Annotated in this window: 56 protein-coding genes and 2 pseudogenes (2 of these 58 cut by a window edge); 26 read left to right on the top strand and 32 right to left on the bottom strand. The window is 53.8% G+C overall.

From position 1 onward, the window contains the following. Window positions 1-412, top strand: the 3' portion of a protein-coding gene (locus EZJ17_RS00875; RefSeq protein WP_067444130.1) for a TIGR02117 family protein. The gene continues 317 nt to the left of window position 1, outside the view; only the last 412 of its 729 coding nucleotides appear in the window; its start codon lies off the left edge, out of view; it ends in the stop codon at window positions 410-412. A gap of 249 nt (window positions 413-661) precedes the next feature. Here EZJ17_RS00875 and EZJ17_RS00870 read toward each other — a convergent pair whose 3' ends face one another. From EZJ17_RS00870 to EZJ17_RS00850, 5 genes are all read right to left on the bottom strand, one after another. Continuing rightward, window positions 662-1,213 (bottom strand): DNA-3-methyladenine glycosylase I, encoded by a 552-nt coding sequence (locus tag EZJ17_RS00870; RefSeq protein ID WP_067442789.1) that lies wholly within the window; start codon window positions 1,211-1,213, stop codon window positions 662-664. 4 nt (window positions 1,214-1,217) lie between these two features. Further along, window positions 1,218-2,360 (bottom strand): DUF1294 domain-containing protein, encoded by a 1,143-nt coding sequence (locus EZJ17_RS00865; protein ID WP_067442787.1) that lies wholly within the window; start codon window positions 2,358-2,360, stop codon window positions 1,218-1,220. Between the two features lie 228 nt (window positions 2,361-2,588). Further along, entirely contained in the window at window positions 2,589-3,356 is a 768-nt protein-coding gene (locus EZJ17_RS00860) for an HNH endonuclease (RefSeq protein WP_067442785.1), read from the bottom strand. A gap of 65 nt (window positions 3,357-3,421) precedes the next feature. Then, a complete protein-coding gene (mfd, locus tag EZJ17_RS00855) occupies window positions 3,422-6,883 on the bottom strand; it encodes a transcription-repair coupling factor (protein WP_067442784.1) in 3,462 nt (1,153 codons plus the stop codon). 212 nt (window positions 6,884-7,095) lie between these two features. Then, window positions 7,096-7,581 (bottom strand): YbaK/EbsC family protein, encoded by a 486-nt coding sequence (locus EZJ17_RS00850; RefSeq protein ID WP_067442825.1) that lies wholly within the window; start codon window positions 7,579-7,581, stop codon window positions 7,096-7,098. A gap of 656 nt (window positions 7,582-8,237) precedes the next feature. Between EZJ17_RS00850 and ilvC the strand changes: the two genes are divergently transcribed. From ilvC to EZJ17_RS00825, 5 genes and pseudogenes are all read left to right on the top strand, one after another. Then, on the top strand, window positions 8,238-9,251 hold the full coding sequence (gene ilvC, locus EZJ17_RS00845; RefSeq protein WP_067442782.1) for a ketol-acid reductoisomerase: 1,014 nt from the start codon (window positions 8,238-8,240) through the stop codon (window positions 9,249-9,251). Window positions 9,252-9,739: 488 nt separating this feature from the next. After that, window positions 9,740-10,100: pseudogene (locus EZJ17_RS00840) on the top strand (methylenetetrahydrofolate reductase); the annotation flags it as partial. Between the two features lie 123 nt (window positions 10,101-10,223). Beyond that, the gene (locus EZJ17_RS00835) at window positions 10,224-10,562 is read left to right on the top strand and encodes a CidA/LrgA family protein (RefSeq protein ID WP_067442780.1); all 339 of its coding nucleotides are present in this window, start codon (window positions 10,224-10,226) and stop codon (window positions 10,560-10,562) included. Then, complete coding sequence (locus EZJ17_RS00830) at window positions 10,559-11,254, top strand: LrgB family protein (protein WP_067442778.1); 696 nt, start codon at window positions 10,559-10,561, stop codon at window positions 11,252-11,254. The genes EZJ17_RS00835 and EZJ17_RS00830 overlap by 4 nt, the downstream gene beginning before the upstream one ends. A gap of 327 nt (window positions 11,255-11,581) precedes the next feature. After that, a complete protein-coding gene (locus tag EZJ17_RS00825; protein WP_151085917.1) occupies window positions 11,582-12,097 on the top strand; it encodes a hypothetical protein in 516 nt (171 codons plus the stop codon). Window positions 12,098-12,153: 56 nt separating this feature from the next. On the opposite strand, the gene EZJ17_RS00820 is transcribed toward EZJ17_RS00825, so the two are convergent. Next, window positions 12,154-12,795, bottom strand: coding sequence for a DUF4189 domain-containing protein (locus tag EZJ17_RS00820; protein WP_151085915.1), 642 nt, complete (start codon window positions 12,793-12,795; stop codon window positions 12,154-12,156). A gap of 320 nt (window positions 12,796-13,115) precedes the next feature. On the opposite strand from EZJ17_RS00820, the gene EZJ17_RS00815 reads away from it, so the two are divergent. The 11 genes and pseudogenes from EZJ17_RS00815 (at window position 13,116) to dcd (ending at window position 26,979) form a co-directional block, all read left to right on the top strand. Continuing rightward, window positions 13,116-14,879 carry an acyl-CoA dehydrogenase family protein gene (locus tag EZJ17_RS00815; RefSeq protein WP_151085913.1) on the top strand — a complete coding sequence of 588 codons (1,764 nt, stop codon included), beginning with the start codon at window positions 13,116-13,118 and terminating at the stop codon, window positions 14,877-14,879. Between the two features lie 86 nt (window positions 14,880-14,965). Then, the gene (locus EZJ17_RS00810; protein WP_064087756.1) at window positions 14,966-15,373 is read left to right on the top strand and encodes a VOC family protein; all 408 of its coding nucleotides are present in this window, start codon (window positions 14,966-14,968) and stop codon (window positions 15,371-15,373) included. Window positions 15,374-15,449: 76 nt separating this feature from the next. Then, window positions 15,450-16,061, top strand: a complete 612-nt coding sequence (locus EZJ17_RS00805) for a hypothetical protein (protein ID WP_067442770.1) — start codon at window positions 15,450-15,452, stop codon at window positions 16,059-16,061. A gap of 150 nt (window positions 16,062-16,211) precedes the next feature. Then, window positions 16,212-17,019 (top strand): annotated as a pseudogene (locus tag EZJ17_RS00800) (DNA ligase). 178 nt (window positions 17,020-17,197) lie between these two features. Beyond that, window positions 17,198-18,793, top strand: coding sequence for an ArnT family glycosyltransferase (locus EZJ17_RS00795; RefSeq protein WP_067442824.1), 1,596 nt, complete (start codon window positions 17,198-17,200; stop codon window positions 18,791-18,793). Between the two features lie 213 nt (window positions 18,794-19,006). Continuing rightward, entirely contained in the window at window positions 19,007-19,846 is an 840-nt protein-coding gene (locus EZJ17_RS00790; protein ID WP_067442766.1) for a hypothetical protein, read from the top strand. Between the two features lie 78 nt (window positions 19,847-19,924). After that, window positions 19,925-20,281, top strand: a complete 357-nt coding sequence (locus tag EZJ17_RS00785) for a hypothetical protein (protein WP_151085910.1) — start codon at window positions 19,925-19,927, stop codon at window positions 20,279-20,281. An 813-nt stretch (window positions 20,282-21,094) separates the two neighbouring features. Further along, complete coding sequence (locus EZJ17_RS00780; RefSeq protein WP_151085908.1) at window positions 21,095-24,448, top strand: PilC/PilY family type IV pilus protein; 3,354 nt, start codon at window positions 21,095-21,097, stop codon at window positions 24,446-24,448. A 535-nt stretch (window positions 24,449-24,983) separates the two neighbouring features. After that, window positions 24,984-25,883, top strand: coding sequence for a recombination-associated protein RdgC (locus EZJ17_RS00775; protein WP_067442758.1), 900 nt, complete (start codon window positions 24,984-24,986; stop codon window positions 25,881-25,883). A gap of 64 nt (window positions 25,884-25,947) precedes the next feature. Then, a complete protein-coding gene (locus EZJ17_RS00770; protein ID WP_067444119.1) occupies window positions 25,948-26,376 on the top strand; it encodes a hypothetical protein in 429 nt (142 codons plus the stop codon). A 36-nt stretch (window positions 26,377-26,412) separates the two neighbouring features. Beyond that, window positions 26,413-26,979, top strand: a complete 567-nt coding sequence (dcd, locus tag EZJ17_RS00765) for a dCTP deaminase (RefSeq protein ID WP_067442755.1) — start codon at window positions 26,413-26,415, stop codon at window positions 26,977-26,979. A 71-nt stretch (window positions 26,980-27,050) separates the two neighbouring features. Here dcd and pncC read toward each other — a convergent pair whose 3' ends face one another. From pncC to EZJ17_RS00750, 3 genes are read right to left on the bottom strand one after another with little or no spacing between them, the layout of a single operon-like run. Then, window positions 27,051-27,524, bottom strand: coding sequence for a nicotinamide-nucleotide amidase (gene pncC, locus EZJ17_RS00760; RefSeq protein WP_067442754.1), 474 nt, complete (start codon window positions 27,522-27,524; stop codon window positions 27,051-27,053). 37 nt (window positions 27,525-27,561) lie between these two features. Beyond that, complete coding sequence (gene nudB / locus EZJ17_RS00755) at window positions 27,562-28,047, bottom strand: dihydroneopterin triphosphate diphosphatase (RefSeq protein ID WP_067442753.1); 486 nt, start codon at window positions 28,045-28,047, stop codon at window positions 27,562-27,564. Beyond that, complete coding sequence (locus EZJ17_RS00750) at window positions 28,044-29,522, bottom strand: mechanosensitive ion channel family protein (protein ID WP_151085906.1); 1,479 nt, start codon at window positions 29,520-29,522, stop codon at window positions 28,044-28,046. Before EZJ17_RS00750 ends, nudB begins: the two co-directional genes overlap by 4 nt. 439 nt (window positions 29,523-29,961) lie before the next feature. Here EZJ17_RS00750 and EZJ17_RS00745 point away from each other — a divergent pair, with 439 nt between their 5' ends. From EZJ17_RS00745 to EZJ17_RS00730, 4 genes are all read left to right on the top strand, one after another. Continuing rightward, window positions 29,962-31,530 (top strand): serine/threonine protein kinase, encoded by a 1,569-nt coding sequence (locus tag EZJ17_RS00745; RefSeq protein WP_067442748.1) that lies wholly within the window; start codon window positions 29,962-29,964, stop codon window positions 31,528-31,530. Between the two features lie 78 nt (window positions 31,531-31,608). Next, on the top strand, window positions 31,609-32,754 hold the full coding sequence (locus EZJ17_RS00740; RefSeq protein WP_067442746.1) for a protein phosphatase 2C domain-containing protein: 1,146 nt from the start codon (window positions 31,609-31,611) through the stop codon (window positions 32,752-32,754). A 31-nt stretch (window positions 32,755-32,785) separates the two neighbouring features. Beyond that, window positions 32,786-34,483 carry an FHA domain-containing protein gene (locus tag EZJ17_RS00735; protein WP_067442744.1) on the top strand — a complete coding sequence of 566 codons (1,698 nt, stop codon included), beginning with the start codon at window positions 32,786-32,788 and terminating at the stop codon, window positions 34,481-34,483. A 12-nt stretch (window positions 34,484-34,495) separates the two neighbouring features. Beyond that, complete coding sequence (locus EZJ17_RS00730; protein WP_067442742.1) at window positions 34,496-35,152, top strand: FHA domain-containing protein; 657 nt, start codon at window positions 34,496-34,498, stop codon at window positions 35,150-35,152. 221 nt (window positions 35,153-35,373) lie between these two features. On the opposite strand, the gene EZJ17_RS00725 is transcribed toward EZJ17_RS00730, so the two are convergent. Together EZJ17_RS00725 and ppsR are read right to left on the bottom strand one after the other, a co-directional pair. Continuing rightward, a complete protein-coding gene (locus EZJ17_RS00725; protein ID WP_067442738.1) occupies window positions 35,374-36,063 on the bottom strand; it encodes a pseudouridine synthase in 690 nt (229 codons plus the stop codon). Between the two features lie 201 nt (window positions 36,064-36,264). After that, on the bottom strand, window positions 36,265-37,089 hold the full coding sequence (gene ppsR / locus EZJ17_RS00720; protein ID WP_067442736.1) for a posphoenolpyruvate synthetase regulatory kinase/phosphorylase PpsR: 825 nt from the start codon (window positions 37,087-37,089) through the stop codon (window positions 36,265-36,267). Window positions 37,090-37,360: 271 nt separating this feature from the next. On the opposite strand from ppsR, the gene ppsA reads away from it, so the two are divergent. The 5 genes from ppsA (at window position 37,361) to EZJ17_RS00695 (ending at window position 44,394) form a co-directional block, all read left to right on the top strand. Continuing rightward, window positions 37,361-39,754, top strand: a complete 2,394-nt coding sequence (gene ppsA / locus EZJ17_RS00715; protein WP_067442734.1) for a phosphoenolpyruvate synthase — start codon at window positions 37,361-37,363, stop codon at window positions 39,752-39,754. Window positions 39,755-39,914: 160 nt separating this feature from the next. After that, entirely contained in the window at window positions 39,915-40,355 is a 441-nt protein-coding gene (locus tag EZJ17_RS00710; protein ID WP_151085904.1) for a hypothetical protein, read from the top strand. A 100-nt stretch (window positions 40,356-40,455) separates the two neighbouring features. Then, entirely contained in the window at window positions 40,456-41,538 is a 1,083-nt protein-coding gene (locus EZJ17_RS00705; protein ID WP_067442731.1) for a TerC/Alx family metal homeostasis membrane protein, read from the top strand. A gap of 88 nt (window positions 41,539-41,626) precedes the next feature. Beyond that, entirely contained in the window at window positions 41,627-43,747 is a 2,121-nt protein-coding gene (gene metG, locus EZJ17_RS00700) for a methionine--tRNA ligase (protein ID WP_255362670.1), read from the top strand. A 140-nt stretch (window positions 43,748-43,887) separates the two neighbouring features. Beyond that, window positions 43,888-44,394 carry a hypothetical protein gene (locus tag EZJ17_RS00695; protein WP_067442729.1) on the top strand — a complete coding sequence of 169 codons (507 nt, stop codon included), beginning with the start codon at window positions 43,888-43,890 and terminating at the stop codon, window positions 44,392-44,394. A gap of 78 nt (window positions 44,395-44,472) precedes the next feature. Here the strand turns inward: EZJ17_RS00695 and EZJ17_RS00690 are convergent, their stop codons facing one another. The 21 genes from EZJ17_RS00690 to rplX form a co-directional block, all read right to left on the bottom strand. Continuing rightward, window positions 44,473-45,048: a hypothetical protein gene (locus EZJ17_RS00690; RefSeq protein ID WP_151085900.1), complete on the bottom strand. Its 576-nt coding sequence runs from the start codon at window positions 45,046-45,048 to the stop codon at window positions 44,473-44,475. Window positions 45,049-45,180: 132 nt separating this feature from the next. Continuing rightward, window positions 45,181-46,500, bottom strand: coding sequence for an FAD-binding domain-containing protein (locus tag EZJ17_RS00685; protein ID WP_067444109.1), 1,320 nt, complete (start codon window positions 46,498-46,500; stop codon window positions 45,181-45,183). After that, the gene (waaF, locus tag EZJ17_RS00680) at window positions 46,497-47,552 is read right to left on the bottom strand and encodes a lipopolysaccharide heptosyltransferase II (protein ID WP_067442723.1); all 1,056 of its coding nucleotides are present in this window, start codon (window positions 47,550-47,552) and stop codon (window positions 46,497-46,499) included. Before waaF ends, EZJ17_RS00685 begins: the two co-directional genes overlap by 4 nt. 181 nt (window positions 47,553-47,733) lie before the next feature. Next, window positions 47,734-47,925: a zinc-finger domain-containing protein gene (locus EZJ17_RS00675; protein ID WP_067444107.1), complete on the bottom strand. Its 192-nt coding sequence runs from the start codon at window positions 47,923-47,925 to the stop codon at window positions 47,734-47,736. Between the two features lie 633 nt (window positions 47,926-48,558). Continuing rightward, window positions 48,559-48,945 carry a 50S ribosomal protein L17 gene (rplQ, locus tag EZJ17_RS00670; protein ID WP_067444105.1) on the bottom strand — a complete coding sequence of 129 codons (387 nt, stop codon included), beginning with the start codon at window positions 48,943-48,945 and terminating at the stop codon, window positions 48,559-48,561. Window positions 48,946-48,972: 27 nt separating this feature from the next. Further along, the gene (locus EZJ17_RS00665) at window positions 48,973-49,950 is read right to left on the bottom strand and encodes a DNA-directed RNA polymerase subunit alpha (protein WP_067442718.1); all 978 of its coding nucleotides are present in this window, start codon (window positions 49,948-49,950) and stop codon (window positions 48,973-48,975) included. A gap of 30 nt (window positions 49,951-49,980) precedes the next feature. Continuing rightward, a complete protein-coding gene (gene rpsD / locus EZJ17_RS00660) occupies window positions 49,981-50,601 on the bottom strand; it encodes a 30S ribosomal protein S4 (RefSeq protein WP_067442716.1) in 621 nt (206 codons plus the stop codon). Between the two features lie 17 nt (window positions 50,602-50,618). Beyond that, window positions 50,619-51,014, bottom strand: coding sequence for a 30S ribosomal protein S11 (rpsK, locus tag EZJ17_RS00655; protein ID WP_067442714.1), 396 nt, complete (start codon window positions 51,012-51,014; stop codon window positions 50,619-50,621). Between the two features lie 13 nt (window positions 51,015-51,027). Next, on the bottom strand, window positions 51,028-51,393 hold the full coding sequence (rpsM, locus tag EZJ17_RS00650; protein WP_067442713.1) for a 30S ribosomal protein S13: 366 nt from the start codon (window positions 51,391-51,393) through the stop codon (window positions 51,028-51,030). A gap of 59 nt (window positions 51,394-51,452) precedes the next feature. Further along, window positions 51,453-51,566: a 50S ribosomal protein L36 gene (gene rpmJ, locus EZJ17_RS00645; RefSeq protein ID WP_049259016.1), complete on the bottom strand. Its 114-nt coding sequence runs from the start codon at window positions 51,564-51,566 to the stop codon at window positions 51,453-51,455. Window positions 51,567-51,585: 19 nt separating this feature from the next. Beyond that, a complete protein-coding gene (infA, locus tag EZJ17_RS00640; protein ID WP_049259017.1) occupies window positions 51,586-51,804 on the bottom strand; it encodes a translation initiation factor IF-1 in 219 nt (72 codons plus the stop codon). Between the two features lie 24 nt (window positions 51,805-51,828). Then, window positions 51,829-53,100 carry a preprotein translocase subunit SecY gene (gene secY, locus EZJ17_RS00635; protein WP_067442711.1) on the bottom strand — a complete coding sequence of 424 codons (1,272 nt, stop codon included), beginning with the start codon at window positions 53,098-53,100 and terminating at the stop codon, window positions 51,829-51,831. A 49-nt stretch (window positions 53,101-53,149) separates the two neighbouring features. Beyond that, on the bottom strand, window positions 53,150-53,590 hold the full coding sequence (gene rplO, locus EZJ17_RS00630; RefSeq protein WP_067442709.1) for a 50S ribosomal protein L15: 441 nt from the start codon (window positions 53,588-53,590) through the stop codon (window positions 53,150-53,152). A 6-nt stretch (window positions 53,591-53,596) separates the two neighbouring features. Beyond that, window positions 53,597-53,782, bottom strand: coding sequence for a 50S ribosomal protein L30 (gene rpmD / locus EZJ17_RS00625; protein ID WP_082886608.1), 186 nt, complete (start codon window positions 53,780-53,782; stop codon window positions 53,597-53,599). Between the two features lies 1 nt (window position 53,783). Next, window positions 53,784-54,290: a 30S ribosomal protein S5 gene (rpsE, locus tag EZJ17_RS00620; protein ID WP_067442707.1), complete on the bottom strand. Its 507-nt coding sequence runs from the start codon at window positions 54,288-54,290 to the stop codon at window positions 53,784-53,786. Between the two features lie 30 nt (window positions 54,291-54,320). Next, complete coding sequence (gene rplR, locus EZJ17_RS00615) at window positions 54,321-54,674, bottom strand: 50S ribosomal protein L18 (RefSeq protein ID WP_067442706.1); 354 nt, start codon at window positions 54,672-54,674, stop codon at window positions 54,321-54,323. A 16-nt stretch (window positions 54,675-54,690) separates the two neighbouring features. Continuing rightward, on the bottom strand, window positions 54,691-55,224 hold the full coding sequence (gene rplF / locus EZJ17_RS00610) for a 50S ribosomal protein L6 (protein ID WP_067442704.1): 534 nt from the start codon (window positions 55,222-55,224) through the stop codon (window positions 54,691-54,693). A 33-nt stretch (window positions 55,225-55,257) separates the two neighbouring features. Next, complete coding sequence (gene rpsH / locus EZJ17_RS00605; RefSeq protein ID WP_003823814.1) at window positions 55,258-55,650, bottom strand: 30S ribosomal protein S8; 393 nt, start codon at window positions 55,648-55,650, stop codon at window positions 55,258-55,260. Between the two features lie 18 nt (window positions 55,651-55,668). Continuing rightward, complete coding sequence (gene rpsN, locus EZJ17_RS00600; RefSeq protein ID WP_049259020.1) at window positions 55,669-55,974, bottom strand: 30S ribosomal protein S14; 306 nt, start codon at window positions 55,972-55,974, stop codon at window positions 55,669-55,671. Between the two features lie 2 nt (window positions 55,975-55,976). Beyond that, on the bottom strand, window positions 55,977-56,516 hold the full coding sequence (rplE, locus tag EZJ17_RS00595; protein WP_067442703.1) for a 50S ribosomal protein L5: 540 nt from the start codon (window positions 56,514-56,516) through the stop codon (window positions 55,977-55,979). 22 nt (window positions 56,517-56,538) lie between these two features. Next, window positions 56,539-56,544, bottom strand: partial view of a 50S ribosomal protein L24 gene (rplX, locus tag EZJ17_RS00590; protein ID WP_067442701.1) — the 3' end only. 315 nt of this gene lie beyond the right edge of the window; the window shows 6 of its 321 coding nt (coding positions 316-321); the start codon falls outside the window, past its right edge; it ends in the stop codon at window positions 56,539-56,541.

Below are 56,544 nucleotides of genomic sequence, written 5' to 3'. Positions count from 1 at the left end.
CCCCAGCGCCGCCCTCAAAGCCGCCACCGGCCTATCCAGCAACGCCGTCCACGCCACCTACTACCACAGCCTCGAAGGCTGCACCCGCTGCGCCCCCATCCGCATCAGCCGCGCCCAATACCGCCGCCTCATCGCCTATATCCGCCAAAGCCTGCAATGGCAACACGGCCGCACCATCCCCATTCCCACCCACATGGTCTATGGAGAAAATGACGCCTTCTACGAAGCCGTCGGCAGCTACAATCTCTTCTACACCTGCAACACCTGGACCAACAACGCCCTCAAAACCATGCACACCGACGCCGCCCTCTGGACCATTACCGAACAAGGCCTCTTCCAGCATCACCCTCCCCAACCGCCCGCCAGCGAAAACGAAGGGCTGCCGGAAACAACACCGCAAAATAGCCATTGAGGCTACCTGAAAACACAACTTCAACGAAGTTCAAACAGTCCGGATACAGCATCACCCAATCCCGCCGTTAAAGGCTACCTGAAAATTCAAAGAGACCGGCAAAACCAAACGGCGGAGCCACTTGCCGCCCTGCCCCGCCACATAAGCTATCGCCCACAGCCAAACAAAAAGGCTACCTGAAAACTCAGCTTCGCAGAAACTCGCAAAGCTAACGCTTTCAGGTAGCCTTTTTCTAACTTGCCAGTCGCATCAGCCCCGCAACCACGGCGGATTAGCGGCGGCAGCGCGCTCGGCGGCTGGGCAGCCTTCACTGTGCGCGCCTTTCAGGTAGCCTGTGCTCACCAAAAATTCGCGCACGATTTCGGGGCCGGTGAATTTGAAGGTGCGGCGAAACAGCTTCACCCAATCGGCCAGCGGCTGCGGGTGGTGGCCGTCGAGCCAGTTTTTGAACGAACCGAATTCCTGTTGCAACTGCAAGATTTGCTGCGCATTGTGGATGGCTGCATTGATTTTCAGGCGGTTGCGGATCACTTTCGCGTCGGCCAGCAGGCGTTGGCGGTCGGCTTCGCCGAAGGCGGCCACGGCGGCGATGTTGAAGCCGGCGTAGGCGGCTCGCAGGCCGGCGGCGCGTTGCAAAATCAGCGTCCAGCTTAAGCCGGCTTGGTTGATTTCGAGCAGCAGGCGGCCGAAGAGTTCGTTGTCGTCTTCGATGGGGAAGCCGTAGAGATGGTCGTGATAATGCTTGTTGGGGTCGGGGCTGTCGGCGGGCAGGCCGTTGGCAAGGGCGCAGTAGCTGTTCATGCGGCTAGTTTTTCAAGAAGGCAAACGCGGGCGAGCCGATAAAGTACACCAGCAAAACATAAGTGCCCACGGCATTCAGCGCCACGCTAAACCAAAAAGCGCGCACAAAGCGGATATTGGCGGTGTGCTGCTGATAACGCATCTGCGCCAACAGGCCGCCGGGCCAGCCGCCGAGCATGGCCAACAGGTGCAGCACGCCATCGGGCACGCGGGTGCGGCCGCTTTGGGCGCTGCGCTTGTCCGTGCGGTAGAGAATAAGCAGCAGGCAGCTGGCCAGCAAATAGGCCGCGGCCAGCGGCAGGGAAATAAAGGACACGGCGGCAAGGAACAGCAGGATAAACGTGCCGCCGAGCAGGCTTTCGCTGAAACCGCCACCTAAAATCGTGCCGGAAGAAGGGCTTTCGCGGTCGGCCCAGCCCAATTCGTAGCCTTGCGGAATCACACGGGTGGCCACCCATTCGCCGCGCCGCCGCCCCAGCACAAAGCTCACCTGCTGGTGGTTGGCCGGGCTTTTATCGCGGAACACGAAAGCCGATTGCGGGAAAAACACCCGCGCTTTGATGGATTTAACCTTTATATAGCCCGACTTTTCCTCTTCGTTCCAGCGCACCACCTTGCCCACATAAGTTTCGCCGTTCACCAATTTATCTTGCCGCTTGGCCTGTTTGCGCTCTTTATGCAGTGCCTCTTCTTCTTCCGGGCTGCGCCGCTGCAGGCTGGACGTAGCGGCATTTTCCGCGCTGTCGAGCAGCCAATAGCCGCTAACAGGGTGGCTCTGCAACACGCCGCGCAATACATCGCCCGGCTCGGGGGAAAGGTCGGTGGCGGCAAACAGGTCGCCCACCAAAAACACGCTCAACGGCGGCTCGTCGCCATTGTTCACCACATCGGCCACTCCTGTGCGTTCTGCAGCATCCCACACACGCACGGCAGCATCCACAATCCTCCCCTCGCGCCACTTACGCCCCGGCTCGGCAACCTCCTCACCGCCATCAGCCGCCGGTTGCGCAGGAATTTCCGCCAACACAGCAGCCTGCGACTCAGCCACCACTGCGGCAAGCGTTTCAATCGCAGCAGGCTCAATCTCAGACGCCCCATCGGGCAAAGCTTGCGGCGCAATTTCGGGCAATTCGTTTTCGGTGTTCATGGTGGGCAGGAGATAGGTTTGGGAAAAAGAGGAAGGCTACCTGAAAAGCACCCGCCTGCCAAGCAGCAGGCGGGTGTTGGGGGAATTTGCAGGCAATCTGTTGCAGGTATCGGCACGGGAGCGAAGATGCCTCATCAAAAAGGCTACCTGAAACGGAGATTTGTGGTTTCAGGTAGCCTGTTTAGACAGTCCTGAAGACGATTATGCTGGCCACGTTTACCACCTATTCTATGGTTTAAATACCTTGTTTCGATGCCATTCAAAATATTTTTCGCTGTCAGGGTGGATTTCTAATACCGCATCAAGATAGATGCCAAGCCGGAACAAGTTTTTTTCAGAAAGCCTTTTACTAATACGAATTTTGCCATCAGATTCAAACGTAATCAGCCCACTATCAAACAAGGCATCAATATTCGGAGCAAGCATCAAGCCATTGTGCTGGTCAAGTCGTTCATAATCATCATTGCAGTCACACCAAGGTTTGATATGGCTGGCAATCAATAATTCGGGCATATCTACGCCGCTAATGGGACACTGCGGATATAGTTTCAATACACTGGTTCTAAATTCGCCTTGACCTCTGCGGGTGGTAATCAGGCGTTGGATTTCAGTTTTAGTTTCTTCAGTTGATGCAGATTCTAAGCGTTGGTTAAGCTCATCTAGATCATCTTCTAAGGATTGTTGAGAGGCTACCTGAAAAGTAGGAGTGTATTCTCCCATACATGTTTTGCATGGAGTTAGGGCTTTGTGGTGCTCCTGCCAAGAATAGGCTTCCAGTTCGGCAATAGAATTAGAACAGACCTTGTAATAGTTTTGAGTAGTGTAATTTATCGTTTTATCACTGCTAACGTGATGGCATTTGGCAGCATGAATCATTGGGTACAAATGGTAATAGCTAAGCGCAATATTCAATACATAACCATCAGGATTTGTTGCCAGCCATTTGAAATACTCCACATCATTGGGCTCATTCTTAAAAACTTTCAACACAGTCATACCATTTCCTTTTCGGTTTTACCTGTTGGACATCAATGCTAGACATACTACCCCCCTGCACCTTTTCAGCCAGCCTCTCCCCCTTTCGTTACCACACCCGCCTTCAACCTTCGCAACACATTCTTCACGGTATTTATTCGCGTCTCCACATCCTCCATCTGAGCCGTAAACTTCAACTTATCCGCCCCGGCCAGCCGGTAGTTTCTATCGCTCTGAATCAACAGGATAATTTCTGTCGGGTCGATTTGGTGGTGTTTGCCGAAGGTAACGGTAACGGCTTCGCCGGTGGCGTCGATGGCGTCTATGCCCAATTCTTTGGCGGCGAGCCGCAGGTGGTGGCTTTCGATGAGGGTTTTGACGGGTTGTTCAGGCAGGCCGAAGCGGTCGACGAGTTCTTCGTGTATGGCGTTGATTTGCTGCACGGTTTCGCAGACGGCGAGGCGTTTGTAGAGGACGAGCCGTTCGTGGATGTCGGGGCAGTAGCTTTCGGGCAGTAGGGCGGGGCTGTGCAGTTTGATTTCGGTGGTGATGCCCAACGGTGCGTCGAGGTCGGGCTGGCGGCCTTTTTTGAGGTCGCGCACGGCTTGCTTGAGCATTTCGGTGTAGAGAGTGAAGCCGACCTGTATCATTTCGCCGGATTGTCCTTCGCCGAGGATTTCGCCGGCGCCGCGGATTTCCAAATCCTGCATGGCGAGGGTGAAACCTGCGCCGAGTTCGTCTGCCGCCGCGATGGCGTCGAGGCGTTTTTCTGCGTCTTTGGTGATGTATTCGGGTGTGAGCAGGTAGGCGTAGGCTTGGTGGTGGCTGCGGCCGACGCGCCCGCGAAGCTGGTGCAGTTGTGCCAGCCCGAATTTGTCGGCGCGGTTGATGATGATGGTGTTGGCGTTGGGGATGTCGATGCCGGTTTCGATGATGGTGGAACAGAGCAACACGTTAAATCGTTGCTGCAAAAAGTCGCGCATCACTTGTTCCAACTCACGCTCGCGCAGTTGTCCGTGCGCCACGCCGATGCGGGCTTCGGGCAACAGGGTTTCCAGCCGCTCGCGCATGTTTTCAATCGTATCCACTTCATTATGCAGGAAAAACACCTGCCCGCCGCGTTTGAGTTCGCGCAACACGGCTTCACGCACGCTGCCTTCGCTGAACGGTTTGACAAAGGTTTTGACGGCGAGACGACGGCTGGGCGCGGTGGTAATCAGCGAGAAGTCGCGCAGGCCTTCGAGCGCCATGCTGAGGGTGCGCGGAATCGGCGTGGCGGTCATGGTGAGAATATCGACATTGGCGCGCAGGCGTTTGAGCTGCTCTTTCTGGCGCACACCGAAGCGGTGTTCTTCGTCGATAATCACTAAACCTAAGTTTTTGAATTTGATGTCGTCCTGCACCAATTTGTGTGTGCCGATAACGATATCGACCGTGCCGTCCGCCATGCCTTCCAGCGCGGCTTTGGTGGCTTTGCTGTTGTTGAAACGCGAAAGGCTGGCGACTTTCACGGGGAAATCGGCGAAGCGGTCGGCGAAGTTTTGCGCGTGCTGCTCGACCAGAAGCGTAGTCGGAGCGAGTACGGCGACCTGTTTGCCGCCCATCACTGCCACAAACGCGGCGCGCAGGGCGACTTCGGTTTTGCCGAAGCCGACATCGCCGCACACGAGTCGGTCCATCGGCTTCGCCTGTATCAAATCTTTAATCACGGCGGCGATGGCGGCGGCCTGGTCTTCGGTTTCCTCGTAACCGAAGCCGTCGGCAAACGCCTGATAGTCCAACTCGTTGATTTCAAACTTGTGTCCCGATTGGGCGGCGCGTTGGGCGTAGAGGTTGAGCAACTCGGCGGCGGTGTCGCGCGCTTTTTCGGCGGCTTTGCGCTTAGCCTTGTTCCATGCGCCGCTGCCGAGCTTGTGCAGGGCGACGTTTTCATGCGCCTGACCGGAGTAGCGGCTGATTAAATGCAGTTGCGAAACAGGCACATAAAGCTGCGCTTCGCCCGCGTATTCGAGCAACATCATTTCGTTGGTTTCGCCGCCCAAATCCATCGTTACCAAGCCCATATACCGCCCGATGCCGTGTTCTTCGTGAACGACGGGGTCGCCGATGTTGATTTCGGCAAGGTCGCGCAACAGGCCGTCTGAAACGGCGGCATGTTTCTTGCGGCGGTTGTGGACACGCGAACGGGCGACGTATTGATACAGCTCGGATTCGGTGATGACGGCGAGGTGCAGGCTACCTAAAAGGGCGTTCTGACTGCTTTCAGGTAGCCCGCCCAATTGAAAACCTTCTGCCAACGGCGTAACCGTGATGCACAGCGGCGCATTGTCATCTAAAAACGCCTGCCAACCGGCCACAGGTTTGGGTTTTAAGCCGTGCTGGGCGAAGAAGCCGAGCATGGTTTCGCGCCGGCCGGCGCTTTCGGCACACAGCAAAATACGGCCACCGAAGGCTACCTGAAAATCTTGCAACGCAGCCAGCGGCTGTTCGGACTGCCGGTTTACCGCCACATCGGGCAAGGTGTGTGGCGAAGCGGCGGAAAGATCGGGCCAGATTTGCGGATAGGCTTTCAGGCTACCTGAAAAGCGGTCGGCAGCAAGATACAAATGCTGCGGGTGCAACGGCGGATAGCTTGGGTCGCCCTGCGCCAGTGCGTGACGCGATTTGATTTCGCCTTCGAAGCGCACGGCTTCGGCGTGTACATCGCCCACGCATACGGCCAGGGCGTTTTCGCCGATGTATTCGAACAGGCTGGCGCAGCCGTCTTCAAAAAACAGCGGCAGATAGTATTCCACGCCTGCACCGAATTGGCCGTTGCTCACGGCTTGATACACGGCGGCCTCGTTCGGGTTGCTTTGGATTTCCTCGCGGAAGCGGGTGCGGAAGATTTTTTGCGCATCGGTATCGGTGGGGAATTCGTGCGCGGGCAGTAGGCGGATTTCGGACACAGGGGAGAGAGTGCGCTGGGTGTCGGGATCGAAGGTTTTGATGCTGTCGATTTCGTCGTCGAATAAATCGATGCGGTAGGGTGTGCTACTGCCGATGGGGAACAAATCCACAATCCCGCCGCGCACGGCAAATTCGCCGCCGGCCACCACATTGGACACGGCAGAATAGCCGGCTTCCACCAGATTTTCGCGCAGTTTGTCCAAATCCAGCGTCTGCCCCGTTTTCAGCCAAAACGTGCGCCCCAGCAGGAATGGCGGCGGTGCGAGCTGCTGCATGGCGGTGGCAACGGGCACAAACAGCACATCTACCGTACCATTTTTAAGCTGCCACAGCACAGATAATCGCTCAGACACCAAATCCTGATGCGGCGAGAAGCGTTCGTAAGGCAGGGTTTCCCAATCGGGCAGGAACAGCGCGTTGTCTTGCGGGCGGAAAAACTGCCATGCGGTTTGCAGGCGCAGCGTGGTTTCGGCATCGGGCGTGAGCACGAGCTTGAGCGGTTTTTCCGGCAGGGCGGAGGCCAGGAAATAAGGCAGGCTGCCGGCGGAAAGCTGCGGCCAGCGGGACTTTTGTGCGGGTTTGGGCAGAGGAAGATTCATAGTGTACCGACAAAGGGGTGCGGCAGCCTGAAGGATATTCGGGCTGCCATGTGTTTATAAGCTGCCCACCATAAAAACGATACGGCATTGGTTTGCCGCTTGGCCTCGTTTTCATTTTGAACAACTGTCGTTTGGATTGATGAAAAGCGAATTTTAGCAGATTAAGGCTACCTGAAAGTTTCAGGTAGCCTTTCTTACAGCACCGAAAGCGGCTAATCCACCGCCACTTCTACCGGCTGCGCGTTCAGGGCGGCAAGTGCGGGGGCGGGGGCAACGGTTACAAATAGGCCACGGCCGCCGCCGTTGATGTACATCAGCGGCAAATCCCAAATGCTGCGTTCGGCATACACAGGCAGGGCGGTTTTGCAGCCGAAGGGGCTGGTGCCGCCCACAAAATAGCCTGTCCACTTGTGTGCCTGGTCGTGCGCGGCCAGCTCCACGTGTTTCATACCGAGCTGGCGGGCAAGGTTGCGGGTGGAGATTTGGCGGTCGCCGTGCATCAGCACAATCAAGCCTTTTTTGTGTTCGTTAATCAACACGATGGTTTTAACAATCTGGTGTTCGTCGATGCCGAGGCACTCGGCGGAATGCGCCGTGCCGCCGTGCTCTTCATAGGGATACTGCATGGCGGTGTGCTCGATTTTGTGCGCACGTAGAAAACGGATGGCTGGGGTAACAGGGTGGTGGGGTTTGCTCATAATAAAGGTTTCATCGATGGATACAGCAATCAAAAAACACAGGCCAGGCAAAACTGCCGGCCTGTGCTTTCAATATGTCTCAGACAGTTTTTCAAACTATAACTGAACTGAGACTATCCCCGCAATTAACAGCGGCCTGCTGCATGCGATACTTCGTTACATAGCCCTTGCTCGCCACGGGCGGGAGCTGCCCGACTACTGGAGCACCCACCTGAGCAAACAGTATCAGAAGTGGTTGAGGGTATAGCTTTCAGTAATCATCACATACAACTGCCGAAATCCGGCAAAGCAGATACAAAACACGCCGGCGAGCAGGAAAATCAGGCCGAGCTCTTGGCGGCTCATGGTGTGGTTTTTTGAAAAATTTGCTCAGGCAGCATTAATAAGGTTACCTGAAAACGTAGTGAAGCGGAGTTTCTACGAGGTCAAATTAGACAATATGCCTAAAAAACATTACATTTTACCTTTCCTCGAGCTTATTTTGAAAACTTGTCTAAAAACGCTGTCGACTTGTCAAAATTCGGGTAGCATACATCATCTAAATACATGCGACGGTGCCTTTACCTGCCACCGCTATGTCCACCTGCCAGCCCGCCACACTGCATAACGGCCGCGCCGGCTACCCTGTTTAACCGAATCCCAAAAAAGGAATCCACATGCAAGTTTACTTCGATAAAGATGCCGACCTCTCCCTCATCAAAGGCAAAACCGTGGCCATCATCGGCTACGGCTCGCAAGGCCATGCCCACGCTGCCAACTTGAAAGATTCAGGTGTAAACGTGATTGTCGGCCTGCGCAAAGGTGGCTCCTGGAACAAAGCCGAAGCTGCCGGTTTCGACGTGCGCACCGTGGCTGAGGCCACCAAAGCCGCCGATTTGGTGATGATTTTGCTGCCGGATGAATCCCAGCCCGCCATATACTGCGCCGAAATCGAGCCCAACCTGAAACAGGGCGCCGTATTGGCCTTTGCTCACGGCTTCAACGTGCACTACAACCAAATCGTGCCGCGTGCCGATTTAGACGTAGTAATGATTGCCCCCAAAGGCCCAGGCCATGCCGTGCGCAGCGAGTTCCTCAAAGGCGGCGGCGTGCCCTCACTGATTGCCGTGTATCAAGACAAAAGCGGGAAAGCCCGCGACATCGCCCTCTCCTACGCCGCAGCCAACGGCAACACCAAGGGCGGCGTGATTGAAACCAACTTCCGCGAAGAAACCGAAACCGACCTGTTCGGCGAACAAGCCGTATTATGCGGCGGCGCGGTCGAACTGGTGAAATGCGGCTTTGAAACCCTGGTGGAAGCCGGCTACGCGCCCGAAATGGCCTACTTCGAATGCCTGCACGAGCTGAAACTGATTGTGGACTTGATGTACGAAGGCGGCATTGCCAACATGAACTACTCCATTTCCAACAACGCGGAATACGGCGAATACGTTACCGGCCCAGAAGTCATCACATCTGCCACCAAAGAAGCGATGAAAAAAGCCCTGTACCGCATTCAAAGCGGCGAATATGCCAAAATGTTCATTCAAGAAGGCGCCACCAACTACGCCAGCATGACTGCCCGCCGCCGCCTAAACGCCGCCCACCAGATTGAAAAGGTGGGTGCACAGTTGCGCAGCATGATGCCTTGGGTTACCAAAAACAAACTGGTGGATCAGAGCAAGAACTAATTATTTGCAAGTGATTGCTTAATAAAGTAGGCTACCTGAAAACACAGTGCAGCGGAGTTTCTGCGAAGCTAAATTTCAGGTAGCCTTATTTGTCTGTCTGATTTCCATCTTATTAAACTAAACACGGTGCTTGTGGCGCGAACGATTGTGGCCACAACGGCAGAAAAATGGCTAGGCTGATCAATCGGTGGGGATTGTTTGATTTAGGTTTCCAGATTTTAAAAAATGGTATGGGCTACCTGAAACGCTTCACTCCGTTTCGGATGAACGGTTTCAGGTAGCCTATCCCTCAACATGGATTCCTTATCATCTACTCACACCGATTTTTCAGTCCGCCCCCCTTGCCTAAATCCCCGCTACCGTATCGTCTTTACTTCCGCATTCATTTTCTCCACCATCATGCAACACAATACTCTCGGCTTCGAATTTTCCCCACCCGCACGCCTGAAGGCCGCAAAAACAGAAAATCACCCGCAACCAATCTAATAGTGGCTGCCTACTCCGAATACCACCTGCAATCGTTCAACACCGAAGACAACATCCAAAGCTTCGTGCACAAAGTGTAAAGCCCGCGCCGATTCCGCCATCATTCAGTTTTTCTTCAATGCCGATGCCCACTTCTCCAAACTCACCTGCTTCGCCGATATGTTCGGCACCGAAATCTCACGCCGGCGGCGGCTGAAGCTGCAATCCTATGCCGACGACACCGCCTCCATCAAAGCCTTGGGGCTGGACGTGGTAACCGAAATGTGCGGCCGCCTCCTGCGCCACGGTGCCCCCGGCCTGCATTTCTACACCCTCAACCAGGCCGGATTGTCTTCCACCATCTGCCAGCGTTTGGGCTACTAATCCGCCCTTTTCCAAATAGAGATGAAGGCTACCTGAAAAGGTTTCAGGTAGCCTTCATCTCTTCCGAGCGCCCATCCGGTGCTATAATTCGCCATTTCCAACATTGCTCTTAGGCCAGTAACCATGTTACGCGCACTCATTATCGTTTTCGCCTGCCTAGCCGCAGGCGAAGTGCTTTTACACCTCACCCACCTCAAGCTGCCTGCCAGCATTGTGGGCCTGCTGATTTTGTTCGGCCTGCTCCAAGCCGGCTGGGTGAAGGAAGCCTGGTTCAAACCGATGACCGAATTCCTCATGCAGCACATGATGCTGCTGATGATTCCCGCCTGCGTGGCATTGATGGATTATTTCTCCATCGTGGCGCACGATTTCTGGTCGATTACCATCGCCACCGTGGCCAGCAGCGTGCTGGTGCTGCTCTCCAGCGCGAAAACGCATGAAATACTGAGGAAACACAAATGAGGGAAATCGCCACCAACCCCATTGTGCTGGTTTTGATGATGCTCGGCCTCTACCGCCTCAGCCTGTTTTTGCGCCTGCGCAGCGGCAGCCCGCTGGCCAACCCGCTGATGGTGAGCACGCTTTTGGTAATAGGCTACCTGAAACTCTTCGGCATCCGCTACGACGATTTCATGCAAACCGGCCGCATGGTCGGCTTTTGGCTGCAGCCGGCCATCGTGTGCTTGGCCATCCCCATGTATCAGCAATGGCCGCGCATCCGCAGCCAATGGCTGCCGATTGCCGCCTCGCAGCTGGTGGGCAGCGTGGTGGGGATTGTGAGCGGCGTGCTGTTTGCCCACTGGTTGGGCGCCAGCCACGACGTGAGCCAGTCGCTGGCCGCCAAATCGGTTACCATGCCGATTGCGCTGGAAATCACCCACGTGCTAGACGGCATCCCCGCCGTTTCCGTGGCCGCCGTGCTGCTGGCCGGCCTCACCGGCCAATTTATCGGCTTCTGGATTCTGCGCCACAGCCACATCCGCAACCCCATCTCGCACTCCATCGCGCAGGGCACGGCCTCGCACGCCATCGGCATTGCCGCCAGCCTGGAAATCAGCGGCCATTTCGCCGCCTACGCCACCCTCGGCCTGATCTTCAACGGCATCCTCACCTCCTTCCTCGCCCCAATTATCGTGCCGCTGCTCGGCGTTTGAGCTGGCCGCGCAAACCAAAGGCTACCTGAGAATATCGCAAAGAGTACGCACAAAACGCCGGCAAAGCTGCCATTTTTCAGGTAGCCTCCATCCATTAGGCTACCTGAAAAACAGCCCGCCTCCCCCTCCTCACGCATTCACCCGCCATGCTCCTCTTCCCGCCCGCCCTCGCCAGCTTTATCGCCACCATCCAAGCCAAGCCCGACAACAACGGCTATTTTCCCCCTGCATTTCCCTAAAAATGCCGATTTAGCCGCCTTCCAAGATCCCTACTACAAAGAAAACACCGCCCTCTCCGCCAGCCAATACGTCTTCGCCCTCAACGCCATGGGCGACCCCTTCATCATCGACTTAAACCAAGCCGCAAAAGGCTTTCCCGTTTACTTCGCCTGGCACGACCAAATGCAACCCGAAGCCATCGCCGGCAGCCTGGCCGAGCTGGCGCAACATATCCAACGCATCCGGCAACACGCTGCCCGCAGCCCCGAAGCCGCCGCCCAATACATCGCCGATTATTGCAACACCGCCGCCTCCTTCTGGCGCGAAGTGCAACAATCCTTTGCCGAACACGAGCACCTTGCCGCCGAAATCGCCCGCTGCGCCACCCCGCCCGACGATCCGGACTACGTTTTCGGCGACATCATCGTTTCCCATCCCGGCCGGCAAAGCACCCGCCTTGCCGCCAGCCTGAAAAAACACCGCAGCCTCAACACCGCCCAAGCGCTCGCGCTCAGCAAATCCCCGCCCTTCGTGTATTGCAGCGGCATCTGGAAACACATGAAAAACCACCTCGCCGAACTGCAGGCAATCGGCGTACAGGCAGAATTTGTGCCCAAGCCCTAAGCAAAGGCTACCTGAAAAGTATTTTCAGGTAGCCTTTCAGCCTCAAACGGCAGGTTTTAGCGCTGATTGTAAAGATTGTAATCGTAGCCCACGCAGAAAATGCCTTCCCCATGCGGCGTTCGCAGCAGGGAGGAGAAGCATCTGTCTTCCCGCTTGCCATGCACCGCCTCACAGGCCTGAACAGCTTTCCGTACCGCCCTGTTGCCGTCCCGATCGTAGGCCACAAAAAAATCCTGCACCGAGCGCGGCTTGGCTACCGCACTAACGAAATGGGCGCAAGTATTGTTGAAAGTGGCAAATACATGACAATTGGGGGAAGAGCAGATCTGTTTGGCTCGTTCGATGGCTCGCTGCTCAGATCTAAAACCGCCAGGCCATGCTATGGTATTTTTATCAGAATTCCATGCCAACGCCATCCAAAACGGCGTGGCGCGGAAACGGGCGATACGTGCTTGCACTTCCGCCTCGCGCTGCTCCCAGGCGCGTATTTCAGCGGCGGTGGGGCCGCGGTTGATCGGCTGTTGCCGTACGGCATTGCGCTCGCGTTGTATCCGATCTGCTTCCGACTGCATGATGCCATTAAAGTTGTGCCATTGCTGCGAACCAACCGGATAGGGGTTGGCATATGCCAAGCCCGCACTGCCCAACAGCAGCGCCACCAATACGCCCGCTGCCGTGTTCATCATGGTTTGCTTCATCTTGCCACTCCTGTTTGGAAAGGGGAATAAGGGTATTGCCGATGATCGGATTGTAACAAAATACAAGATATTGTAAACATCTATCCCGCTGCTTGAAGGCTACCTGAAACGCACGCTTCAACGGAGTTCAAACGCTGCAAACCTGCGGCTTGCCGCCTCTCCCACAGCGAGAAGAAACAGGTTTTCAGGTAGCCTCCAACTCCAACCAGCCTTTTGCCGCCCATCAGCCCCGCCGCATAAAACCCGCGCCCGCCATACCCAAGCCCGCGCGGATTTGCTATGCTAGCCCGTATCTTTTCCCTACTACAAAGGAGCCTTCCATGTCCTACCGCGCCCCCGTAAACGAACTCTTATTCGCCCTGCAAACCCACGGCAACCTGGCCGAAATCGCCCAATGGTATGCCGAAAGCGGCCTGGACGAAGACACCGCCGCCGCCATCATCGAAGAAGCCGCCAAGTTCAGCGAAGAAGTATTCCTGCCCACCAGCCGCACCGGCGATTTGCACGGCGCGCGCCTGGAAAACGGCAAAGTCGTCACCCATCCCGACCTTGCCGCCGCCTACCAAGCCTTCTGCGAAGCCGGCTGGCCCGGCCTGCGTGCCCCGGCGGAATACGGCGGCCAAGGCCTGCCTGCGGTGATTTCCGCCGCGTGCGAAGAAATGTACTACTGCGGCAACCTCGCCCTCTCGCTGCTGCCCATGCTCACCGTGGGCGCGGTGGAAACCATTGCCAAGCACGGCTCCGAAGAGCAAAAGCAAACCTTCCTGCCTAAAATGAGCCAAGGCCTCTGGAGCGGCACCATGAACCTCTCCGAGCCGCAGGCCGGCACTGACCTTTCCCAAGTGGCCACCAAAGCCGTGCCGCAGGAAGACGGCAGCTACCGCATCAGCGGCCAGAAAACCTTCATCACCTGGGGCGAACACGAACTGACCGAAAACATCATCCACCTCGTGCTCGCCCGCCTGCCCGGCACCACCTCCGGCATCAAAAGCCTTTCGCTGTTTATCGTGCCCAAATACAAAATCCAGCCCGACGGCAGCATCGGCGGGAGAAACGGCGTGTCCGCCACCGCCATCGAACACAAAATGGGTATCCACGCCAGCCCCACCTGCGTGATGCAGTTCGACGAAGCCGAAGGCTACCTCATCGGCAAAGCCGGGCGCGGCCTGCTTTATATGTTCACTATGATGAGCCACGCCCGCCTGGGCGTGGGCATCGAAGGGCACGCTGTGGCCGAAGCCGCCTACCAGCTCGCGCTGGCCTACGCCCACGAGCGCATCCAAGGCAGCGCGCCCGACGGCACCCCGCTCACCATCATCCACCACCCCGACGTCGCCCGTATGCTGCTGGTGCAAAAAGCCACCATCGCTGCCCAGCGCGCCCTGTATCTTCAAGCCGCCGCCGCGCTCGATGCCTCGCACCAACACCCCGAACCCGCCGCCAAAAAAGCCGCCAAAGGCCGGCTCGACTACCTCATCCCCATCGTTAAAGCCTGGTGCAGCGACAACGGCACCGTGCTCTCCAACCTGGCCATGCAAGTATTCGGCGGCGCAGGCTATATAGAAGAAACCGGCATCGCCCAGCTCGTGCGCGACGTGCGCATCACCGCCATCTACGAAGGCACCAACGGTGTGCAGGCCGCCGACCTCGCCCGCAAAACCGTGTCCGACAAAGGCAGCCTCGTGCGCACCCTGCTCGCCGAAGCCCAGCAGACCGCCAACGAGCTCACCGCCATCGAGCCCGCCACCGCCGAACCGCTCCAGCGCGCCCTTGAATTGGCCGAACGCAGCACCGCCCTCCTCGTGCAGCAGCACGAAACCAACCCCGCCGCCACCGCCCTAAACGCCGCCGCCTATCTGGAGCAAATCTCCCTCACCCTCGGCGCGGCTGCCCTGGCGCAAAACTTCCTCGCCGCCCGCAATGCAGAAGCACGCTTCGGCAGCGCATTCTGCCAAGCCCAGCAGCACACCGCCCGCGCCTACCTCGCCTACGTTCTGCCCCAAGCCCACGCCTGCGCCGAACGCATCCGCCAAGGTGCCGAACCCCTGCTCGCCGTGCCGTTTGAAGCCTTCGCCTCGTCGTAAAGCGCGGCATGGCAAAGGCTACCTGAAAACGCAGAACCGCTTTTCAGGTAGCCTCTCAATATCTCTTCCAGCCAAAAGGAAAACCGATGGAACAACATATCAACTACATTACGCTCGGTGTGGCCGACCTTGCCGAATCGCGCCGTTTTTATCGGGAGGTATTCGGCTGGCAGGAAACGGCCGACAGCAACGAAAATATTGCATTTTTCCAGGCCGGAAACGCGCTGCTGCTCGCCCTGTTCGGCAAAGCCGCCCTGGCGCACGACGCACAAATACCGGAGCAAAGCAGCGGCTTCCCACGCTTTACCTTGGCGCACAACGTGGGCAGCGAAGCCGAAGTGGACGCACTGTTTGCCGGGTTTGCCGCAAAAAACATCAACATCATCAAAGCCCCGCAGAAAGTGTTCTGGGGCGGCTACAGCGGCTACCTCGCCGACCCCGATGGCTTTTTGTGGGAAATCGCGTTTAATCCGTTTTTGCAGAAATTGCGCTGAAACCGCGCTTTCAGGTAGCCTGTGGGCATCAATTAAGAATCAAACAAATATAAACGAAATTCCAACAGAGGACCCCATGTCCAAACCCTTAACATACAGCTACACCGTGCCGACCACGCCCGAGGAATACCTGAAAGGCGCATATGCCCAGATGAGGTATTACAGCAAAACCGCGCCGCGCAAATATTCGCCGCTGCTGTGCTTTTATCTGCCGCTCCTCATTATTGTGTTGGCGATGTCTTTTCTGCTGTTCCACAACCAAACCCAACTGTCCGCCCTGCTGGAAGAATGCTATTTAGACGAAGGTACGCTCGGCTCCATCATACATGCCAACACAACAGCGGTTAATATTGTCGCAGTCGGCTTTCTCCTGATCTGCATTATCAGCAGCATATTCAACCGCCGAATCCTGAAATATATCTACTGCCGCAGCTACCTGCTGCACGAAAGCCGCTTCAGCGCCGACAGCGCAGGCTGCCGCCAAACTTACCCGCAGCAGCACGAATCATGGTTCGGCTGGGCAACTTTAGACAGCGTGCAAACCGTAAAGGGCGATATCCTCCTGATTTTCGGCAGCGCGTTCATCGTCCTGCCGCACAGCATTTTTGCTGATGAAGCCGAAAAACAAGGTTTTATCGAGCAAGTAACTGCATGGCAGCAGGCCGCCCAAAAGCAGCCTACCCCCTGAGAACCCCATTCCGGCCATACAAGGCATTGGTAGGCGTTTTCTGCCGTATATCCCTTTCAGGCTACCTGAAAACTGTAAAATGGCTTTCCGCCTCGCCAAAACCAACATTTTCAGGTAGCCTTAACTATCTCATCCAAGCGAAGCACCGCCATGAAATCACTCCTCCCCTTCCTCGCCGTCCTTCTGCTCGCCCCCGCCCTGCACGCCGCGCCCAACCTTATCCTGGCCAAAGAATACAGCGGCCAAAACATTGCCGGCTGGGCGATGAGCGAAAAGCTTGATGGCGTGCGCGCCTATTGGGATGGGCGCAGGCTCATCAGCCGCCAAGGCCACCCCCTTCTCCCCGCCTGCCGGTTTTACCCGCGATTTCCCGCCCTATCCGCTCGATGGCGAGCTCTATAGCCGGCGTGGCGCATTCGAGCAGATTTCCGCCGCCGTCCGCAGCGCCAACGGCGATTGGAACGGCATCAAGCTGCACGTTTTCGATGCACCCCAAGCCCCGGGCAACCTGTATCAGCGTCTTGCCCTCGTGCAGCGCCACCTCGCCACCCACCCGCAGGCCAAAATCGCCGTTATTCCGCAAACCCCCGTGCGCGATGCCGCCCATGCCCAACAATTCCTGCGCCAAATCGAAGCCCAAGGCGGCGAGGGCGTGATGCTGCGTAACCCCAATATCCCCTACCAGGGCGGCCGCAGCGACAACCTGCTCAAGCTCAAAAGCGCGCATGACGCGGAATGCACCGTTACCGCCCACCACGAAGGCAAAGGCCGCAACGCCGGCCTGCTCGGCGCCGTGTCCTGCCGCAACGAGACCGGCGAATTCCGCATCGGCTCCGGTTTCAAAGACGCCGACCGCCGCAACCCGCCGCCAATCGGCAGCCGCATCACCTACAAATACCGCGGCTTCACCGCCAAAGGCACTCCCCGCTTCGCCACCTACCTGCGCCGCGCCAACTGAACCCGGCAGGCTACCTGAAAGCTGATAAACGCAGCCAAACGGCGGCACAGCACCACCCTGCCCTGCCATATGCTCACTTCGTAGCCGCTCCATTTTCAGGTAGCCTCCCGCCTATCCACCCCCGCCCCGCACTTTGCTATACAATAGCGCCCAATTTGAATTTCCTGCCAAACATCCCATGCTAACCTACGTTCCGCCCGAGCAACGCCCCGAACCGCCCACTTACGAGCGGCCCTGGCTCTTGCTGCTGCTGGCTTTTGTCTGGCTGTGGCCGGGCGTGTTCGCGCACGATTTGTGGCAAGACGAAACCTTGGTGTATGCGGTCATCCGGCAGGCGGCGGAGGGCGGGCAGTGGTGGCTGCCGCAGGATGGCGGGGCGCTGTTTTGGGATGTGCCGCCGCTGTATATGTGGCTTTCCCTGCTGTTTTTGAAACTGTTCGGCCATCTGCCGCCGTATGAGGCGGTGCGCATGGTGAACGCCTTGCTCGCGGCGGTGTCGCTCGCGGCCATGGGCGGCGCGGGACGGATGCTTTTGGGGCGGCGCAACGGGCGTACGGCGGTGCTGGTGCTGATCGGCTGCCCCGGTCTGCTGATGATGAGCCACTTCATCGGCGGGCAAATCGTTACCCTGTGCGGCTTAAGCCTGAGTTTCTACGCGCTGGCAATGGCGCGGCAGAAAACGGTGAAGGCGATTGTGCTCACGCTCTTGGGTTGGACGGTATTGTCGCTTTCAGGTAGCCTGTTGCCGCTGTTGGGCGTGATGCTCACCACGGCGCTGTTGCTGCTGGATTCGCATTGGCACAACAAACGCTTCTGGCTCACGCTTTTGGCGGCGGCAGGGCTGACGCTGCCTCTGCTGTTTGTATGGCCGCTGGTGCTCAATGGTTTGTCGCACGAGGCCTTCCTGCAGTGGTGGCGGTATCACGCGCTCGCGCCGTTCGGCGGCTTCGCCCGCTTGGATTTCGGTTTTTCCGCCGCTTATTATCTGAAAAACCTGCTGTGGTTTGCCTTCCCGGCCTGGCCGCTGGCCTTGTGGACGCTCTACCGCCAGCGCCGCCTGCCGTGCCACGGCTGGAACAGCCTGTGCCTGATTTGGCTGGCTGTGTTCGGCCTCGTGCTGGCCGCCTCGCCGCAGCACATGGAAGACCATTTAATGTTGCTGTTGCCGCCTTTGGTGTTGGCGGCAACGGCACAGGCCGACCAGTTGCGGCGCGGCGCGGCGGCGTTTTTCAACTGGTTCGGCATCATGACGTTCGGTTCGCTGGCGCTGTTTGTGTGGCTCGGCTTTTTCGCCATGAACTTCGGCTGGCCGGCCAAGCTGGCCGAACGTGCAGCTTATTTCAGCCCGTATTATCAGCGGGATATCGATTATTTCCCGGTTATCGTGGCCGTGTTGTTCACGCCGGTGTGGCTCTTGGCGATTACGCGCAAATACGTGCGCGGCCGGCAGGCGGTTACCAACTGGGCGGCCGGGCTCACGCTGTGCTGGTCGCTCATCCTCACCCTGTTCCTGCCCTGGCTGGATGCGGCCAAAAGTTACCGCCCCGTGGTGCAGCGGCTGGAAGCCGAACTGCCGGCCGATGCCTGCGTTTCCGCGCGGCATCCCGTAGTACGTCACGCCTGGCAGGAATACGGCCGCTACCCCTTAGGCGAAAACTGCCGCTTCGTCGCCACCCTGCGCCACGAATCCGTGCCCGATGCCGCCGAACTCGCCAGCGCCAACCGCCCGCGCGAGAAGCATGAAGCATTTGTGTTGTGGCAGCGGCAAGAATAATTTAAAGGCTACCTGAAAATTCAAACGGGCACAGCCATCATAACTATCGCCTTCTCATCTGCCTTGCGCTATGATTCGACATCCTGCCCCCGGCCGTAGCCAGATATATGCCTTCCCGCGCCCCAATCCGGTAGATTAGGGGGCAGCCAAATAGCTGACAGGCTACCTGAAATCCATCAAACCCATTTCCCACAACGCCATAAAGCAAACTCCATGAAACTCAAAACCCTCGCCACCCTTGCCGCCGTCCTTCCCGCACTCGCCATCGCGGCCCCCGCCAAACCCTCATCCGGCCGTGCATCCCAATCCAAACCCGCGCAGAGCAGGCCTCAAGAGCGCGCCTCCTCCGGCAGAAACTCATCTTCCAAACCGCAAGACAACAAACCCCAGCGAGGCCGCAACAGTCAAAACAGAACCCAAGACAGCAACAAACCAGCCAACGGCCGCGCCAACTCACGCCAGCAGCAAGAAGCCAAACCCGCCCGTGGTCGCAACAGCCAAAGCAGGGAGCACGACAACAACAAGCCTGCCACCGGTCGGGCACACTCGCGCCAACAACAGGAAACCAAACCTGCCAACACCCGCACAAACGCCCGCCAGCAGCGCAATACCGGACACAACACCACCCAATCCCCAATCCGGCACAGCCGGCCAACCCGCCAGCAAGGTAACGAACAACCCGCCCACACCCAAGAGCGCCCGCAGCCTAACCCCGAGCCACAAGACAACAGCCCGCAAGACAGCACCCAAGCTGCCGAACACGCTGCCGCAAAAGCCCAATGCCTGCGCTACGTTGTCGATGGCAACAACCTCTCCGCCTTCACCCAAGCCTGCCGTCCCGATGCCGCCACCGAGGAGCGCTACCAAACCGCCTTCAAAAACACCCAGACCCAATTTGAGCACGACAGCTGCCTAGACATCGTCAACGAAGACGAAGCCCAAGCCGCCATCAATCTTGAACTCCAGCGGCTAGGTCAGACCAGCCGCCTGTTCTGCCCAGCCGTCAAAGATGAACTGCCAGGCATTGCCCACCGCTACCGCAACGTCAAATAACCCACAGGCTACCTGAAAAACTGAAAAGCAATTTTCAGGTAGCCTCTTCTTCCCAGCCACATACAAGGAACTCCTCCAATGAAACTCCGTACCCTAGCCCTCCTTACTGCCGCTCTCCTCCCCGCCCTTGCCCAAGCCGAGCCCGTCCAAGCCAGCAAACAGCAATGCCTGGGCTACCTGAAAGATGGTTTCCAAATCACCATCCACACCTTTGCCTGCGACAGCACCGCCGCCCAAGACGAACGCTATAAAAACGCTTTCTTCGCCGCTATGAAACAGTTTGGGCAAGGCAGCTGCGAAAGTCTGGTGAGCAAAGCCGAAGCCCGCGCCTTCCTCAACAGCCAAACTGCAGGCAAAGACCACGAACAATACTGCGCTTCCATCAAAACCCCCGTACAGCGCAGCCTGCAACGCTACAACAGCAGCAACCGATAAAGCGTCTTGCCGCCGCATTTTTCAGGTAGCCTCCACGCTTGAATGAGGTTACCTGAAACCCCCTTTGGGAGAAAAAATGAACCCTGGTGCCCCAAATGTCGATGCCGCCCGATTGGCACAGTTTGAACTCGGCACCATCTAGCAATCAAGAATCAAGGCTGCCTAAAACCGGTAAGAATAGTTTCAGGCAACCTGTTCACCGCCTCTCTACCCCGCCCTTTCTGACAAACAACGGCAGGCAATCTTTGCAATATCCAACATACGCCGTTTGCTAACAGCAAATTGGGCAAACCCACAGGTCAGAGTGACTCAATAAACAACCACAACACTCAGGCTCTCCGGCAATGGACAAAAAATCCTGACGCCCAAGAAAGGCAAAAACAGCAGATAACCAGAAAAGTTACCTATTAACCAAACTATTGCAACAACAACCCCGCCAAGCCTCAGCCGGTGGGTGAAGCGGGTTCGTAAACTTCCCAAGTCATCAGGCAATCTCCCAATCCTCCTGATTTTCTATACCTTACAAGTTTCCTAATTTAAGCCAACTTGCCAAAAAGACCAAGAACGCTTTATCATACTACTTATGTACCAGTTATTTTTAAAAATTTGTTAATCCTTCTATCTGCAAGCAGCATGGTATCGAAATTGCTTGCCATACAAGGTAGAGCATTCCGTTCTCGGTATGGCAGTTATTGGCTAAATTTAACAAAAATTCAATCAATCAAAATATAACGTGTTTACAGGACGCGCCGAATTCGCCCAGTAAGACTAGGGCTTACACGGTGTCTATATATATCCGCGGGAGTTTTAAAAATGAAAACCACAACGAGAAAACAGCAAGCCAACGTCGGAAAAAGAATCACCCCGACTTATCAGGCATTGGTAGCCGCCCTGATGGCGGTTTATATACCACAAGTGCATGGTGATACCCCTTTTAACGGCGTAATTGAAGAAAACTTTTCCGGCGGAACAACTACTAATAAATGGTTGATGCCGCTGCCGGGCGATGGCTTTAAAAATCCTTGGGATCCGTCCTCTCCCTCACCCACAGTAATTAATAGCGCTTGTCTGACTGCGGGAACTCAATCATCCAAACCTACAGCTACAGTTGCTGGCTCTCCTCCTAGATGTACCGGGGTTCAAGATAATCTGGGCAAAGGGGTCTTGCGCCTAACTCCTGCGCAAAACCAAGTAGTTGGCGGCATTGTTTCAGATTTCACTTTTGGCACCCAAGAAGGTGTGGAAATTACTTTTATTACCTACACATGGGGTGGTAGTGGTGCCGACGGCATGACCTTCTTCTTGGCCGATGGTAGTAAACCGGCTACGTTAGGGGCATCAGGGGGTTCAATTGGTTATTCATGTACCAATGAAAACCCGATTTTTAGTGGTGTTTATGGCGGATACATGGGTATCGGTATTGATGAGTGGGGTAACTTTGTTTACAAGCATGATAATACTACTACTGGTGCGCCAGGCTTGAGCCAACGGTTGCCAAATACGATTGGTATTCGCGGTGCGGGCTCCATTAATCATACCTATATCAGTAAACATTTGTTGCAGGAGATTTATACTAAGTTTGGGTGGGGCACTGTACCTGCATCCGTACAAAACAACTGGACTAACTTATGGACTTCTAAAGCTGGATTCGGGCAGTGGGCTATTAATGCTCCGTCTTATCGTAGATTTGTCAATGTATGCAAAACCGGTCAATTAACCATTGATTCCGCATACCTGCCTTCAGGCCAAGGGGCTCTTGTATTAAGTGATAAAGCAACAGATCCAAGATTAAAATTATATAATTATCAGTATTTTGCCCATAAACAACTACCTCGGCGATTTGCCACAGAATCTGCCCATTCGCGTGACCAAGCAGTTCCAATGTTATATAAAATCCGTATCACGCCGAACGGCAAAGCTAGTGTATGGATTAGCTATAACGGTGGTGACTTCCAACCGGTAATGACAGATTTTGATATTGTGGCCGCAAATGGTCCATTGCCAAAAAGTTTCCGCTTTGGATTTATGGGGGCAACAGGTGGCGCTCATAACAACCACGAAGTCTTGTGCTTCAAAGCCACCCCGGCCACTCAATCTGAAGGTTCTGCAGACGTAAATCTGCCTGATGCAAAATTAGCATCTGATTCACAGGTTTATCTATCTTTCTTCAACAAAGTGCACTGGTATGGCAACTTAACGGCACAAAACATTCTCCGTAAACCCAATGGAACTTATGCGGTGCAGCCTGGTGCCAACTGGGATGCTGCGTGCGTTCTAACCGGCGGCCCATGCGAGAGAAAAGGTAACCAAATTGTTAATAAACAGCCCGTGCGTAAATTCTTTACTTGGACTGGTACAGCGGGTGCCGCATTGGAGTGGTCAAACATCAGTCCTTCGCAACAGGCTGCCTTGTCATCCCCTGGCGAGCCTGCCGGCATGGGCGAAGCCAGATTAGCCTATCTGAAGGGCGATACAAGCCGGGAAGTCGGTCAGCCCAACGGCGTCTTCCGTCCCCGCAAAAAACTGTTAGGCGATATCATCAACTCCAGCCCGGTATGGTTAGGGTATCCGAATAACAAGAATTATCTATCTGCTCCCCGTTGGCGCGATTCGCGTTATCTAGGTGCAGCCATGCAGGAAAACAATGGTCAACCTTACACCACCTTTGCCAATTCGAACCGCACACGCACCAATATTGTGTATGCGGGTTCGAATGACGGTTTCCTGCATGCCTTCCGCAGCGGTAGCTATAACGCAGCCGGGCAATTCCAGACCGCAAACAATGACGGTCAAGAAATGTTTGCCTACATCCCCGGTGCTGTACTATCACGGATTCACAATAAAACCAATGCAGGCTTGGATCTCTTCAGCCCACAGTATGCCCACAACTACTATAACGATGCCCCTGTAGGCACTGGAGACGTGTTCTACGGAGGCTCATGGCACACTTGGGTTATGGGTGGCTTGGGAGCCGGTGGCGATACCATCTATGCTCTGGATGTTACCAACCCCGATTCCTTCAATGCATCCAATGTAATAGGCGAATGGTCTCGCTCTTCCGGAGGAGAATGGAGCAATTTGGGTAACACCTACGGCACACCCGTCTTCGGCCGTTTCCATGATGGCAACTGGGGCGCTGTATTCGGTAATGGCTGGTGTTCCACCACTGATGCTGCCAACGGTAACTGTACCGCCTCCAACGGTCCGGCTGGTATTTATGTAATGTCCATCAACCAAAGTACTGGTAAGCCTTCTTTCAAATTCATCAGTACGGGAGAAGCAGGCACACCTGATGCTCCCAACGGTATTGCTTATGTTACCCCTGTGGATTTGGATGGGGACAACATCTACGATTATGCTTATGCAGGTGACATAAAAGGCAATGTGTGGCGCTTTAACCTTCTATCCCAAAATAGTAATGGTTGGACTGTGCAACCGCAGAAGCTCTTTACTGCCCCCGCTGTTCAACCAATTTCCACCAAAATTATTGTAACTCGCATGGGACGAAATGGTGCTTCTGGCGACGTTATTCTGAACTTTGGTACAGGCATGCGCAAAGAGGGTTACTTGGGTACAAAAACCACTTACGCCACCGGCCAACAAAGTATCTATGGTATCCGCGACAAAACGGCTTTGGCTTTTAATCCCGCTGCTGGAACCACTGCAGCTCAGGTAAATCGTAGCCAAATGCAAGCACAAGTAATACATGAAGGTGGTAAAAAAGATCAGTTGAGTAATATGAACGTTGATTGGAATACCAAATCAGGTTGGTATTTAGACTTAACTCGAGTAACTATCAATGGCAAAGTTGAATATGAGCAAGTAATTTACAACCCCTACCTGGAGAGAGGTAAATATTTGATTGTAAATACTTTCATTGATGGCAGTAACCCGGCTTTATCTTGTAACGTAATTCAATCTTCTGGTTATACTTATCCGCTGAATGCGGTAACTGGCTCCGGCTTGAGAGGCTTCTTCGATGGCAACTTTAACGGCTCCTCATACCGCAAACAGCTGAATGCAGTGGGTTCTCCTCTCTTGTTGAAAACAACCGACGGTAAATTGCTGCTCTTAACAAAAGATAGCCAGGGTAATGTGAACTTACACGAAGTTTACTTGCCAGAAACCCCCTCAATCCGCCGTATCTCTTGGCGCGAGATTTTCTAAGGCTGTAGTAGTAGCAAAGCCGTCTGAACTATTCAGACGGCTTTTTTATATGGGAGGATACTTAAAATTACTGGGAGCATTAGCTAGCCTTGCCTGATTCTGCACTACTGCGGCTCGCCGTATTGTATGAAAAATTAGTTCAATGGACAAAAGGATGGGTTTTCCATCTCTTTTGTCCTTTCTCTAGCCATAAAATAAAATTATTATAAATAGTCTTTTAGTACATAATTTCATCCCAGCCTGATAGTGATTTTAGCCTTTATTTTCACTAAATTTGCTCTCCAATATATTGATAACGTTAGGCATCATCAGTTCCTTATTCTTTGCAAAATCACCCAGATACGGCGGGTTTCGTTTCAGACTGCCATAAGCACCTCCCTCAGATTTTTGTAGGTGTAGCACCACTCTTCTTCCCCCGTTTTCACTTTGGTTTTTCTTCTCTTGCCGGTCTTAGTAATCATCGTTCCAAATAGCTTTCTAAGCCTGCTTGGCAGTATAATGCCGCGTTTTGAAACAAACTGAAACAGCAAGCAAAATGTGGTTTAAACAAGTCAGCTTTTATCCCCTAAACAAAGACAAACTGCCGGATTTGGAAACCTTGTCCTCCAAGCTGCAAGAGGCCGAATTTGCCCCGCCGCAGGGTTTGGACTGGTTTGGCGAAGGCTTTGCCCCACCGGAAGGGTTTTCGCCGGAATTGGTGTTTCCTGCCGATTTCACTTGGAGTGTGGCGCTGAAGAAATCCGAAAAAGTGCTGCCCGCCGGCGTGATCCGAGAGATTTTGGACGACAAAATCACCGAAATCCAAGAAGCCGAAGCGCGTACCGTGGGGCGCAAAGAAAAGCAGGAGCTCAAAGAGCAAATTACGGACGACCTGCTGCCCCGCGCCTTCACCCGCAGCAGCAAAACGCAGGCCGTGTGCAACACGCGCAGCGGCTTCCTGCTGGTAAACCAAGCCTCGGCCACCCGTGCGGAAAACCTGCTGGCCAAGCTGCGCGAAGCCTTGGGCGGGCTCGAGGCCAAGCTGCCGAACACCAAACAATCGCCCTCCTCCCTGATGACCGAATGGCTACTCGCCGGCGCATGTGGCGGCGGCTTTGAGCTCGATGATATGTGTGAACTCAAAGGCACAGGCGATGCCGCACCCACCGTGCGCGTGTCGAAACAGGACTTGACCGCCGATGAAGTGGTGCAACACGTAAAAACCGGCAAAACCGTTACCCAGCTCGGCCTCGTGTGGCGTGATCAGATTGCCTTCGTGCTCACCCAAGATTTCACTCTCAAACGCATCCAGTATTTAGACGTATTGCAGGAAGAGGCCGAAAACCACGGCGACGATGCCGCCAGCCTGGCCTTTGCCTCGCAAATCCTGATGGCCGAAGCGCTCTCTACCCTGCTGCAGGAATTGGTATCGCTTCTAGGCGGCTGGCAGGATTAAACACCCATTTTTCAGGTAGCCTGCTGCGCCAAAAGGCTACCTGAAAATAAAGAAGGAATCTGCTATGAGTTACTACACCCGCGTTGAATGTACTTGGGACGATAGCAACTATGTGCAAGGCAATTTGTCGGTAGACGATATTCTGCCTGTGGCCGAAAAATGGCTGGAGCAAATGGATATCCACCCCGATGTGCTGGATGATGTAGCAGCCGCTGTTAATCAACCGATGGAGGCTGGCTTCAACGGCCTCTATTCTGGCCTGATTATCGACTTTGTTCGCCCACATCGCCCAAACCTTCCCCCGTATACATTTCTTCGTGCGCGGCGTGGGCGAAGAGTTTGGCGACATGTGGCTTGTGCGAGCTCAAACAAGGCGAACCGGTGCGGCAGCAGGATTTTATCCGCCCAGCGAAGAAGCAGACGAAGAATAAAGAAGCAGACGAAGAATAATAGAATAAGGCTACCTGAAAACTTCAGCAGCACTTTCAGGTAGCCTCCCCTCAAACCAACCCAACCCAGGACAAACACCATGAGCATCAAATCCGACCGCTGGATCCGCCGCATGGCCGAAGAGCACGGCATGATCGAGCCCTTCGAGCCCAAACAAATCAAAGAGCAAGACGGCCGGCGCATTATTTCCTACGGCACCTCCAGCTACGGCTACGATATCCGCTGTGCCAACGAATTCAAAATCTTCACCAACATCAACAGCACCATCGTCGATCCGAAAAACTTCGATCCGAAAAACTTCGTCACCGTGGAAGATGACTGCTGCATCATCCCGCCCAATTCCTTCGCGCTGGCGCGCACAATGGAATATTTCCGCATCCCGCGCAACGTGCTTACCGTGTGCCTGGGCAAATCCACCTATGCCCGCTGCGGCATCATCGTAAACGTCACCCCGTTCGAGCCGGAATGGGAAGGCTACGTTACCCTCGAATTCTCCAACACCACCCCCCTGCCCGCCAAAATCTATGCCGGCGAAGGCGTGGCGCAAGTCCTCTTCTTCGAGAGCGACGAAGTGTGCGAAACTTCCTATAAAGACCGCAAAGGCAAATACATGGGGCAAACCGGCGTTACCCTGCCCAAGGCGTAGGGCTGACGGCATGAATAAAGGCTACCTGAAATTTTCAGGTAGCCTTTTCCATTCCAATCAACCCTGCCGGGCTATCGCTCCAAATACTTTTTCATCAGTATCAGGGCAAAGCGCACGGCTTGGGTGCGGATGGCTTCGCGGTCTCCTTCAAAGTGCTGCTCTTTGGCCCAGATGCGCTGTTTGGTGGCCAGGCTGAACCAAACCGTGCCCACGGGTTTCTCTTCGCTGCCGCCGTCGGGGCCGGCGATGCCGGAGATGCTGAGCGCATAGTCGGCTTTGGTGGTGATGAGTGCGCCCAGCGCCATTTCGCGCACGGTTTCTTCACTCACTGCGCCGTAGTGGCCGAGGGTGGCGGCGTTCACATTAAGGAGCTGCTGTTTGGCGTGGTTGCTGTAGGTAACGAAGCCTGTTTCAAACCAGGCGGAGCTGCCGGGCAGGCGGGTGAGCGCGGCGGCGAGCAAGCCGCCGGTGCAGGATTCGGCGCAGGTGATGGTTTCGCCGCGTTGGGCGAGGTGTTGAGTAACTTCTTGCAGCAGGGTATCCATAACAAGGCTCGTTTGGGGTAATGACTGCCATCATCTATCAAAGCGATGGGGCAGTCAATTTTTCAGGTAGCCTGCCCCCGGTTTCGGCGGCCAGACGCAACAATGCTTCGCGGTTGGAAGGGGAAAAGGCAAGACTGGCGGCTTCGGCCAGCGGCAGCCAGCGGTGGGCACGATGCTCGCGCGCGGAAAGGCTCACGGGGCCGGCGGCGGGAATGCGGGCGGAGAAGACGTGTTCGGTGTTGCGGGTAACGCCGGGGGCATAGCGGTGGCGCCAATGTTCGTAGATTTCGTATTCGTTTTGCGTGTGCCAGTCTTTGAGCTCTTCCGGCGAGAGCAGGATGCCGGTTTCTTCGGCCACTTCGCGCAGGGCGGTGGCAAACGGGGTTTCGCCTTCTTCCAGACTGCCGGTTACGGATTGCCAAAAGCCGGGCGGGGACACGCGCTCAAGCATCAGGGCGCAGCCTTGCCCGTCGTGCAGCACCACCAGCACGGATTCCGGGCGTTTGTAGGAGGGGCTGCTCATGACTGAGCGTCCTCTTGGCTTTCCAATGACTCGGCCGGCTCGGGATTGGCGTTGGCAAATTCGTCGGAGGCGGTATCGCCCTGCGCCTGATAGCCGGCTTTGAGCAGAGCGGCAGCATCGGGGGAGAGGTCTTGATTCAGAATGCGTACTTCACGCTGCGGGAAGGGGAATTCGATGCCTTCTTCGTTAAACCGCCGCCACACGGTGAGCAAAATGGCCGAGCTAAGGCCGAGAAAGCCGTTTTCGGGGTCGCGCACCCAAAAGCCAAGACGCAGATTGATGCCATTATCCGCGAAATCAATCAGATAGGCCTTAGGTGGCGGATCAGCCTTCACGCGCTCCTGCGCGGCAGCAGCCTCCTGCAGAATCTCAATCGCTTGGGTTAAATCGGTATGGTAGGCTACCTGAACGTCTAAACTCTGCCACAGGGATTTGCCGGTGTAGGATTCGTTGATTACGGTGGAGGTGATGAAGGTTTCGTTCGGAATCAGCGCCTCCTGCCCGTTGCCGCTGCGCAGCACCACGAAGCGGGAAGTGATTTGCGTCACGTAGCCGGTGAAGCCGTTTACCGTGAGCCGGTCGCCCGGGCGCACCGAGCGGTCGCCCAAAATAATGAAGCCCGACACATAATTGCTGGCAATCTTCTGCAAGCCGAAGCCCAAGCCAACGCCCAACGCGCCGCCGAACACAGAAAGTACGGTTAAATCAATGCCCACCAGCGGCAGCGCAATCAACACCGACAACACCAAAAGCAGCGAGCGCGTCAGTTTGGAAAGCACGATTTGCAGGTTCGGATCCAGCCGCGTGCTACCTTTGAGCCGCGCATCGATATAGCGCGACAGCCACATCGCGCCCACCAGCATCACGCCTACCCACAATAATCCGGTGAGCACGGTATAAAGCGAAAGCCGCGCCGAACCAACTGAAAACTGCAAGCCGCGCAGCCAGGCCAGAATCAAATCGTCAATGCCCGAAGCCCACAGCAGAAACGCGCCCCACAGCGCAGCGGCCAGCGAAGATTCCATCCGCTCGGAAAAACGGTTGGCCGGAATCGCCGAATGAAACACCGCCAGCACCACCCGAATCAAAATCATCCAACGTGCCGCCATCACCAGCAGGCGTAGCCACACCGCCGTTGCCCCGAAAAAGGCAAACCAGCCGCCCAAAGCCAACGCCCCGCCCAGCAGCATCAACAGAGGCCAAGCAATGCGGCGCCCGATATGGCGCAAAAAATGCGGCTTGCCGTCTTCCGCCGGCATCTTGCCCAGCAACCGGCCGGAGAGGAGATACGCCCCTACCAGCAAAGCCAACGCCAACACCAAATCCACCCAACCAAGCGTTTTGGATAAGCTGCCGAGCAGCTGGTTCAGCCCAAATTCCTCGCGCGAAAACAGGCTGAGCAAAAAGGTGTGCAGATTAGTACCGAGTTGGTCGAGCCAATCGGCATTGGTGGCAACAGTGAGCAAAGGAAGCATGATGATTTTCCGTGCGGTGTGTGATGGCGTCGATTATATAGGCAAACGGTGGGGCTTCATATGGTGGCAGGATTAGCAGGGAAAGTAATGTTTGGCTGAAGCATGAAATGGAAAGAGGGGAAACAGGCTGCCTGAAAAGTTTCAGGTAGCCATAACAATAATCGCTGCTAAGATGTAAAAACAGGAAACCTTTATCTTACCGCTCTTTCCCAATCAATACGGGGGCAGCATTACTCCTCTCCACAGCACTCCTGATGCCATCTACAGTACTCTGCCCTAATATTGATCCATTGAGAACCTCTCTGTAGTCATTACCAGTTTCCAACATCCTAAAAATTAACCACTTTGCTTGGCAGCGAAAATTGCCTTGTTTCAAGCTTCCTTTATATAATGCCAGTTGATGTGGATTATTTGTAGGTTTTGGTAAAGGATAGTGTTTATGACGCAGCAAAACGTCCAACGGGCAGACGCGCTGGTTGCAGGTAGCCAGCTTCACACCTATATCGTCCTCAAAGTGCTCGGCTCCGGCGCATTCGGTATCACCTATCTGGCCGAACATATCCATTTCGGCTCGCAACACGTTATCAAAGAATACCTGCCCGACAGCGGCATGCGCGTTCAAGAGCTGACTGTTCAAGCCAAAAGCAGCGGTGACCAGGAAATCTTCAACTGGGGCTTAAACGGCTTTTTCAACGAAGCCAAGCTGCTCTACGGCTTAAGCCACCCCAACGTAGTCAAGGTAACCGACCTGTTCGAGGCCAACGGCACCGCCTATTTTGTGATGCCCTATCTGCGCGGTATCACCCTGCACCAATGGATTAAAGAACACCCCAGCCCGAGTGAAAATGAGCTGGCCGGTATTTTTATCCCCTTGCTTGAAGGCCTGAAATATATTCACGAGCGCCAGCTGCTGCACCGTGACATCAAACCAGAAAATATCTTCATCACCGAAAACCAAACCCCGGTATTAATTGATTTCGGAGCCGCCCGGCAGGCTGTCGGCCAAAAAAGCCGGCCGCTTACCCAAATCCTTACCCCTCCATTCGCCCCTATCGAACAATACCACTCGCGCGATGTTTTCATGCCCGCACTGGATTTATACAGTCTCGGTGCCTGCATCTACCAATCCATTACCCACCAGCTGATTGAAGAAGCCCCCGCCCGCATCGCCGGAGAAGATACCCAGCCCAAGCTGGCCGGCAGTCGCTACGAAGACCGCTACAGCCATCATTTCCTTGCCGCCATCGACTACGCTCTCAACGTGCGTGCCGAAAACCGTTTCCAAAATGCTATGGATATGCAGCAGACACTGCTTGGACTGGCAGAAATTCCATCCCAGGCTGCCTCCCTCCCCGAAGCCGGCAATACCACCCAAGCCTCTTACCCAACACAAACCACCGTGCACGGGAAAACGCTACCCAAACAGCATAAAACTGCTCCAGCAGCGACCAGCAGTAAATCAAAATGGCTGTTGTGGGGCAGCATCGTTGCAGCAATGTTGGTAGTGCTGGTTATCGCCGCTTCCGTCCTGATGCGCGACGGTGATAAAAACGGCGAACCTGCCTCCCCACTCACAGCCTCAACTGCTGCCGATACACCGGTAGTACTGCCACCCGCCAGCCAAACCCAACCTGAGCAGCCTGCCGAAAACGATAGCGACAAGAATGACGGCACCGGTATCTCGGCTGCTTATCTCGACGAAATTAACAAACAGCTGCCACAAATGATCAGCGACGGCGTGCGTTGGGACAAAACCATCTATGTCGAGAGTAGCAATGAACTGATTATGCAGATTACCATGACCGACCTGCATCTCCGTGACCTCAACAGCGACCAGCTCAACGAATTGCAGAGTGCTATCGGTCCCGCCATGGCTAAAACCTCCTGTACTGACCCCAATATCAGCCCGTGGCTGATCCAGAATAACGGCACCCTTATCATTGCCTTCTACGACAAAAACGGCAAACACCTTGTCGATGGCACAGTATCCGGCAGCGACTGTCCATAAACCAGTCCCTTCTGCCGCATAGTTTTCAGGTGGTCTGCCGCCCAATTGCGGTATCAGATAGCCGCTGAAGGAGTACCTATGCAGATCAATTTCCATCAAGGCCAGTACATCGGCCAACGTGAAGAACAGCAAGATGCACTGGGCAACCTGGTGCTTTCTCCCCGGCACAAACTCTATGTGCTGGCCGACGGCATGGGCGGGCAGCGCGGCGGGCAAATTGCCGCCAAAACCGTGGTAACTGCCTTTTTAGGCTATTTCCAACATGGCCTACACGAAGCTGAGCAGGATTTGCGCCGAGCCCTGCACCAAGCCAACCAGACCCTGTCCGACACCCTGCGCCGACAGCCGGAACTCGAAGGTATGGGTACCACCGTTATCGCCGTGGTGGTAGACGAAACTGACAACAGCTACAGCTACATCAGCGTCGGCGACAGCCCGCTCTACACCTACGACCAAGGCAGCCTGCGCCGCATCAATGCCAACCATGCCTTTGCCGAAGATCTCAAACGTATGATCGCTGCGGGGGAAATCAGCAGCGAAGCCGCCGACCGCCACCCCGCCCGTCATGCCGTAACCAGCGCCGTAATGGGCAAAGACATCGCCCATATCGATTGTTCCTCCGGCACACTCTCTCCCGGCGAATTACTGCTCTTGGCCAGCGACGGTGTGCAAACCTTAAGCGATGAGGAAATCGAGCAAACCCTTATAGCTGCTTCAGGTAGCCTCGAAGACAAAGTAAACACCCTACTGGCCCTGGTGCAGGCCAAACGGCATCCGCATCAAGACAATACCTCGCTACTTTTGGTACAGGCAACTGCCAAACAAACCTCGCCCGCTACCCAAGTACACGACCTGTCTACGCAATCCCTCCCTACCACCGGCGAGTCCACGCTCTCTACCCGAATTTCAGGTAGCCCCCCGCCCGCACTATCCACCCCCAGCTTCCCCGCCAAAGGCCTTATCATTGGCTTTATTTTGGGTGCACTCTTAGTTGGCACCTGGTGGTTCACATCCAACCGCCACACCCAGCACATGCCGCCAAACGAGGATGTTTCCTCCGCATCCGCAACCTCTGCACCGGCCACATCCGAACCTTATACACCGGCCTCTCCTACCCCTACATCTGAGCCACCCTCTGTCGTATCCAACCCGAAAAATCCACCCGCTGCTTCCGTGCCGCTACCACTGACGCCGCCTAACTCCTCTGCGCCGCAAACCCGATAACACCATCTGCACAATCAATTAAGGAACCTCTATGAAACACTTTTGGCGAAAATTTCTGCTGCTATCCCTTTTGATGCTGCCCTGGCAGGCCAGCGCCAATCAGCCCGATGTTTTGAGCGCGGCCAAATCGGTATACCGCCTATGGATAGGCGTGCCGCTGCCGACGCAAATCGCCTCGCAGCTGGTCAGCCCGCAGATGCTCTCGGAAATCAACAGCAACGGCTATGTGCGCGTTGCCGCACAAAACGGGCAGAACCTTACCCTCTTCAAACAAAACGGCCAAATCTACCTCTTTGCCGGCCACGGTTCGGGCTATTTGGTGTCGACAGAAGGCCACCTCGTAACCAATGACCACGTTGCTAACGCAGATGTGGGTGAGATGGCACAGCTGGGCAAGCCGGAAGTGTTTGTGGTGCGCACCATTGCCCCCCACCTAGAGCTAATTTCCACCCAGCAGATTTTCAGCGACAGTGCCAAAGACCTTAGCCTACTGCAAGTGCACGGCCTCACTGGCAAACCGCTGCCGCTGGCTGCCGAAAAATTCCTCCAACCTACCCTACCGGTGTTTTCCATCGGTTTCCCCGGTGCTTCCGATGATATTACCTCCGGCTTCGGCTTCGGCGATCCCGATGCCTACATCCAACCGGTAATTGCCGAAGGCACGCTCAAACGCGAATTTAAAAACTACGAAAACCGCAGCTACTGGGAACACCACGCCCCTATCAGCGGCGGCAACAGCGGCGGTCCGCTGGTAAACCGCTGCGGCCAGGTGGTTGGCACCAACGAAGGCGCGCACAAAGAACAGGTCAACACTGTTATTGCCGTTTCCAACTCCGAACTTGTGCCGATTCTGCAAAACCACAACGTTAAATTTACCCAAATCAAGAACGAATGCGTAGATAGTGCCACCGCCAGCACCAAGCGCCAGCTTACCTTGCTTTATAGCGGCATGGGTTTGCTGATATTGTTGGCCGGCGGCGGCGGCGTGTATCTGCTGCGCCTGAAAAAACAAGTGAAAGCTGGCTCCAATCCGCCGATCAACTCCCAGTTGATCCGCCGCATCGTCGGCGCACAGCAGGCACAACAGCCGCAGCCAGCCCAAGCCGGTGCTTCAGGTAGCGTTACCCTCACTGCGCTCTGCGGCGGCAACAATATCGTCTTGCCGGCCGGCAAACCCACGATTATCGGCCGCAGCGCACCTGCCTCTGTCATCATCAATCAAGCGCAGGTATCCGCCCGCCACGTACAACTGCTGTTCGACGGCCGCCAAGTACAGGTGGAAGACTTGGGCAGCACCAACGGCACCTATGTAAACGGCAGCAAAATCACCCGTGCCGTTTTAAACGCCGGTGATGTATTGCAACTGACTGCCGACGAAAACATTGCCCGCTTCAGCATGGGCTCGCCACAAGCCGCCCAACCTCGTATTACCGCCACCCTACAACCGCTCAGCGCCGGTCTGCCCGCCATCGCACTCTACCTCGGTCAAACCGTCCGCATCGGCCGCAGTAGCGGCAACGACGTGGTGATCAACCGCCAGCAAATCTCCGGCAGCCACTGCCGTATCAGCGTAGACGCAGCCGGCAACGTTGTGTTGGAAGACCTGCAATCCACCAACGGCACCTTTGTAGACAGCCTGGAGCAGCGCATCAGCCGCACCACCTTGCGTTCCGGCCAAACCATCTATCTGGCCAACCGCGATATTGCCTACCAACTCACCCAATCATAAAAGGAACACAGCATGGCAATGACTCTCTGTGCTGCCGGTAAACACTACTACGACTCCGCAATACAGGCCGACTGCCCCTATTGCGGAGACTCCGGCTTTTCCGGTAGCCCCTACACCGCAGCCGCCCCGACCCCTGCCAACGAACGCACCCAAATGCTCGCTGCCGATTCGCAGCAACTGGCCGCCCAAAGCGCCAAAACCCAAATCCTTGATAACACCGCCACCGAGGCAAGTAGCGCCCCTGCCTTGAAAACCCACATCATCGGCATGAGCAACCAACCCGATGCCGAAGCCCGCGCTAAAGGCATGTGCGAATTCCCCGTGGTCGGCTGGCTGGTTATTACCGAAGGCCAAGGGCGCGGCACAGATTTCCGCCTGATTCAAGGGGAAAACCGAATCGGGCGCAACGCCGACCTCGAAGTCTGCCTCGATTTCGGCGCGCAAAGCGACAACACCGTCAGCCACGAAGCCCATGCTGTCGTGGTATATGACCATCACGCCAATGAGTTCTTCATCGAGCGCGGCAGCAGCCGCAACCTCGCTATGCTCAACGGCAGTACCATCCGTGGCGAGCCCACCCTGCAACGCAACGACATCATCCAAGTCGGCACCACCAAACTGCTGTTCCTGCCCTTCTGCGATCACAGCTTTAAATGGCAGGCAGACTGATTGAGAAGACGTGAAAAGGCTACCTGAAAAGCAGCACAGCAAGTTTCTGCGAAGCTGAAATTTTCAGGTAGCTTTTATTTACATCCACTTTTCGACACAAGCAGTAGGCCGTCGCGAATACAAGAGTACGGCAAAGCGGGCTAATGCCGTACAGAAGGGAAGTGCTTTCATTATATACCCGCCCCAACATTGTTTCAGGTAGCCTCAAATACCCGAGCCACTCAATCCTCGGGCTGGATAAAGCGCCACTGCCCCGGCAGCAAATCATCACACTCCCAATCACCGAAGCGCAGGCGGTGCAGGGCTTCCACGCGGTTGCCGGCAGCGGCCACCATGCGTTTTACCTGGTGGTATTTGCCCTGGGTGATGGTGAGCAGCAGGCTGTGCGAATTTTCCAATTCGGCAGCGGCAGCAAATACGGTTTCATTGTCGTCGTGCAGCAGCACGCCTTGGCGCAGAGCGGCACACAGCTCTTCGCCAGCGGGGTGTTTGAGCGTGGCGCGGTAGAGTTTGGCCACATGGTGTTTGGGCGAGGTTTGGCGGTGGTTGAACGCGCCGTCGTTGGTGATGAGCAGCACGCCGGTGGTGTCGGCATCGAGCCGGCCGACGGCTTGCGGCTCGGTGGCGCGGATGTGGTCGGGTAGCAGGGAAAACACGCTGGGATAGTCGCGCGGTTTGTGCGAAGTTTCGTAGCCGGCGGGCTTGTGCAGCAGGATGTAGTAGTGCGGCAGGGGGATGACAGCGATCTCTTCGCCGTCGATGGCGAGACGCTGCACTTGGTCGGGTTCGATTTCGGCAGCAGGCTGTTCGGCAGTTTCGTCGTTAATCGTAATGCGCCCTTGTTCGACCAGCTGGCGACATTGTTTGCGGCTGCCGATACCTTGGGCTTGCAGGTATTTGATGAGTTGCATGGTTGGCGAATAGCGGATTGGATGCGGGGATTATAGCAAAGTAAGTTGGCGGCCTAGCTGTACTGCTAGAGGCTACCTGAAACCCAAAGGAACAGATGGAGCCCTATATCGGCATGGTAATGCCGACCTGCCATACAAAAGGCTACCTGAAAACGGCAAGCCGTATTTTCAGGTAGCCTCTTCATATTGCAGCAGTGCAGTTTATGTGCGCCGTTGCAGTTTGCAGGCGAGCATAATGCCGGCGGCAAGCTCTTCCACGGATTTATGGGTGGTGCTGGTGTGGGGGATGCCGTGTTGACGGAACATGGATTCGGCTTCGCGCACTTCGCGCCGGCAGTTTTCGGGGCTGGCATATTGGGAGTTGGGGCGGCGTTCGGTGCGGATATGGTGCAAACGGGCGGGATCGATGGTGAGGCCGAAGATTTTGGATTTGAAGGGCTTAACCATGCGCGGCAGGTCGGTGTTGTCCAAATCGTCGGGGGTAAGCGGGTAGTTGGCGGCACGGATGCCGTATTGCAGGGCGAGGTAGAGGCAGGTGGGGGTTTTACCGCTGCGGGATACGCCCATGAGGATGACGTCGGCGTCGGCAAGATCTTTGGCGGATACGCCGTCGTCGTGGTTGAGGGAGAAGTTTACGGCTTCCATGCGGGCATCGTAGCGCTCTGTGTTTTGGATGCTGTGGGTGCGTCCCACCTGCAATACGGCTTGGGTGCCGAGTTCTTCTTCAAGTTTATTGATAAAGGCATCGAAAAAGCTCAGGTGCAGGCCGTTGCAGTTGCGGATGATGTGGCGGATGTCTTCGCTGACGATACTGGTAAAGATAATGGGGCGCAGGTTGCAGCCGTCGGCAATTTTGTTCACTTCGGCCACAATGCGTTCAGCTTTTTCGGGAGTATCAATGAAGGGGTAGGTGAAGCGTTTGAATTCGATGCTGTCGAACTGGTTGAGCAGGGCGTCGCCCATGCCTTCGGCGGTGAGGCCGGTGCGATCGGAAATGAAGATGGCGTGGCGTGTGCAGGGTGGCATTGGTGTTCCTTTCAGCTAGCCTAGTGGGATTCCTAATAAATTTTTGATGCGTAAATATGCTTAAAAACGACTTATTCTAGCAGCTTTTGCGGTCCAGGTTTGGGTGTAGTTTTCCTACAAGGCAACGAGCCAACAGTACAGGCAGTACAGCAAGACGAGCCAACGCAGCAGGAAAAAAGCATGTGCTTCAGCTATAGCCCATGACAGAAACCCAGCCAGCGGCTAAAATACTGCCGCTTTCCCTTAACTACCCACAGGACGGAATAGAATCATGTCTGGCAACAATGTAATCTGGTTTGAAAATCTGCGTATGACCAACGTGGAACAGGTGGGCGGCAAAAACGCTTCCCTGGGAGAAATGATCAGCCAGCTGGCTGAAAAAGGCGTGCGCGTGCCCGGCGGCTTTGCCACTACGGCCGAAGCCTACCGCGCATTTTTGTCGCACAACGGCTTGAATGAACGCATTTCCGCCTCGCTGGCTGCGCTGGATGTGGATGATGTAGCCGAGCTGGCACGAGTGGGCGCACAAATCCGCCAGTGGATTCTGGATACTCCGTTTCCGGCTGAACTAGAAGCCGACATCAAAGCCGCTTGGGATAAACTGGTGGCCGACGCGGGCACCGACCAAATCTCCGTGGCCGTACGCTCTTCTGCCACTGCTGAAGACTTGCCGGACGCATCTTTTGCCGGCCAGCAGGAAACCTTCCTGAATATCCAAGGCCTGGAAAACGTGAAAGAAGCGATGCACCACGTATTTGCCTCGCTCTATAACGACCGCGCCATCTCCTACCGTGTGCACAAAGGCTTCGCACATGACATGGTGGCCTTGTCTGCTGGCGTACAGCGCATGGTGCGCTCCGACGCTGGTGCTTCTGGCGTAATGTTTACCATCGACACCGAATCCGGCTTCGACCAAGTGGTGTTCGTAACCGCCTCCTACGGCCTGGGCGAGACTGTGGTGCAAGGCGCGGTAAACCCCGACGAATTCTACGTGCACAAGCCCACCCTGCGCGCCGGCCGCCCCGCCATCCTGCGCAAAACCATGGGTTCTAAACTGATTAAAATGGTGTTCACCGACACCGCCGAAACCGGCAAATCTGTGCAGGTGGTAGATGTGGACGAAGCCGAACGCAAACGCTTCTCCATCAGCAACGAAGAAATCACCGAATTGGCCAAATACGCGCTGATTATTGAAGAGCACTACGGCCGCCCGATGGACATCGAATGGGGCCGCGACGGCTTGGACGGCAAGCTCTACATTCTGCAGGCTCGCCCCGAAACCGTGAAATCGCAGGAAGAGCGCAACAGCACCCTGCGCCGCTACCGCATCGAAAACAAATCTGCCGTATTGTGCGAAGGCCGCGCCATCGGCCAAAAAGTCGGTCAAGGTACCGTGCGCCTAATTAAAAGCGCCGCCGAGATGGACCAAGTGCAGCCCGGCGACGTATTGGTGACCGACATGACCGATCCGGATTGGGAACCAGTTATGAAGCGCGCCTCCGCCATCGTGACCAACCGCGGCGGCCGCACCTGCCACGCTGCCATTATCGCCAGAGAATTAGGCATTCCGGCAGTAGTGGGCTGCGGCAACGCCACCGATGTGCTCACTCACGGCCAAAGCGTAACCGTATCCTGCACCGAGGGTGACACCGGCCTGATTTATGACGGTCTGTTAAAAGTAGAAGTAATTGATTTGGCGTTGGATAACATGCCTGCTTCGCCAGTGAAAATCATGATGAACGTGGGCAACCCTGAGCTCTCCTTCGGCTTTGCCAGCCTACCCAGCGAAGGCATCGGCCTGGCGCGCATGGAATTCATCATCAACCGCCAAATCGGTATCCACCCGCGCGCATTGCTCGAATTCGACCGCCAAGATGCCGAACTGCAAGTGCAGATTAACGAGCGCATCGCCGGCTACGCCTCACCGGTAGATTTCTACGTGGACAAACTGGCCGAAGGCATCGCCACCATCGCCGCCTCCGCCTATCCGAAAAAGGTTATCGTGCGGATGTCCGACTTCAAATCCAACGAATATGCCAACCTGCTCGGCGGCAATATCTACGAGCCGCACGAAGAAAACCCCATGCTCGGCTACCGCGGCGCCGCCCGCTACATTTCACCCGATTTCAAAGACTGCTTCGCGCTCGAATGCCGCGCCCTGAAATACGTGCGCGACGAAATGGGCCTCACCAACGTGGAAATTATGATTCCCTTCGTGCGCACCCTGCACGAAGCTGAAGCCGTGGTGAAAGCACTAAAAGAAAACGGCCTAGAACGCGGCAAAAACGGCCTGCGTCTGATTATGATGTGCGAGCTGCCTACCAACTCCATCCTTGCCGAGCAGTATCTGAAATACTTCGACGGCTTCTCCATCGGCTCCAACGACATGACCCAGCTCACCATCGGCGTAGACCGCGACAGCGGCGGCCCGATTGCTGGCACGTTCGATGAACGCGACCCGGCGGTGAAAGTGATGCTGCATTTGGCCATCAAAGCTTGCCGCAAATTGAACAAATACATCGGCATCTGCGGCCAAGGCCCGTCCGACCACCCAGATTTCGCCAAATGGCTGGTTGAACAAGGCATCGAAACTATTTCGCTGAACCCGGATACGGTGATTGAAACCTGGCTCTACCTAGCTAAAGAGCTGCCGCCCAAGCAGTAAGCCCGGCTAGCAAGCCATAGCAAAGGCTACCTGAAACGCTACACAGCAAATTTCTGTGTAGTGGGTTTTCAGGTAGCCTTAATTACGTCCTGCCCATACGATAGGCAATCTGTGCTGCATTTTGCAGCAATATGCAAATTTTGCTGCCGCCGCAGGCAGCATGAATTACAATGCCACACCGCTACCGCCTAATCAGAAAAACTTGCCCGATATGAACGATTTCATCATCACCCCCTTCGAATCGGTAAACACCGACTCGGCCGTTTTCCAGCTGGATGCCACGTTCGACAGCATCAACCAAGAATGGAGCGAGGCCTCGAAAATCCTAATCGACAACATCCTGCGCCAAACCACCGAATACCGCTCTGCCTGCGAGCTGGTGTATGAAAATCAGGGCAAGAAATTGAAATCCATCATCTGCAACAAGCACACCAACCCCACGCTAAACAGCCTGGCCGTGTTCTCTGCCGAGAGCATTGCCGCCTGGAACGAACAATACGATTATGTGGAAGACAACTACTACCTCACCATCCCCGGCCTGGGCGTGTGCATCGGCAACATGGGCGGCAAAAAAATCCCCAAAGCGAAGACCGGCTGGTGATTGCGTTTGCGTGCGGCGAAATTGAGTATTACAAAATGTTTGTTCAGGTATAGCCGGTTTTTCAGGTAGCCCGTACACACCACCATAAGGATTCCCTCCCATGACCACCCATTTAGGTTTTCCGCTGGAAACCGTTGCCGTTTTCGTTGTCCTCTCCGTGGGCGCGATTGCCATCGACCTGTTTGCCCACCGCAGCGACAAGCCCATGTCGCTTAAAAGCGCCGCGCTGTGGTCAGTGTTTTGGGTTGCGGTGTCGCTGGCGTTCGGCGGCTATTTGTGGTTCCACCACGGCAGCGAGATGGCCAGCCTGTTTTTCACCGGTTATGTACTGGAGAAAGTGCTGTCGGTGGACAACTTATTCGTGATTATGGCCGTGTTTTCCTGGTTTAAAGTCCCAGGGGCCTACCGCCACCGCGTGCTGTATTGGGGCATCATCGGCGCGATTGTGTTCCGTATGGTGTTCGTGGCCATCGGCACCGGCCTGATGGCGCTGGGGCCGTATGTGGAGCTCGTGTTTGCCGTGGTGGTGGGCTGGACGGGCGTCATGATGCTGCGCCGCGATGAAGAGGAGGAAGCCAACGAAGACTACTCCGAACACCTGGCCTACCGCTGGGTACACCGTTTCTTCCCGGTATGGCCGCGCCTCTACGGGCACAATTTCTTCCTACACGGCCACGAGCTCACCGAAGCCTGCCGCCAAAACCCCGACGTGCGCCTCGAGCCGGCCGGCGAAGACCTGAAACATCCGGAGCAACACCACCCGCAGCCGGTAAAAAAAGGCGCGCTGGTGGCCACGCCGCTGTTTTTGTGCTTGGCTATTATCGAGATTTCCGATGTGATGTTTGCCTTCGACAGCGTACCGGCGGTGATTGCCGTATCCAAAGAGCCGCTGATTGTGTACAGCGCCATGATGTTCGCCATCCTCGGCTTGCGTACCATGTATTTCGTGCTCGAAGCCCTGCGCGGCTATTTGGTGCACCTGGAAAAAGCCGTGGTGGCACTGCTGTTTTTTATCGCGGTAAAACTGGCGCTTTCCGCCTCCGAGCACCTGTTCCAACACGGCTATGAAATTTCGCCCAACGCCTCGCTGGTGGTGGTGCTGGTGGTACTGGCCTTGGGCGTGGCCGCTTCTTTCGTGTTCCCGGAAAAAAGCAAAACAGAAGAGCAAAACAAACAGCCCTAAGCACACAGGCTACCTGAAAGCGCTGTTGCAATTCAGCACGGCAAAGCTCAATTTCAGGTAGCCTTTGCATCTGCTAAGGGCAGGCCCTTTGTGGCATAATACCGCCCATTTCCATCTTTCCAACAAACCGCGAATCATGACCAAATCACTGCAACGTAAAATCTTGGTTACCTCCGCCCTACCCTATGCCAACGGCAGCATCCACCTCGGCCACATGGTCGAACACATCCAAACCGACGTTTGGGTGCGCTTCCAAAAACTGCGCGGCCACGAGTGCCACTACTGCTGCGCCGACGACACTCACGGCACGCCCGTGATGCTGGCCGCGCAAAAACAAGGCATCGCGCCCGAAGACATGATTGCCAAAGTACGCGAAGAGCACATCGCCAACTTCACCGGCTTCCACATCGGCTATAGTAATTATTACAGCACCCATTCACCTGAAAACAAACAGTTTTCCGAACAGATTTACCGTGCGCTGAAAGCCAACGGCAAAATCGAAAGCCGCGTCATCGAGCAGCTTTTCGACCCCGAAAAACAAATGTTCCTGCCCGACCGCTTCGTTAAAGGCGAATGCCCCAAATGCCACGCCCAAGACCAATACGGCGACAACTGCGAAGTCTGCGGCACCACCTATTCCCCGACCGAACTGATTAACCCGTATTCCGCCGTTTCCGGTGCCAAACCCGAATTGCGCGAATCCGAACACTTCTTCTTCAAACTGGGCGAATGTGCGGGCTACCTGAAAGAATGGACTTCCGGCAACAACCCGCACGACGGCAAGCCCCATCTGCAAGCCGAAGCCCTCAACAAAATGAAAGAATGGCTGGGCGAAGGCGAAGAAACCACCCTGTCCGACTGGGACATCTCTCGCGACGCGCCATATTTCGGTTTCGAAATCCCCGACGCGCCGGGCAAATACTTCTACGTCTGGCTGGACGCGCCCGTCGGCTACATGGCGTCGTTTAAAAACCTGTGCGACCGCATCGGCATCGATTTCGACGAATACTTCAAAGCCGACAGCCAAGCCGAGATGTACCACTTCATCGGCAAAGACATCCTCTATTTCCACGCCCTGTTCTGGCCCGCCATGCTGCATTTCTCCGGCCACCGCGCCCCGACCGGCGTGTACGCACACGGCTTTCTGACCGTCGACGGACAAAAAATGTCCAAATCGCGCGGCACCTTCATCACCGCCAAATCCTATCTGGAACAAGGCCTGAACCCCGAGTGGATGCGCTACTACATCGCCGCCAAACTCAACAGCAAAATCGAAGACATCGATTTGAACCTGCAAGACTTTATCAGCCGCGTCAACAGCGACCTCGTCGGCAAATACGTCAACATCGCCGCCCGCGCATCGGGCTTTCTGGCCAAACGCTTTGAAGGCCGTCTGAAAGACGTTTCAGGTAGCCTGTTATTGCAAAAACTCGCCGCCGAAAGCTCAGCAATTGCCGAGCAATACGAAAACCGCGAATACGCCCGCGCCCTGCGCGACATCATGGCATTGGCGGATGCCGTGAACGAATACGTCGATGCCAACAAGCCGTGGGAACTCGCCAAACAGGAAGGCCAAGACGAACGCCTGCACGAAGTATGCAGCGAACTCATCAACGCCTTCACCATGCTGACCGCCTACCTCGCCCCCGTGTTGCCGCAAACCGCTGCCAACGCCGCGCGTTTCCTCAATCTGGACGCGATTACCTGGGCCAACACGCGCGAAACCTTGGTGGGCGAACACGCCATCAACAAATACGAACATTTAATGCAACGAGTGGAGCAAAAACAAGTGGACGATTTAATCGAAGCCAACAAACAAAGCATTCAGACGACCCCCGCGCCTGCCGCCGAAGAGAGTAAATACGAAAAAGTCGCCGAACAGGCCAGCTTCGACGACTTCATAAAAATCGACATGCGCGTCGCCAAAGTATTGAACTGCGAAGCCGTCGAAGGCAGCACCAAACTCTTAAAATTCGACCTCGATTTCGGTTTTGGAAAACGCATCATTTTCTCCGGCATCGCCGCGTCTTATCCCAACCCTGCCGAATTGAACGGCCGCATGGTTATCGCCGTCGCCAACTTCGCCCCACGCAAAATGGCAAAATTCGGCGTATCCGAAGGCATGATCCTCTCCGCCGAACTGCCAGATGGCTCCTCCCGTATCCTCAGCCCCGATACTGGTGCTCAGCCCGGGGATAAGATTTGCTAAATGCGGAAAGGTTATCTGAAAATTGTTAGCTTCGCAGAAACTACACTGTGCTGCATTGAAACCTTGCTTTCAGATAGCCTTTTCTGATACATTCTACTGCCGTTTCTTGCTGAAGCAACTCTGCTAGAGGAATCAATATTATGAAAAAATCCCTCGCCCTCCTGCTACTGGCCTCCTTCGCCGTGCCTGCCTTTGCTCAAACCCGGCCAGGCACCGACCATGCCTCACTGGCTGCCGAGTGCGAGCAGCTAATTAAAGATACCAACACCTTGGCCAACGGCACGCTCTGTTATCGGGAAAGCCCGGAAGCATCAAGCTATTTCAACGATTTATCCATGATACTGCTGTTTAACCACCCCAAAGTGGATCAATGCCGCCAGCAAGCTAGGCAATCTCCAAATCAAAGCCATACGGCCCGCCCCACCAACGCTGATTTGGGCAAACTGTGCGCCGAGAGCCGAGTCGAACGCGCCCGTCTGCGCCGCGAGATTGAAACCTATCTCGACAGCAAAATGGCCGAATACGCCGCTGCAGAAGCCCCCAAACGCGGCATCTCCGCTACAGAACTGCTGCACCAAACCCGCGCCAAGGAAACCGAGCGCCGCGCCAAAGTGGATGCCGCCATACGCCGGATAGACGGCCGTTAAGCAGCATATACCTGTGCAAGCAAAGGGCTACCTGAAAATTTGTTTTCAGGTAGCCTTTCCATATGCTCAAGCAGCCGTTTATTTCTGTTGCTGTGGCGCGCTCATCTGCTCCTGCCAGCGCTGCATATTCTGCTCCAATTGCGTTTGGTTGATGATACCGGCCGAAGCAAACAATACCATAACGACCATGGCCGTTACCAATAAAGTACAGAAACCAGCAAAATAGCCCAGCAACACCTGCCACAGACGCACGCCGCAGAGGCGGGCATAGCCCATCACACCCACGGCAAACGCCCAAGCCATCCAAACTTGCAGCAACAGCGCCAAAGCAGGCACATACAGCACCAACAAGGCTGGCACGGTGAGCACATCGGTGAGCAGCGTGTAGCCCCACAAGGATTGCCGCCGGCCGCCGAGTGCGCCCATCAGCCGGGTCATCACGCCGGCAAACACCGGCCATTTCACCAAATTTAGGCAAAACACAAACACCATCATGCCGTATTGCCCGGTCAGCACGGGCGAAAGCATCGCTGTGTTCACGGCAGCCACCATCACTAGCGCGCCCAGGCAATCCGGCAGTGAGTAGGCGTATTCTTCGGCAGGGCGCAATCGCAGCCGCATCAGGTTGGCGGCATCGCTCATCAATCGGTACATGGCAAGCAGTCGTTGGTTGTGGAAAGGCGGAATTATAGCGCCAAAGCCATAAAGTTCGCGCCAAAGCTAGAGGCTACCTGAAAGCGGCAACGAAGTTAACCGTTTTTCAGGTAGCCTCTTCATCGCCCTGCCCTAGCGCGCCCGATAATCTACTACCGGCGCCGGGTAGCCGTTGGTGTTCACTTCCGCTGTGGCCAGCCACGGGGCATGGATACGGCGGCTGTCGAGGTGTGCCAACTGCGGCAGATGGCGGCGGATGAATTGGCCGTCGGGATCGAGCTTTTGTGACCAAACCACGGGGTTGAAAGGCTGCCGCTCAACCCGCTTGCCGCCCAAACCGGCAGCCAGCTGCCAGTTGCCGCTGTTGGCGGCAGGCTCGAAATCCAGCAGCTGTCGGGCAAACCAGTCGGCACCATCCTGCCAGCGGCCGCCCAGCACGCGGCAGAAAAAGGCGGCACAGAAACGGCGCAGGCTGTGCGGTAGCCAGCCGGTGTCGCGCAGCAGGCGCATGGCGGCATCAACCAGCGGGTAGCCGGTTATGCCTTGCTGCCAAGCGGCCATCAGCACTTGGTTGGCCTGCCCGGCTGCGGCACGGTGTTCGGGCAGGCCTTGCTGCAGCATATCGGGATATTGGCGGAAATAATGCCGCCAAAATTCGCGCCGGGCCAAAGCTTCGCGCCAGGCAGCAGCATCAGGCGAGTTGCCGGCCACTGCCCACACCCGGCGTACCGACAGCGTGCCGAACACAAGATGCGGCGAGAGCTGCGAGCTGCCGTGTTGGGCGGGCAGGCTACGCAATACGGGGTAATACGGCAGACGCGGCAAAAATTCGGCCAGCTGCCGCTGGGCTGCGGTTTCGCCGCCGGGAATAGTGAGCACGGCACGGGGGACGGCAGGCAGCGCGGCAGTTTTCAGATTTTCAGGTAGCCTTTTCTGCTGCGCGGCCAAATCCGGCGGCGGCCAGGCCGGTGCTTGCCAAGCGGCATATTGTTCGGCACATGCGGCCCGCCAGGCTACCTGAAACGCGGCAAAGGCCGGCTCATTGAAATACGGCGAACGGATAAATTGGAAGGGCGGCTGTAATAGGCCGTCGGCCACGCCGTGCAGCCGGCAGCCCTGCTTTTCCAGCACGGCGCGTAATGCGCCCTGCCCCGCCCCGTTGGCGGCACACACCACCTCAGCCGCATGGCAATACGCTGCCGTTTCGGCCACCGCCTGCACGGGATTGCCTGTGCGCACATGCAGCGGAATACCGCATTCGGCCAGCCGCGCCTGCAAATCGCGTAGGCTCTGCCAAATAAAATAGCGCCGCCGCGCCGTGAGTGCACTGTCGTTCGGCCACACATACAGGCCGAGCAGCAGCCGGCCGGTGCGGGTGGCGGCTTGTAGGGCAGGCTGGTCGTCGGTGCGCAGGTCTTGCCGGAACCAGATTAAGGTAGTGGGTACGCTCATTTTGCTGGAGTTTCAGGCGTTTGTTCGGGGAAGCGGGAGCAGATGGCACGGCAGCCGGCTTGGTACACCAAATCCGGCTCGAGCTTGTTGAGGCAGTCGGTGTGGCCCAGCGGGCATTCGCGTTTGAAGCAGGGGCTGCACTCGAGGTACAGGCTCACCACCTGCGCATGCAAGCTCAGGGGCGGGGTATGCTCTGGGCTAGACGAGCCGTACACGGCAGCCAGCGGGCGATTCAGCGCGGCAGCCAGGTGCATCAGGCCGCTGTCATTGCACACCACGATTTGCGCAAGGGCGAGCAAATCGATGGCTTCGGAAAGGCTGGTCCGTCCACACAAATTGGTACAAAGGCTACCTGAAAGCCGCTGTACTTCTTCGGCGGTTTCGTGGTCTTTGGCCGAGCCGAACAACCAAATCTGATAGCCTTCAGCGGCATAGCGTTTGGCCAATGCGGCAAAATGGCGTGGCGGCCAGCGTTTGGCCGGGCCGTATTCCGCACCGGGGCAGAAAGCGGCCGCGGGGCGGTCGTGCCTCAAACCATGGGCATGCATAGCGGCTTCGCTGGCGGCAGCGGAAACGGCGAGGCGCGGGAAATCGCCGGGGCGCTGCTCGAACGGCACGCCTTTCGGGTAGGCCAAGGCAGTGTAACGATCAACCATCAGCGGCAGCGCAGCCTTATCCAGCTTGCGGATGTCGTTGAGCAGCGGGTAGCGGCTCTCGCCCACATAGCCGGTGCGCTGCGCGATGCTGCCGGCACGGGCAATCAGCGCGGATTTAAACGAGCCGGGCAACACGATCACTTGGTCATAGCCGCGCCGCGCCAGCTCCTTGCCCAGCCGCCAACGCTCGCGCAGTCGCAATGCGCCGTGAGCGAAGGGGTTTTCCAAAATCCGGTTGATTTCGGGCATGCGTTCGAACACGGCCATCGACCACTTGGGCGCAAATATGTCAATCCGGCAGCCGGGATGCAATTCGTGCAGGTGGCGGTAAAGCGGCTGCGTCATCACGCAATCGCCAATCCAAGAAGGAGAGATGATGAGGATATTTTTGGGCATGGCAAGGAATCGGCGGGATATAGCGAATGAATTTAACGTTCGCTATAGAACAGCGGCGTAACATTTTTCAGGCAGACTCTGGCGGCTTTGGTATGCCGTTATAGAGGGATTCCTGTAGTAATGCTAAGAGAGCCAAGGCGGTAACAGTTGCGAACTGCCCCACTATACTAAAACCAGAGCGTTAGTGATGCCTACCTACTTCGCCGTTGAGCTGATAGATGCTGCCACAATACGAGCATTCGATGCTGCCGTTGGAGGTAATCGGCAAAAATACACGCGGTTGGCCATCCCAGGCTTCGTGCGTGGGGCCGCTGCAATGTAGAGGCAGATCAGCAGGCGGGATAACGATGGGAAGCTGTACTTGGTAGGGCATGGTGGGTATCCTTATTAGATAATTGGTGTGTTGGTTGCAGGAAAGCATTTTGTACACAGGGTTGCTAGCAAATTAGCCTAGTCTTGGCTATGTATTAGCTTGCTATACTGCCTTATATTGGGAATGTATTTAGCCGGCCGATTGGTGGATCTGGCTAACCTTAAGGGATTATACCGATGCTTGGATAGGAGGTGTAGCAGATAGCTATTGCGGGGGTAGATTAGTATCCGCAGCTGGAATACGAACAAAGCTGCCTGAAAATAGTGTGCCAATCATAAGAATTGAGAGCACTGAATAAACGGGATTAGTGTCCTGTCCATCAAGATAGGATGCTGCACCGAAGTTCAGCAAAAGTAGCGGAGTTGTGCATGATTCCAAATATGGGACGATTAGATTCAACGCCTTTCAGAAGAGAGCTTTGAAGAAAGAAGGAGTTGGCCATTTAATTGTTACATAAATAGAATATAAATTTAGTTTGCTTTGCCACACTCCTCTGTGCTGTCCGCAACTTACCACCTTGTCTCATCCCTATTTGGAACAAATATAAAGCTTAATTCAAAGCCCAACAAATAAAAAAGCCGAATTCTATGTAATCCACAGAATTCAGCTTTCAGCAACAGCTCAATCAAACAGTTATGCAGCCTCAGTATTTGAGTCTTCAGCGGCCAAATCGGTCAATTGCACCAATGCTAACGGCGCATTATCACCTTTACGGAAGCCATATTTCAAAATACGAACATAACCACCATTGCGGCTGGCAAAACGAGTACCCAACTCATCGAACAGTTTCACTACAACATCTCTGTCGCGAGTTCTGTTAAAGGCAGTACGACGATTAGCCAAAGAAGGCTTCTTACCCAAAGTAATCAAAGGCTCTACTACTCGTCTCAACTCTTTAGCCTTAGGCAGAGTAGTTACAATAGTTTCATGGGTTAAAAGCGAATTAGCCATATTACGCAACATCGCTGCACGATGGCTGCTTGTGCGGTTTAATTTGCGGTTGGCATTACCATGACGCATAATTTTATTATCCTTTTCAATTAAATATTAAGGCTTATCTAAACCAACAGGTGGCCACACATCCAATTTTGAGCCCAAGGTCAAGCCTTTTGAAGCCAATACTTCTTTAATCTCGTTTAAAGATTTTCTGCCAAGATTCGGGGTTTTCAGCAATTCGGTTTCGGTTCGCTGAATCAAATCACCAATATAGTAGATATCTTCAGCTTTCAAGCAATTCGCTGAACGAACAGTCAATTCCAAATCATCTACTGGGCGTAGCAGAATCGGGTCGATATGCGGAGCTTCTTCTTTAGACTCTTCAACCGGTGTCCCTTCCAAGTCAGCAAATACCGACATTTGATCAATCAGTATCCGAGCTGCTCGACGCACTGCCTCTTCCGGATCAATTGCACCATTGGTTTCAATATCTAAAACCAAACAATCCAAGTCCGTCCGCTGCTCCACACGAGCAGCCTGAACCTCAAAGCTAACACGATGAACAGGAGAAAAGTTGGCATCCAAATGAATAGCGCCAATTTGCTTGTGGTCATCATCCCTGCTACTAACAGTTTGATAGCCACGACCCTTTTCTACAGTAATTGTCAGTTCAATCTTGCCATTATCAGACAAGCGGCAAATAACATGTTCTGGATTAATTACTTCCACATCATGCGGCAATTCCAAATCAGCAGCAGTTACTACCCCACTACCTGATTTATTTAAGCTAACCTGGACCGAATCACGTCCCTGAAGCTTGAATACCACTCCTTTAATATTCAGCAATATGTCTACAACATCTTCCTGAACACCATCTAAAGTAGAATATTCATGCAGTGCACCGTCAATTACTACCTCTGTAGGTGCAAAACCATTCATTGATGATAGCAATATACGGCGCAACGCATTGCCTAATGTATAACCAAAACCCCGCTCAAATGGCTCCATAAAAACTTTTGCACGCGTTGCAGACAAAGCATCTACATCAATCTGTCGCGGCTTCAGAAATTCATAGGTGCTGTTTTGCATTTAACTGCCCCCTTTTTTGAGCCAATGAAATTATTTTGAGTAAAACTCAACCACTAACTGCTCGTTAATATCACTATACAAGTCAGCACGGTCAGGCATATTTCTAAATACGCCCTCTTGCTTATCGACATCTACAGAAACCCAGCTTGGCAAGCCAATTTGAGCAGCCAATTGCAATGATTCTTGGATACGAACCTGTTTTTTAGCTTTTTCCCGCACAGAGACAGTATCTCCCGCTTTTACCTGGAAAGACGGGATATTAACTACTTCGCCATTCACCAAAATTGCTTTATGGGATACCAACTGACGAGCTTCCGCACGAGTAGAACCAAAACCCATGCGATATACCACGTTATCCAAACGTGACTCAAGCAGCTGCAACAACAGCTCGCCAGTCGCACCCCTACGACGTGAGGATTCAGCAAAATAACGGCGGAACTGTCTCTCTAACACACCATATAATCTACGGATTTTTTGTTTCTCACGTAGCTGAATACCATAGTCAGATAAACGACCTCTTCTTGCACCATGCTGACCAGGAGCGTTTTCAAGTTTACATTTTGACTCAATAGGACGGCGCGCACTTTTCAAAAAAAGATCGCTACCTTCACGACGAGCTAATTTGCATTTAGGGCCAATATAACGTGCCATAAGTTAATTACTCCAGATTAAATACGACGTTTTTTAGGTGGACGACATCCATTATGAGGCAATGGAGTAACATCGGTAATACTTACAATCTTAAAACCGATAGCATTTAGAGAACGAACAGAAGACTCTCGACCAGGCCCAGGCCCTTTAATGCGAACTTCCAAATTTTTCACACCATATTCCTGCGCAGCCTTACCAGCTGCTTCAGCAGCTACCTGAGCGGCAAAAGGGGTGCTTTTACGAGATCCTTTAAACCCTGCACCACCAGATGTAGCCCAAGACAGAACATTACCCTGTCGATCAGTAATGGTAATTATAGTATTATTAAAAGAGGCATGAATATGGACAATACCATCATTCACTACTTTCCGTACTTTTTTACGCGCACGCGCAACTATAGTTGCTTTAGCCATTTAACTTAATCTCCTAACCCTTTTTGCCTGCAATTGCCTTACGAGGACCTTTTCTAGTACGGGCATTAGTCCTAGTACGCTGCCCACGACATGGCAAACCACGACGGTGACGAAACCCACGATAACAACCCATATCAACCAGTCGTTTGATATTCATAGTAATTTCACGACGCAGATCACCTTCAATTTCATACTGCGCAACCTGCTCACGCAAAGCATCTAACTGCCCCTCTGTCAAATCCTTTACCTTAATATCAGGAGCAATAGCTGCATTATTACAAATCAATTTTGCGCGACTGGCGCCAATACCATAAATTACCTGCAAACCAATTACAACATGGGCATTATTAGGAATATTCACTCCTGCAACACGAGCCATTCTTCGTTTCCTTTTAAGACGAAAAGCTACACAAGCATAGCATATTTTATTTTAAATAATTAGCCTTGTCGCTGTTTATGACGTGGATCTGTGCAGATCACTCTCACAACGCGATTGCGACGAATAACCTTGCAATTGCGACAAATCTTCTTTACCGATGGTTGAACACGCATTTATTTTCCTTTTCATGATTTAACGAGCTCGAAAAACGATACGAGCACGGGATAAGTCATAAGGTGTCATTTCTACAGTAACCTTATCACCAGGTGAAATCCGGATATAGTGCATTCGCATCTTCCCAGAAATATGTCCTAATACTTCATGGCCATTTTCCAGTTTAATTTTAAAAGTCGCATTAGGCAAAGTCTCCAATACCTCGCCCTGCATTTGTATAGTATCTTCTTTAGCCATAATCTCTTTACTTACATAGTACAATTACTTCTTAGCTGAACCTTTCCTCATTAAATGCTCATACTGCTGATTCATACGATAGGAAGCAACCTGAGTACCAAAGTCCATAGTAACAACAACCAAAATAAGAAGGGACGTTCCACCCAAATGAAATGGAATGCCGAGCACTCCCGTAACAAACTCTGGAATCAAGCAAATAATAGTTATATACAACGCACCAAAGAAGGTAAGGCGCATAACCACTTTTTCCAAATAATTTGAGGTTTGTTCACCTGGCCGAATACCTGGGACGAAAGCCCCACTTTTCTTCAAATTCTCAGCCATTTCTCTTGGGCTAAATACTAACGCAGTATAAAAATAGCAGAAGAAAATTATGGCCGCTGCAAATACTACCAAATATAAAGATTTACCTGGGGAAAGATTAGCAGCGATAAAATCAACAAATACATTACCATCCACTCTTTTATCCAACCACCCAATAATTTGAGACGGGAATAAAATTACGCTAGATGCAAAAATTGGAGGAATCACGCCTGCCATATTTATTTTAAATGGCAAATGGGTTTTCTGTCCTTGTACAATTCGGTTCCCGATTTGTCGACGCGCATAATGAATAGGAATCTTACGCTGAGCACTCTCAATATAAACAACTATATAGATCAGGCACAACCCACCGAACAATACAAAAAGAATTGCCCCGTAGCCACTAGCGCCAGTAATTGCCAGATTCAACAAGTTACTAACCGCGCTAGGGAGAGCAGCCACAATTCCTGCTGTAATTAATAATGAAACACCATTACCAATACCACGCTCAGTCATCTGCTCTCCAAGCCACATCAAGAATATGGTTCCGGTTACCAGACACGTAATTGTAGAAATGTAGAACTCTGACCGTCCAATCACTACAAGATCTGGTTGCTGATAAACAAACGCTGCCGCTGTAAATGCTTGTACTATCGCAACAATCAGAGTTCCCCAACGAGTATATTTGGTCAAAGCTCGGCGTCCCGCTTCCCCTTCCTTTTTCAAGGCCTTTAACGATGGTAGCACCTCAGCAACCAATTGAATAATAATAGATGCTGAAATATATGGCATAATTCCTATGGCAAAAATACTAAACCTCTCTAAAGAACCGCCAGAGAAGAGATTAAGCATCCCCAAGATACCGGCATTACCTTCCTTAAAACTATTAGCGAGTGCTGCGGCATTGACTCCAGGCACAGGAATATGAGCCCCTACCCTAAAGACGATAAGAGCCCCGAGCAAAAATAACAGGCGTCTTCTCAAATCATTCATTCTTGCTAAATTCCTAATTACAGCCACCTCTCGGTATTTTCAACAAATATCAAGACAACTCTACAACCCCACCAACAGCCTCAATAGCTGCCTGAGCACCTTTGGTAACCTTAACGTCGCCACGAACAGTAAGTACTTTAGCAATAGACCCAGTAGCAACCACTTTAACCGCGCTCACCTCAGAGTTTAATAAGCCGTTTTGTTTTAATGTTAGGATATCAACCTCTTTACCATTTACTTTATTCAAGTCAGACAAAGTAATAACTGCTGCTTTCAAAGAAGAGATTGGCTTAAAACCCCTCTTGGGAAGGCGGCGTTGAAGAGGCATCTGCCCGCCTTCAAAACCAACCTTATGAAATCCACCAGCACGGCTTTTTTGCCCTTTATGTCCACGACCACACGTTTTGCCAAGACCACTACCAATACCACGTCCAACACGACGCTTAACATGGATAGAGCCTGCAGATGGTTGAATTGTATTCAAAAACATAAATAATTAGCCCCCAACCTTCAAGAGATACCTTACTTTATTAATCATTCCACGATTTTCAGGAGTATCTAACACTTCAACTGAATGATGCCGATGGCGCAAACCCAAGCCCTGGACACACTGCCGATGAGATTTAACCGTACCAATCAAACTCTTAGTAAGCGTTACAATAATTGTCTTTTGCGTACTCATCTTAAACCCCTAACTCTTCCACAGACATACCGCGTTTAGCTGCCACCTCACTCGGGGTATATAATTTTACCAAACCGTCTAAAGTGGCTCGAACGATATTATATGGATTAGTAGAACCATGTACTTTTGCAGAAATATTATGAACCCCCATTGCTTCAAAAATTAGTCGCATTGGGCCACCGGCTTTTACACCACTACCTTCTTTTGCAGGCTGCATAAACACCTTTGTAGCACCATGTTTACCAACCACCTCGTGGTGAATAGTTCCATTATTCAATGATACCTTAATCATTGAACGTCTAGCCTGATCCATAGCTTTCTGAACCGCAGCAGGTACTTCTTTAGATTTACCCTTACCCATTCCGATACGGCCATCACCATCACCAACCACTGTCAGTGCTGAAAACGCCATGATTCGACCACCCTTAACCACCTTGGTGACACGATTAACGGCAACCATTTTTTCAATCAAGCCATCATTACGTTCTTCAATATCTTGCTTTGCCATTATCTGATCCTCAAATCTGTAACTATTATCCTAGAAATTCAGGCCATTTTCACGAGCGGCCTCTGCCAATGCTTTGACACGCCCATGATACTGAAAACCAGATCTATCAAAAGCAACTCTTTCAATACCTAATGCTTTAGCTTTTTCCGCAATTCTTTTACCCACTAAAGATGCAGCTTGAACATTACTGCATGAGTCTAAGCTTTTTCTTACCTCTGACTCTACTGTGGAAGCCTGAGACAAAACAATACCACCACTCGCATCAATTATTTGTGCGTAAATATGGTTATTACTTCGAAATACGCACAACCTAATCTCTCCAAGTTGCTTTATGCGCGCACGCGCTTTATGCGCGCGACGAGCTCTTCTAGTATACTTATCCATGAATGCAATTCCTTAGCTATTTTTTCTTTGCTTCTTTCAAAACTACCACTTCGTCCAAATAGCGTACACCCTTACCTTTATAAGGCTCAGGAGGTCGAAAACCACGAATTTCAGCTGCTACCTGCCCTACAATTTGCTTATTGGCGCCCTTCAGCGCTATCTCCGTGGGAGACGGCGTCTGAACAGACACACCTGCTGGCATATCATAAACAACAGGATGCGAGAATCCCAAAGAAAGATTTAAGGTAGAGCCCTGGGCCTGTGCACGATACCCCACACCAACCAACTGTAACCTTTTCTCAAATCCTTCAGCCAACCCTTTAACCATGTTAGCTGCAATCGCCCGAATAGTACCTGACATTGTATCTGCTTCTTTAGTATCAGTAACAGCAGAAAATACTAACTGCCCATCAGCAAACTGAACTGAGATGCTACTTGGCACCGCAACACTCAACTTGTCATTCTTATTCTTTATTACTAACTCACCAGCCCCAAGCTCAACATCAAGACCAGCAGGGACATGTACTGGATTTTTTGCTATACGAGACATTTTAAATAAAGCTCCTTAATTGGCTACTTAAAGTTAAGCCACAACGCACAACAACTCGCCACCCACACCTGCGGCAAGAGCCTTATGCCCAGTCATCACACCCTTGGATGTACTAACGATAGCAATACCCAACCCATTCATAACTCGCGGAATTGAATCTGCACCCTTATATACTCTTAAGCCGGGACGAGAAACTCTCTTAATTTGCTCAATTACCGGCTTTCCTAGGTAATATTTCAACTGAATTTCCAAAATGGGCTTCACACCTGAAGATACCGAAAAGCTATCAATATACCCTTCCTCCTGCAGAACTTTAGCAATTGCACATTTCACCTTAGAAGAAGGCATAGCAACGGAAGCTTTATTTGCACGCTGCGCATTACGAATGCGAGTCAGCATATCAGAAATAGGATCATGCATACTCATTACTATTTATCCTTAAATTTACCAGCTGGCCTTAATAACACCAGGAATCTCACCACGCATCGCAATCTCGCGAATCTTAGTACGCCCTAAGCCAAACTTACGGAAGGTGCCACGTGGTCGACCCGTTAAAGCACAGCGTCTTCTTTGACGAATAGGTGATGCATTTCGAGGAATAGCTTGAAGCTTTAAACGAGCCTCAAATCGCTCTTTATCACTTACCCCAGCATCATTAATTACTGCAAAAATTGCAGCCCTCTTTGCAGCATACTTTTTTGCAAGCGCAACGCGTTTAGCTTCTCGATTAATAAGAGCTTTTTTTGCCATGATTATCCCTTAAATGGAAATTTAAAAAGCGAAAGCAATGCTCTTGCCTCTTCATCCGTTTTCGCAGTAGTAGTAATCGTGATATTTAACCCACGAAGTGTATCAATTTTATCGTACTCAATCTCAGGGAAAATAATCTGCTCACGAACACCCATATTATAATTACCTTGACCATCAAAAGATTTACTATTCACCCCTCGAAAGTCTCTAACACGCGGCAAAGCTACAGAAATTAATCTATCCAAAAATTCAAACATCCTCTCCTTACGAAGAGTAACCTTGCAACCAACCGGATAGTCATCACGGATCTTAAACCCAGCAATTGATTTTCTAGCCAAAGTAACAACAGGCTTCTGCCCAGCAATTTTTTCCAAATCGCTAACAGCATGCTCCATCACTTTTTTATCAGCAACTGCCTCACCAACCCCCATATTTAATGTTATTTTTTCAATACGAGGAACCTCCATGATGGACTTATACCCAAACTGCGACATCAACGCAGGAACAACCGTCTCAATATAAAACTCTCTCAACCGTGCCATACCTAAATTTCCTTAGCTCAACTTAAGC

It is taken from the genome of Eikenella exigua, assembly GCF_008805035.1.
Lineage (GTDB): Bacteria > Pseudomonadota > Gammaproteobacteria > Burkholderiales > Neisseriaceae > Eikenella > Eikenella exigua.
This window is presented reverse-complemented; position numbering and strand designations above follow the sequence as displayed.

What these genes read in the sequence shown, in the direction of transcription:
- EZJ17_RS00785 (WP_151085910.1), top strand. Translation starts at nt 19,925, where the DNA reads ATGAAACTCCGTACCCTAGCCCTCCTTACTGCCGCTCTCCTCCCCGCC.
- ppsA (WP_067442734.1), top strand. Translation starts at nt 37,361, where the DNA reads ATGTCTGGCAACAATGTAATCTGGTTTGAAAATCTGCGTATGACCAAC.
- EZJ17_RS00770 (WP_067444119.1), top strand. Translation starts at nt 25,948, where the DNA reads ATGAGTTACTACACCCGCGTTGAATGTACTTGGGACGATAGCAACTAT.
- EZJ17_RS00815 (WP_151085913.1), top strand. Translation starts at nt 13,116, where the DNA reads ATGTCCTACCGCGCCCCCGTAAACGAACTCTTATTCGCCCTGCAAACC.
- EZJ17_RS00745 (WP_067442748.1), top strand. Translation starts at nt 29,962, where the DNA reads ATGACGCAGCAAAACGTCCAACGGGCAGACGCGCTGGTTGCAGGTAGC.
- EZJ17_RS00805 (WP_067442770.1), top strand. Translation starts at nt 15,450, where the DNA reads ATGTCCAAACCCTTAACATACAGCTACACCGTGCCGACCACGCCCGAG.
- EZJ17_RS00825 (WP_151085917.1), top strand. Translation starts at nt 11,582, where the DNA reads ATGGGCGACCCCTTCATCATCGACTTAAACCAAGCCGCAAAAGGCTTT.
- secY (WP_067442711.1), bottom strand. Translation starts at nt 53,100, where the DNA reads ATGAATGATTTGAGAAGACGCCTGTTATTTTTGCTCGGGGCTCTTATC.
- rpsH (WP_003823814.1), bottom strand. Translation starts at nt 55,650, where the DNA reads ATGAGTATGCATGATCCTATTTCTGATATGCTGACTCGCATTCGTAAT.
- EZJ17_RS00725 (WP_067442738.1), bottom strand. Translation starts at nt 36,063, where the DNA reads ATGCAACTCATCAAATACCTGCAAGCCCAAGGTATCGGCAGCCGCAAA.
- EZJ17_RS00850 (WP_067442825.1), bottom strand. Translation starts at nt 7,581, where the DNA reads ATGAGCAAACCCCACCACCCTGTTACCCCAGCCATCCGTTTTCTACGT.
- EZJ17_RS00860 (WP_067442785.1), bottom strand. Translation starts at nt 3,356, where the DNA reads ATGACTGTGTTGAAAGTTTTTAAGAATGAGCCCAATGATGTGGAGTAT.
- EZJ17_RS00705 (WP_067442731.1), top strand. Translation starts at nt 40,456, where the DNA reads ATGACCACCCATTTAGGTTTTCCGCTGGAAACCGTTGCCGTTTTCGTT.
- rpsD (WP_067442716.1), bottom strand. Translation starts at nt 50,601, where the DNA reads ATGGCACGTTATATTGGCCCTAAATGCAAATTAGCTCGTCGTGAAGGT.
- ppsR (WP_067442736.1), bottom strand. Translation starts at nt 37,089, where the DNA reads ATGCCACCCTGCACACGCCACGCCATCTTCATTTCCGATCGCACCGGC.
- ilvC (WP_067442782.1), top strand. Translation starts at nt 8,238, where the DNA reads ATGCAAGTTTACTTCGATAAAGATGCCGACCTCTCCCTCATCAAAGGC.
- rplF (WP_067442704.1), bottom strand. Translation starts at nt 55,224, where the DNA reads ATGTCTCGTATAGCAAAAAATCCAGTACATGTCCCTGCTGGTCTTGAT.
- rpsM (WP_067442713.1), bottom strand. Translation starts at nt 51,393, where the DNA reads ATGGCTCGTGTTGCAGGAGTGAATATTCCTAATAATGCCCATGTTGTA.
- EZJ17_RS00685 (WP_067444109.1), bottom strand. Translation starts at nt 46,500, where the DNA reads ATGAGCGTACCCACTACCTTAATCTGGTTCCGGCAAGACCTGCGCACC.
- rplR (WP_067442706.1), bottom strand. Translation starts at nt 54,674, where the DNA reads ATGGATAAGTATACTAGAAGAGCTCGTCGCGCGCATAAAGCGCGTGCG.
- waaF (WP_067442723.1), bottom strand. Translation starts at nt 47,552, where the DNA reads ATGCCCAAAAATATCCTCATCATCTCTCCTTCTTGGATTGGCGATTGC.
- EZJ17_RS00710 (WP_151085904.1), top strand. Translation starts at nt 39,915, where the DNA reads ATGAATTACAATGCCACACCGCTACCGCCTAATCAGAAAAACTTGCCC.
- rplQ (WP_067444105.1), bottom strand. Translation starts at nt 48,945, where the DNA reads ATGCGTCATGGTAATGCCAACCGCAAATTAAACCGCACAAGCAGCCAT.
- EZJ17_RS00775 (WP_067442758.1), top strand. Translation starts at nt 24,984, where the DNA reads ATGTGGTTTAAACAAGTCAGCTTTTATCCCCTAAACAAAGACAAACTG.
- rplO (WP_067442709.1), bottom strand. Translation starts at nt 53,590, where the DNA reads ATGTTTTTGAATACAATTCAACCATCTGCAGGCTCTATCCATGTTAAG.
- rpmD (WP_082886608.1), bottom strand. Translation starts at nt 53,782, where the DNA reads ATGAGTACGCAAAAGACAATTATTGTAACGCTTACTAAGAGTTTGATT.
- dcd (WP_067442755.1), top strand. Translation starts at nt 26,413, where the DNA reads ATGAGCATCAAATCCGACCGCTGGATCCGCCGCATGGCCGAAGAGCAC.
- rpsN (WP_049259020.1), bottom strand. Translation starts at nt 55,974, where the DNA reads ATGGCAAAAAAAGCTCTTATTAATCGAGAAGCTAAACGCGTTGCGCTT.
- EZJ17_RS00810 (WP_064087756.1), top strand. Translation starts at nt 14,966, where the DNA reads ATGGAACAACATATCAACTACATTACGCTCGGTGTGGCCGACCTTGCC.
- EZJ17_RS00740 (WP_067442746.1), top strand. Translation starts at nt 31,609, where the DNA reads ATGCAGATCAATTTCCATCAAGGCCAGTACATCGGCCAACGTGAAGAA.
- EZJ17_RS00730 (WP_067442742.1), top strand. Translation starts at nt 34,496, where the DNA reads ATGGCAATGACTCTCTGTGCTGCCGGTAAACACTACTACGACTCCGCA.
- EZJ17_RS00830 (WP_067442778.1), top strand. Translation starts at nt 10,559, where the DNA reads ATGAGGGAAATCGCCACCAACCCCATTGTGCTGGTTTTGATGATGCTC.
- rpsK (WP_067442714.1), bottom strand. Translation starts at nt 51,014, where the DNA reads ATGGCTAAAGCAACTATAGTTGCGCGTGCGCGTAAAAAAGTACGGAAA.
- pncC (WP_067442754.1), bottom strand. Translation starts at nt 27,524, where the DNA reads ATGGATACCCTGCTGCAAGAAGTTACTCAACACCTCGCCCAACGCGGC.
- nudB (WP_067442753.1), bottom strand. Translation starts at nt 28,047, where the DNA reads ATGAGCAGCCCCTCCTACAAACGCCCGGAATCCGTGCTGGTGGTGCTG.
- EZJ17_RS00735 (WP_067442744.1), top strand. Translation starts at nt 32,786, where the DNA reads ATGAAACACTTTTGGCGAAAATTTCTGCTGCTATCCCTTTTGATGCTG.
- EZJ17_RS00865 (WP_067442787.1), bottom strand. Translation starts at nt 2,360, where the DNA reads ATGAACACCGAAAACGAATTGCCCGAAATTGCGCCGCAAGCTTTGCCC.
- rpmJ (WP_049259016.1), bottom strand. Translation starts at nt 51,566, where the DNA reads ATGCGTGTTCAACCATCGGTAAAGAAGATTTGTCGCAATTGCAAGGTT.
- EZJ17_RS00790 (WP_067442766.1), top strand. Translation starts at nt 19,007, where the DNA reads ATGAAACTCAAAACCCTCGCCACCCTTGCCGCCGTCCTTCCCGCACTC.
- EZJ17_RS00835 (WP_067442780.1), top strand. Translation starts at nt 10,224, where the DNA reads ATGTTACGCGCACTCATTATCGTTTTCGCCTGCCTAGCCGCAGGCGAA.
- EZJ17_RS00690 (WP_151085900.1), bottom strand. Translation starts at nt 45,048, where the DNA reads ATGTACCGATTGATGAGCGATGCCGCCAACCTGATGCGGCTGCGATTG.
- rpsE (WP_067442707.1), bottom strand. Translation starts at nt 54,290, where the DNA reads ATGGCAAAGCAAGATATTGAAGAACGTAATGATGGCTTGATTGAAAAA.
- EZJ17_RS00780 (WP_151085908.1), top strand. Translation starts at nt 21,095, where the DNA reads ATGAAAACCACAACGAGAAAACAGCAAGCCAACGTCGGAAAAAGAATC.
- EZJ17_RS00750 (WP_151085906.1), bottom strand. Translation starts at nt 29,522, where the DNA reads ATGCTTCCTTTGCTCACTGTTGCCACCAATGCCGATTGGCTCGACCAA.
- EZJ17_RS00820 (WP_151085915.1), bottom strand. Translation starts at nt 12,795, where the DNA reads ATGAAGCAAACCATGATGAACACGGCAGCGGGCGTATTGGTGGCGCTG.
- EZJ17_RS00695 (WP_067442729.1), top strand. Translation starts at nt 43,888, where the DNA reads ATGAAAAAATCCCTCGCCCTCCTGCTACTGGCCTCCTTCGCCGTGCCT.
- EZJ17_RS00665 (WP_067442718.1), bottom strand. Translation starts at nt 49,950, where the DNA reads ATGCAAAACAGCACCTATGAATTTCTGAAGCCGCGACAGATTGATGTA.
- EZJ17_RS00675 (WP_067444107.1), bottom strand. Translation starts at nt 47,925, where the DNA reads ATGCCCTACCAAGTACAGCTTCCCATCGTTATCCCGCCTGCTGATCTG.
- EZJ17_RS00795 (WP_067442824.1), top strand. Translation starts at nt 17,198, where the DNA reads ATGCTAACCTACGTTCCGCCCGAGCAACGCCCCGAACCGCCCACTTAC.
- EZJ17_RS00870 (WP_067442789.1), bottom strand. Translation starts at nt 1,213, where the DNA reads ATGAACAGCTACTGCGCCCTTGCCAACGGCCTGCCCGCCGACAGCCCC.
- rplE (WP_067442703.1), bottom strand. Translation starts at nt 56,516, where the DNA reads ATGGCACGGTTGAGAGAGTTTTATATTGAGACGGTTGTTCCTGCGTTG.
- infA (WP_049259017.1), bottom strand. Translation starts at nt 51,804, where the DNA reads ATGGCTAAAGAAGATACTATACAAATGCAGGGCGAGGTATTGGAGACT.
- mfd (WP_067442784.1), bottom strand. Translation starts at nt 6,883, where the DNA reads ATGAATCTTCCTCTGCCCAAACCCGCACAAAAGTCCCGCTGGCCGCAG.